Source organism: Dyella sp. 01L423, assembly GCF_056399945.1.
Genome location: NZ_JBFTSI010000002.1, coordinates 1 through 57,671 on the forward strand (window position 1 = coordinate 1; position 57,671 = coordinate 57,671).

General features: G+C 63.4%; 48 protein-coding genes and 1 tRNA gene (1 of these 49 running past the window's edge). 26 read left to right on the forward strand and 23 right to left on the reverse strand.

The window, feature by feature from the left end; genetic code table 11:
* The first annotated feature begins 627 nt into the window (after nt 1-627).
* Together AC1DMY_RS06635 and AC1DMY_RS06640 are read left to right on the forward strand one after the other, a co-directional pair.
* Complete coding sequence (locus AC1DMY_RS06635; RefSeq protein ID WP_477164204.1) at nt 628-1,158, forward strand: FHA domain-containing protein; 531 nt, start codon at nt 628-630, stop codon at nt 1,156-1,158.
* The gene (locus AC1DMY_RS06640; RefSeq protein ID WP_477164205.1) at nt 1,155-2,861 is read left to right on the forward strand and encodes a protein kinase domain-containing protein; all 1,707 of its coding nucleotides are present in this window, start codon (nt 1,155-1,157) and stop codon (nt 2,859-2,861) included. Before AC1DMY_RS06635 ends, AC1DMY_RS06640 begins: the two co-directional genes overlap by 4 nt.
* Nucleotides 2,862-2,896: 35 nt before the next feature.
* Here the strand turns inward: AC1DMY_RS06640 and AC1DMY_RS06645 are convergent, their stop codons facing one another.
* Together AC1DMY_RS06645 and AC1DMY_RS06650 are read right to left on the reverse strand one after the other, a co-directional pair.
* The gene (locus AC1DMY_RS06645; RefSeq protein ID WP_477164206.1) at nt 2,897-3,814 is read right to left on the reverse strand and encodes a LysM peptidoglycan-binding domain-containing protein; all 918 of its coding nucleotides are present in this window, start codon (nt 3,812-3,814) and stop codon (nt 2,897-2,899) included.
* Between the two features lie 32 nt (nt 3,815-3,846).
* Nucleotides 3,847-4,713: a PP2C family protein-serine/threonine phosphatase gene (locus tag AC1DMY_RS06650; protein ID WP_477164207.1), complete on the reverse strand. Its 867-nt coding sequence runs from the start codon at nt 4,711-4,713 to the stop codon at nt 3,847-3,849.
* 328 nt (nt 4,714-5,041) lie between these two features.
* On the opposite strand from AC1DMY_RS06650, the gene AC1DMY_RS06655 reads away from it, so the two are divergent.
* A complete protein-coding gene (locus tag AC1DMY_RS06655) occupies nt 5,042-5,635 on the forward strand; it encodes a TMEM175 family protein (protein WP_477164208.1) in 594 nt (197 codons plus the stop codon).
* Nucleotides 5,636-5,710: 75 nt separating this feature from the next.
* Here AC1DMY_RS06655 and AC1DMY_RS06660 read toward each other — a convergent pair whose 3' ends face one another.
* From AC1DMY_RS06660 to AC1DMY_RS06705, 10 genes are all read right to left on the reverse strand, one after another.
* On the reverse strand, nt 5,711-6,550 hold the full coding sequence (locus tag AC1DMY_RS06660; protein ID WP_477164209.1) for a hypothetical protein: 840 nt from the start codon (nt 6,548-6,550) through the stop codon (nt 5,711-5,713).
* A 272-nt stretch (nt 6,551-6,822) separates the two neighbouring features.
* Nucleotides 6,823-7,668, reverse strand: coding sequence for a sulfotransferase family protein (locus AC1DMY_RS06665; RefSeq protein WP_477164210.1), 846 nt, complete (start codon nt 7,666-7,668; stop codon nt 6,823-6,825).
* 49 nt (nt 7,669-7,717) lie between these two features.
* The gene (locus AC1DMY_RS06670; protein ID WP_477164211.1) at nt 7,718-8,725 is read right to left on the reverse strand and encodes a LacI family DNA-binding transcriptional regulator; all 1,008 of its coding nucleotides are present in this window, start codon (nt 8,723-8,725) and stop codon (nt 7,718-7,720) included.
* 28 nt (nt 8,726-8,753) lie between these two features.
* Entirely contained in the window at nt 8,754-11,459 is a 2,706-nt protein-coding gene (locus AC1DMY_RS06675) for a glycoside hydrolase family 2 protein (protein WP_477164212.1), read from the reverse strand.
* 4 nt (nt 11,460-11,463) lie between these two features.
* Complete coding sequence (locus AC1DMY_RS06680) at nt 11,464-12,852, reverse strand: APC family permease (RefSeq protein ID WP_477164213.1); 1,389 nt, start codon at nt 12,850-12,852, stop codon at nt 11,464-11,466.
* 127 nt (nt 12,853-12,979) lie between these two features.
* A complete protein-coding gene (locus tag AC1DMY_RS06685) occupies nt 12,980-16,183 on the reverse strand; it encodes a TonB-dependent receptor (protein WP_477164214.1) in 3,204 nt (1,067 codons plus the stop codon).
* A 190-nt stretch (nt 16,184-16,373) separates the two neighbouring features.
* Nucleotides 16,374-18,710 carry a beta-N-acetylhexosaminidase gene (locus AC1DMY_RS06690; RefSeq protein WP_477164215.1) on the reverse strand — a complete coding sequence of 779 codons (2,337 nt, stop codon included), beginning with the start codon at nt 18,708-18,710 and terminating at the stop codon, nt 16,374-16,376.
* Nucleotides 18,707-19,762, reverse strand: coding sequence for a glucokinase (locus AC1DMY_RS06695; RefSeq protein WP_477164216.1), 1,056 nt, complete (start codon nt 19,760-19,762; stop codon nt 18,707-18,709). The genes AC1DMY_RS06690 and AC1DMY_RS06695 overlap by 4 nt, the downstream gene beginning before the upstream one ends.
* Before the next feature lie 199 nt (nt 19,763-19,961).
* A complete protein-coding gene (locus tag AC1DMY_RS06700) occupies nt 19,962-20,411 on the reverse strand; it encodes a MarR family winged helix-turn-helix transcriptional regulator (protein ID WP_477164217.1) in 450 nt (149 codons plus the stop codon).
* A complete protein-coding gene (locus AC1DMY_RS06705) occupies nt 20,408-21,850 on the reverse strand; it encodes an MFS transporter (RefSeq protein ID WP_477164218.1) in 1,443 nt (480 codons plus the stop codon). The genes AC1DMY_RS06700 and AC1DMY_RS06705 overlap by 4 nt, the downstream gene beginning before the upstream one ends.
* A 112-nt stretch (nt 21,851-21,962) precedes the next feature.
* Here AC1DMY_RS06705 and AC1DMY_RS06710 point away from each other — a divergent pair, with 112 nt between their 5' ends.
* The 6 genes from AC1DMY_RS06710 (at nt 21,963) to tkt (ending at nt 28,593) form a co-directional block, all read left to right on the forward strand.
* On the forward strand, nt 21,963-22,601 hold the full coding sequence (locus AC1DMY_RS06710; RefSeq protein ID WP_477164219.1) for a TetR/AcrR family transcriptional regulator: 639 nt from the start codon (nt 21,963-21,965) through the stop codon (nt 22,599-22,601).
* 67 nt (nt 22,602-22,668) lie between these two features.
* A complete protein-coding gene (locus AC1DMY_RS06715) occupies nt 22,669-23,154 on the forward strand; it encodes a RidA family protein (protein ID WP_477164220.1) in 486 nt (161 codons plus the stop codon).
* A 140-nt stretch (nt 23,155-23,294) separates the two neighbouring features.
* Nucleotides 23,295-24,686 (forward strand): glucose-6-phosphate dehydrogenase, encoded by a 1,392-nt coding sequence (gene zwf, locus AC1DMY_RS06720; RefSeq protein WP_477164221.1) that lies wholly within the window; start codon nt 23,295-23,297, stop codon nt 24,684-24,686.
* Nucleotides 24,680-25,408 carry an HAD family hydrolase gene (locus AC1DMY_RS06725; protein ID WP_477164222.1) on the forward strand — a complete coding sequence of 243 codons (729 nt, stop codon included), beginning with the start codon at nt 24,680-24,682 and terminating at the stop codon, nt 25,406-25,408. The genes zwf and AC1DMY_RS06725 overlap by 7 nt, the downstream gene beginning before the upstream one ends.
* A 3-nt stretch (nt 25,409-25,411) precedes the next feature.
* Nucleotides 25,412-26,494 (forward strand): transaldolase, encoded by a 1,083-nt coding sequence (gene tal, locus AC1DMY_RS06730; protein WP_477164223.1) that lies wholly within the window; start codon nt 25,412-25,414, stop codon nt 26,492-26,494.
* Nucleotides 26,495-26,544: 50 nt separating this feature from the next.
* Nucleotides 26,545-28,593 carry a transketolase gene (gene tkt, locus AC1DMY_RS06735; RefSeq protein ID WP_477164224.1) on the forward strand — a complete coding sequence of 683 codons (2,049 nt, stop codon included), beginning with the start codon at nt 26,545-26,547 and terminating at the stop codon, nt 28,591-28,593.
* A 24-nt stretch (nt 28,594-28,617) separates the two neighbouring features.
* On the opposite strand, the gene gnd is transcribed toward tkt, so the two are convergent.
* Nucleotides 28,618-29,523 carry a phosphogluconate dehydrogenase (NAD(+)-dependent, decarboxylating) gene (gnd, locus tag AC1DMY_RS06740; RefSeq protein WP_477164225.1) on the reverse strand — a complete coding sequence of 302 codons (906 nt, stop codon included), beginning with the start codon at nt 29,521-29,523 and terminating at the stop codon, nt 28,618-28,620.
* A gap of 261 nt (nt 29,524-29,784) precedes the next feature.
* Between gnd and AC1DMY_RS06745 the strand changes: the two genes are divergently transcribed.
* From AC1DMY_RS06745 to fdhE, 6 genes are all read left to right on the forward strand, one after another.
* Nucleotides 29,785-31,182: a serine hydrolase domain-containing protein gene (locus AC1DMY_RS06745; RefSeq protein ID WP_477164226.1), complete on the forward strand. Its 1,398-nt coding sequence runs from the start codon at nt 29,785-29,787 to the stop codon at nt 31,180-31,182.
* Nucleotides 31,183-31,457: 275 nt separating this feature from the next.
* Nucleotides 31,458-32,051 (forward strand): hypothetical protein, encoded by a 594-nt coding sequence (locus tag AC1DMY_RS06750; protein WP_477164227.1) that lies wholly within the window; start codon nt 31,458-31,460, stop codon nt 32,049-32,051.
* A 12-nt stretch (nt 32,052-32,063) separates the two neighbouring features.
* Entirely contained in the window at nt 32,064-34,532 is a 2,469-nt protein-coding gene (fdnG, locus tag AC1DMY_RS06755; RefSeq protein ID WP_477164228.1) for a formate dehydrogenase-N subunit alpha, read from the forward strand.
* Between the two features lie 10 nt (nt 34,533-34,542).
* Nucleotides 34,543-35,457, forward strand: a complete 915-nt coding sequence (fdxH, locus tag AC1DMY_RS06760; protein ID WP_477164229.1) for a formate dehydrogenase subunit beta — start codon at nt 34,543-34,545, stop codon at nt 35,455-35,457.
* Complete coding sequence (locus AC1DMY_RS06765) at nt 35,454-36,113, forward strand: formate dehydrogenase subunit gamma (RefSeq protein WP_477164230.1); 660 nt, start codon at nt 35,454-35,456, stop codon at nt 36,111-36,113. The genes fdxH and AC1DMY_RS06765 overlap by 4 nt, the downstream gene beginning before the upstream one ends.
* On the forward strand, nt 36,110-37,060 hold the full coding sequence (gene fdhE, locus AC1DMY_RS06770; RefSeq protein WP_477164231.1) for a formate dehydrogenase accessory protein FdhE: 951 nt from the start codon (nt 36,110-36,112) through the stop codon (nt 37,058-37,060). The genes AC1DMY_RS06765 and fdhE overlap by 4 nt, the downstream gene beginning before the upstream one ends.
* 18 nt (nt 37,061-37,078) lie before the next feature.
* Here fdhE and AC1DMY_RS06775 read toward each other — a convergent pair whose 3' ends face one another.
* On the reverse strand, nt 37,079-38,131 hold the full coding sequence (locus AC1DMY_RS06775; protein ID WP_477164232.1) for a permease: 1,053 nt from the start codon (nt 38,129-38,131) through the stop codon (nt 37,079-37,081).
* A gap of 316 nt (nt 38,132-38,447) precedes the next feature.
* Between AC1DMY_RS06775 and selA the strand changes: the two genes are divergently transcribed.
* From selA to AC1DMY_RS06790, 3 genes are all read left to right on the forward strand, one after another.
* Entirely contained in the window at nt 38,448-39,866 is a 1,419-nt protein-coding gene (selA, locus tag AC1DMY_RS06780; RefSeq protein WP_477164233.1) for an L-seryl-tRNA(Sec) selenium transferase, read from the forward strand.
* Nucleotides 39,863-41,797, forward strand: coding sequence for a selenocysteine-specific translation elongation factor (gene selB / locus AC1DMY_RS06785; RefSeq protein WP_477164234.1), 1,935 nt, complete (start codon nt 39,863-39,865; stop codon nt 41,795-41,797). Before selA ends, selB begins: the two co-directional genes overlap by 4 nt.
* 11 nt (nt 41,798-41,808) lie before the next feature.
* Nucleotides 41,809-41,905, forward strand: a tRNA-Sec gene (locus AC1DMY_RS06790).
* A gap of 15 nt (nt 41,906-41,920) precedes the next feature.
* Here AC1DMY_RS06790 and selD read toward each other — a convergent pair.
* From selD to AC1DMY_RS06805, 3 genes are all read right to left on the reverse strand, one after another.
* Complete coding sequence (gene selD, locus AC1DMY_RS06795; protein WP_477164235.1) at nt 41,921-42,961, reverse strand: selenide, water dikinase SelD; 1,041 nt, start codon at nt 42,959-42,961, stop codon at nt 41,921-41,923.
* 266 nt (nt 42,962-43,227) lie between these two features.
* A complete protein-coding gene (locus AC1DMY_RS06800) occupies nt 43,228-44,619 on the reverse strand; it encodes a heavy metal sensor histidine kinase (RefSeq protein WP_477164236.1) in 1,392 nt (463 codons plus the stop codon).
* Nucleotides 44,619-45,299, reverse strand: coding sequence for a heavy metal response regulator transcription factor (locus tag AC1DMY_RS06805; RefSeq protein ID WP_477164237.1), 681 nt, complete (start codon nt 45,297-45,299; stop codon nt 44,619-44,621). The genes AC1DMY_RS06800 and AC1DMY_RS06805 overlap by 1 nt, the downstream gene beginning before the upstream one ends.
* A gap of 146 nt (nt 45,300-45,445) precedes the next feature.
* Between AC1DMY_RS06805 and AC1DMY_RS06810 the strand changes: the two genes are divergently transcribed.
* Genes AC1DMY_RS06810 through AC1DMY_RS06820 form a run of 3 tightly spaced genes read left to right on the forward strand, consistent with a single transcriptional unit; the run spans nt 45,446 to nt 51,343 of the window.
* Entirely contained in the window at nt 45,446-48,640 is a 3,195-nt protein-coding gene (locus AC1DMY_RS06810; protein ID WP_477164238.1) for an efflux RND transporter permease subunit, read from the forward strand.
* Nucleotides 48,641-48,653: 13 nt separating this feature from the next.
* Nucleotides 48,654-49,817, forward strand: a complete 1,164-nt coding sequence (locus tag AC1DMY_RS06815; protein WP_477164239.1) for an efflux RND transporter periplasmic adaptor subunit — start codon at nt 48,654-48,656, stop codon at nt 49,815-49,817.
* Nucleotides 49,818-49,834: 17 nt separating this feature from the next.
* Entirely contained in the window at nt 49,835-51,343 is a 1,509-nt protein-coding gene (locus tag AC1DMY_RS06820) for an efflux transporter outer membrane subunit (RefSeq protein ID WP_477164240.1), read from the forward strand.
* Nucleotides 51,344-51,505: 162 nt separating this feature from the next.
* On the opposite strand, the gene AC1DMY_RS06825 is transcribed toward AC1DMY_RS06820, so the two are convergent.
* From AC1DMY_RS06825 to AC1DMY_RS06835, 3 genes are all read right to left on the reverse strand, one after another.
* Nucleotides 51,506-51,958 carry a hypothetical protein gene (locus tag AC1DMY_RS06825; protein ID WP_477164241.1) on the reverse strand — a complete coding sequence of 151 codons (453 nt, stop codon included), beginning with the start codon at nt 51,956-51,958 and terminating at the stop codon, nt 51,506-51,508.
* Between the two features lie 124 nt (nt 51,959-52,082).
* Nucleotides 52,083-52,295 carry a hypothetical protein gene (locus AC1DMY_RS06830; RefSeq protein WP_477164242.1) on the reverse strand — a complete coding sequence of 71 codons (213 nt, stop codon included), beginning with the start codon at nt 52,293-52,295 and terminating at the stop codon, nt 52,083-52,085.
* Between the two features lie 91 nt (nt 52,296-52,386).
* Nucleotides 52,387-53,277, reverse strand: a complete 891-nt coding sequence (locus AC1DMY_RS06835) for an AraC family transcriptional regulator (RefSeq protein WP_477164243.1) — start codon at nt 53,275-53,277, stop codon at nt 52,387-52,389.
* A gap of 159 nt (nt 53,278-53,436) precedes the next feature.
* Here AC1DMY_RS06835 and AC1DMY_RS06840 point away from each other — a divergent pair, with 159 nt between their 5' ends.
* From AC1DMY_RS06840 to AC1DMY_RS06860, 5 genes are all read left to right on the forward strand, one after another.
* Nucleotides 53,437-54,216 (forward strand): SDR family NAD(P)-dependent oxidoreductase, encoded by a 780-nt coding sequence (locus tag AC1DMY_RS06840; protein ID WP_477164244.1) that lies wholly within the window; start codon nt 53,437-53,439, stop codon nt 54,214-54,216.
* Between the two features lie 352 nt (nt 54,217-54,568).
* Nucleotides 54,569-54,883 (forward strand): STN domain-containing protein, encoded by a 315-nt coding sequence (locus AC1DMY_RS06845; protein WP_477164997.1) that lies wholly within the window; start codon nt 54,569-54,571, stop codon nt 54,881-54,883.
* A 207-nt stretch (nt 54,884-55,090) separates the two neighbouring features.
* A complete protein-coding gene (locus AC1DMY_RS06850) occupies nt 55,091-55,339 on the forward strand; it encodes a hypothetical protein (RefSeq protein WP_477164245.1) in 249 nt (82 codons plus the stop codon).
* A 211-nt stretch (nt 55,340-55,550) separates the two neighbouring features.
* Nucleotides 55,551-55,889: a hypothetical protein gene (locus AC1DMY_RS06855; RefSeq protein ID WP_477164246.1), complete on the forward strand. Its 339-nt coding sequence runs from the start codon at nt 55,551-55,553 to the stop codon at nt 55,887-55,889.
* 50 nt (nt 55,890-55,939) lie between these two features.
* Nucleotides 55,940-56,350 carry a GIY-YIG nuclease family protein gene (locus AC1DMY_RS06860; RefSeq protein ID WP_477164247.1) on the forward strand — a complete coding sequence of 137 codons (411 nt, stop codon included), beginning with the start codon at nt 55,940-55,942 and terminating at the stop codon, nt 56,348-56,350.
* 47 nt (nt 56,351-56,397) lie between these two features.
* Here AC1DMY_RS06860 and AC1DMY_RS06865 read toward each other — a convergent pair whose 3' ends face one another.
* The 3 genes in view from AC1DMY_RS06865 to AC1DMY_RS06875 are tightly spaced (each overlapping or abutting the next) and all read right to left on the reverse strand, a layout consistent with a single transcriptional unit that may run on beyond the window.
* On the reverse strand, nt 56,398-56,736 hold the full coding sequence (locus AC1DMY_RS06865; protein ID WP_477164248.1) for a hypothetical protein: 339 nt from the start codon (nt 56,734-56,736) through the stop codon (nt 56,398-56,400).
* Nucleotides 56,733-57,056: a hypothetical protein gene (locus AC1DMY_RS06870; protein ID WP_477164249.1), complete on the reverse strand. Its 324-nt coding sequence runs from the start codon at nt 57,054-57,056 to the stop codon at nt 56,733-56,735. Before AC1DMY_RS06870 ends, AC1DMY_RS06865 begins: the two co-directional genes overlap by 4 nt.
* Nucleotides 57,053-57,671, reverse strand: the 3' portion of a protein-coding gene (locus tag AC1DMY_RS06875) for a DUF3631 domain-containing protein (RefSeq protein ID WP_477164250.1). Its footprint extends 653 nt past the window's final position; the window shows 619 of its 1,272 coding nt (coding positions 654-1,272); its start codon lies off the right edge, out of view; it ends in the stop codon at nt 57,053-57,055. Before AC1DMY_RS06875 ends, AC1DMY_RS06870 begins: the two co-directional genes overlap by 4 nt.

Consider the following 57,671-nt stretch of genomic DNA (forward strand, 5'->3'; position numbering starts at 1 on the left):
GATCCGCATCCTGCATCGATGCTGGCTGTCCCACACGCCCTACGATGAGTCGCGCTACCTTATGGCCTTGCAGCGCCGTGGCTCGCCCTTGCTTGCTGGTCTAGCTTCGTCGGATAGTTGACGGAACGGCTCAGGGCGTGAAGCGGACCCCACGCTACGGCCAAGATGGGTAAGCCCAGTGCTTGATTCGCTTGCCACGGGACTCTGCTTACCGATGCCGGACCGCGAACAACTTGTCGTATGGGCTATTCAGGCCTAGGTGGATCGACTGGCCGCTAGGCGGTCGGGTGAAACCGGAGAACGATCCCGGCGCTGCCGAAGGGGCGCGTACTGCGGGAGTTCTTGGGGGCGGGTGGTGCACGCTCGTCCGCAGGAAGCGCGAAGTAATCGGCAACCTGTTCATCAAAATACGCGATGCCGATTCGCCCCTTTCAAGCACTGTGATGAGCTTCTCGTTAAACGAATACTTCGTAGTACGAGAGTGTCGGGGATTGTTGGCGGGGTGGTTTTTTTGCGTGTCAGTCTCGCGAAAGGACTGCCTTGGCGCGAACGGATGGGCCGGGTTTGCGCAGGAGCAACCGATGGCTTGGTTACGATTGACTGGTTGAATTCACCCTTAGGCGCTCGATGGAAAACCGCAGCTACAGTTCATCGCCGGCCACCGGTAGGCGCTCATCGGGCCCGCAGGGGACACGGCTTTTTTCGGCTGACGAGCTGAGCCGGCTCGCGGGCGAGGCAGGTTTTGCTAGTGATGGCGGCGTCAGCGTCCACGAACCCGTGCTCGAAGGAACCAGCGCGGCGCTCAAGGGGCGCCGCTTTACGTTGCGTGCTGGTCGGCAAACCGTAGGGCGTGGCGGTGAGAACGACATCGTCATCTGCGACCCGAGCGTTTCTTCCACCCATGCGTGGGTCATGAACCAGCAAGGCCATTACGTGGTGATGAACACGCTCTCCACCAATGGCACGTTCGTCAACAACAAGCGGGTGCACGAAGCCACCATCCGGCATGGCGATCGCATTCGGTTTGGACAGTCGGAATTCGTGTTTCTTACGCGGGAGCCTGGCGCGTCCAGGCTTGGGCGTGCCGGATGGTTCGCACTGGCCTTGGTGCTGCTGATCGCGCTGGGCGGCGTGGCCTTGTGGTTGTTGCGCGCATGAGCACGGTCGAGCGCATGCGGCCGCGCACCATCGGGCGCTACCGGATTGACGGTGTGCTCGGTGAGGGCGCAATGGCGGTGGTGTATGCCGGGTTTGATCCCGGCATCGACCGGCCGGTGGCGATCAAATGCCTGCATCGCAATGTGGCGACCGACCCGAGATTGATGAGTCGGTTCCTGCTGGAGGCGCGCGCATCCGGCCATCTCGTGCACCCCAATATCGTTACGATCTTTGATACCGGCGCAACGGACGACGGCCGCAAGTACATCGCGATGGAAAGGCTTTCGGGCGCGACGCTGGCAAGCCGCGTCGCGCAAGAGGGATTGCCGCCTTTGGCCGTGATCATCGAGCTGGTGTCGCAAGTGGCATCGGCGCTCGACTATGCGCACGGGCAGGGCGTCATCCATCATGACGTCAAGCCCGAGAACATCATGCTCTCGGACAATTGGCATTGCGCCAAGCTCACTGATTTTGGCATCGCCGAGCGCAGGCCCGTCAACAGCATCAGGCAAAGCCAGGCCAGGCAGATCGGCGGCACGCCTGCCTATATGGCGCCGGAACGCTTGCGAGGCGAGCGTGCCGATGCGCGCAGCGATCTGTTTGCGCTGGGCGTGGTGCTCTACTGGCTGCTCACCGGCAACCTGCCATGGCCGGAAACCGACGACCTGAAGCAACTGATCAGGGATCGAAAACGCCATCCACAACCAGCGATGGTGCCAATCGATCCGGCCATACCGTCGATGATGGCGGGGATCGTGCGAACGCTGCTCGCACCGGCGCCAGAGGCCCGTTATCAGACCGGCGCCGAAGTCATCAACGATCTGCGGCTGGCGCGCCGGGAGTACGAGCGATCGCATGAGTCGCCGCTGGCCACGCGCATCATCTCGCTGCGCCTGCGCTGGATCGGCGCCCTGGGTGCCACGCTATGCCTGGTGCTGCTGCTGGGACTGGCGGTGATCTACGCCAAGCAGCACTCGGCGGTGACGGGGCTGGCCACCGACTTTGGCGGCTCATTGGGTCGCATGGTCGCCAGCGAGTCGGCTGAAAACCTGTTGCTGGGAGATGACCCCGCCACCCGAGCCCTGGTGCAGGACATCGCGCAGAACCAGCAGATTCAATACCTCGCCATCGCCAATCGAGAGGGCGCGGTGGTGGCGAGCACGCAAGCGGAAGACATGGGCAAGACGCTGCCCAAGCTCGATGCCGAAAAGCAGACCTTGGCCGACGGGGTGGAACGTTACGTTGGCCGCGTTGACGCGGACTCCCGCGGCGATGACCTGCTGTTGTTCGACGTACCCATTCGCTATCAGGCCAAGGACGTCGGCGAGTTGCGCCTGGGTGTCAGCAAGGCGCCCCTGCTCGTGGCAGAGCGCACGACCTTCTGGGTCATCGTATCGGTTCTCCTCATCACGCTGATGGCAGTGGTCGGCGCCGCGTATTGGTTGTTCCGGCAGCCGCTGGCCTTGCTCGGCATGCTGGGGGATTCCCTGGTGCAGGTTGGCCGCGGTGATTTCAGTCAGCGCATCCGTCTGGTTCGCCACGACGAACTGGGTCGCCTGTTCGTCGCCTTCAATCAGATGAGTAGTGCCCTGGAGGCGCGACAAGGCAGCCATGCGCCGCCGGCATCCTCGCCCGCGGCGTCGAATCCGGCGACACAACCAACCGTGGTCATGCCGCCCACGGCGGCCAAAGAGGAACGGTAAGCCCCGCTATCCACGGGGCAGGGCAGGGACGCGCGTTACAGCTGCTTGAGGCGATGCTGTAGTTCGACGGCTCTTGCCCGGTAGACCACGGCGCCCTCGTAGTTCGGGTCAATCGCGAGGACGCGGTCCCACAAGGCAATCGCCTGGTCGAGCTTCTGGCCGCGATACAGCACCACCGCGCGCTCGTGATAGGAGGCGAGCAATTGCTCCCTCAGCGCCTGATTTCCTGCGGGCTTCAAGTGCGGGTCGATGGTCAGCGCCTGGTCCAGTCGCGTCAATGCCTGGGCGTTCTTCCCCTGCTGCGACAAGGCGACGCTTTCCAGCTGCAGGCGCTGCGCCTTGGAGGCGGGCGACTCGCCTGCAGGTGCAGCCTCGGTGGTGGCGACCGCTGCGGTGGGGGCCGTGCTGCGAGTGGGCGCATTGGTTTTGGCCGGTGCCGTATCGGAAGACCACGAGGCCCGCAACGGCGATTGGGGCAGGCGGATGGTGTCACCCGCGTGCAACGACGCCGGATTGGTCGAGCCGTTATAGCGGGCCAGCAGCAGGAATAGATTGGAATCCCCCAGGCTGCGTGCGGCCAGGGTGCTGTAAGAGTCCCCGGCTTGCACGACATACGAACGCGACTGTTTACCCAGGGCAGTGTTTGGGTCGACGGTGAACTGTCGCAACAGGATTTGTGCCGCGCGGTCGGTCGGGTACTTCGCCAGATACTCCCGCAAACGCGGCTCGCCTTCGGCGTAGCGTCCGTGCAGAAAGTAGGTGTTGGCAATGGCATTCAACGGCAGCGCTTCGTTGTCGCCTGTTGTGGCATCTTGATTGTTCGCGGCGGGCGCGGTGCCGCTACTGGCGCTCGTGGGGCTGCTCGGCTTGGACTTGAGGTTGCTCATCGGGGCGCAACCGGTGATGGCAAGCAGGGCAATGCAAAGCGTTAGGCGCAGTGTACGTAAAAGCATCGGGTGCACAGTTCCAAATGATCGGGCCAAGGTCATGTCTCGCTATCCCTGATTGAAGTCTGCTCGGCGGCTCGCCGCCCAAAAACGACGGTGCGCTGCATGACAGACCAAAGTTTGTTCCGGTAACGTCGCAGCCAGCTTTCACCGCTTGCACGGGCGAAAATAAGGGCGACGTTGTCGCCATCCTTGCCGCCACGTTCAACGGCGATGGCCAGGGCTTCCTGCAGGGCCTCATGCTGATCACGCCGCTGCGACAGGTGCGCCAGTTCCTCTGTGGTGAGTTGCTCCCATGCGCCATCGCTGCAGAGCACCAAGGTTTGGTCGCCGTCCAGTTCAGTGAATCCATGTTCGACCACAGGGGCTTGCGGTCCTCCCAGGCCACGCAGCAGCTTGTGCTGGTCGGGATCGTTGGCAAGCTCGCTCTCGGTCAATTCGCCACGTTGCAGTTTCAGTTGCCCAAGGCTGTGGTCTTCGGTGCGTCCGATCAGGCGCGTGCCTTCAAAGCGGTAAAGACGGCTATCGCCAACATGTGCCCACGAGACCCGGCTGCCGCGAATGATCGCCGCCACGACGGTGGAATGCGGTTCCTCGCCGGCGAGATGCTCGCCGCGGTGCCGCAATTCGGCATGCGCTTCCTGGCAGAGCGCCTCGAGAAAGAGTGATCCTGGCAGGGAGCGCCAGGAACCTTGCTCCCAGGAGCGAAGGGCCGCCCGGATCACGCCATGGGAGGCCAGTTCGCCCGCGCCATCACCGCCCATGCCATCGGCCAGCACCAACAACCAGGTGGACGACGACGGATCGTGAAGGCAGACAAGGTCATCTTCCTGGTTGGCCCTTCCGCCTTGAGCGCGGCCACCCGCCGCCCGCGGAATCGCGTGAAAGTCGACCGTTTTGTCCATCCCCCCGACCCCTGAGCGCAGCCCTGCGAGCTGAAACCTTACGGGACTTTTGCCGCTGAAAATTTGCGTTTGGTCCCGTTGCCATAAGCCCGATCATGACCCTGGGTAAAGCTTGAGCCGCCTGGGGCTGCCTGGCCAATCGGACAGAGGGGGGGGCGGGGCAATACGGGGAGTTCTTCGGATCCTCTTGGACTTTGCGCGTGCCTACCCATCGAGCTTGATGGGAGTGGGCCCTGCGCGCACCCTTATAGGGGCCGCTTTCGACCAGATCCGGACAGTCGGCAACCGAAACGGCGATTCCCGCACCAACCAGCAGTTGGGTGACCTCATGACCAAGAGCAAAGACCGGCTGGCGCGCTTCTATGCGCTTTCCGACGGAATATTTGCCGTCATCATCACGGTGATGGTTCTGTCGTTCAAGGCGCCGGCCGGGCACGATTTGCCCGCGTTGATCAGCTTGTGGCCGGACCTGGTCAGTTACGCCGTGAGCTACGCATTCATCGCCGTCGTCTGGTTGAATCATCACGCGACGCTGCGATACGCGCAGTATCTGACTGGCACCCTGGCCCTGGCCAACTTCGCCAATCTGTTTGCGATCTCCTTTATTCCGTTTACCACCGCGTGGTTGGCCGAGAGCGACATGGCTAGCTTTCCGCTGACACTTTATGCCTTGGTCTTTTTTCTGGTGCAGGGCACTTATATGGTGTTGATGCGGGAAAGCTTTTCGCACCTGCCGGAAGGCATCGATCCGCGTTCCCGGCGATGGCAGTGGTATAGGGCATGGATCATGTTGGCGGTGTTCTTGATCGCCGCCTTGGTGACGGTCATTCCACCGTTATTGCGGCTCGGATTATTGGCTTCGTTTCTTATCCTGTATTGCCGCCGCGATGCCTTCCAGCGAGCCGACGACACCGCCGCCTGAGCCAATAGAACCCTCGCAGAGACGACAAAGGCCGCGCAAGCGGCCTTTGTTCGTTTCAGCGTAGCGCTCCGACGATCAGAAAGCGCTCGCCCCAGCCATGTCGGGAACGATGTCATCGCCGCACACATCGCGCCACAGGTGGTACATCGCTCCGAACATGACCGTAAACGCCAGCAGGATGACGGCGATATAAAGCGGAATGATCAGCACGAGCGCCAGCCATACGCCGACGAGCTTGCCGATCAGGCCAAGCACCACGACCACGATACCCAGGGCGATCGCCAGGACGATCCAGGCGAGGAACGCGCTCAATGCAAACACCAGGAGTGGTAGCGCGTTCTTCAGCGCACCGATCAAGCCGTCGCCGATGGCGCTGAATACAGGGCGGCCGCGCAAGGCGATCTGGCCCAGGCTGATGGAGTAGAAACCCATCATCAAGAGGCCAACAACCATGGACAGTGCGATGACGATCCCGAAGCCTTGGGGCACGCCGGGCGGCGGCACGTGGTTGGTTTGCGCAGCCAATGCCTGCATGTACCAGGCGAAGGCGCTGCCTCCCGTCGTCGCGATGATCAATCCAAAAAAGACGACATAGATCACCATCATCGCCAGTCCGTACCCGATCAGGCGCATGGCGTCGCCGTTGCGATAGGGCTTGAAGATATCGGTCGCGCGGGCGGGCAGGCCGCGCTCGGCTGCATCGACGAGTTGCAGGTAGCCCGCGTAGAGCGGTACGAGCACGAGACCAAACAGGACCGAAATCACCATGCCCCAGACAAAGCTTGTCATGCTTGGCGGCGTGCCACCGTACATGGCGCGATATTGCAGCGGCATCGTGATCAGCGACGGCAGCAGGCAGGCCACCACCAGCAGCGCCGCCCCACCGAGCAATGGCTTTGGATGGCGCCGTGCCACACTGATGCCGTTCTTCAGCCAGTCAAAGCCAGCCGCCGGACTCTTGGATCGTGTCGTCATGTGTTGTCCCCTGAGGTTGTGCTGCTCGATCGGATTTCATCCTAAGCTCGGATCGGTCACGCGTCGATCGGATTCGTCCTGGTGACGATCTCCTCGTCCGAAATGCACACGGCCCTTTCCTTGCGCCCCTGCCGCCCGGTTTGGGCTGGCCTCATGCAGATACGACGAAGGCCGCAGCAGCGGCCTTCGTTCCTTGCGACGATGACACACTCTTAGACGATGGTCACCTGGTTGACGTTGTTCTTGGGGTCCAGCCAGAACGCTTCATTGGCGAAGCGTCCGAACACTTCGCGCGGCAGAATGGGCTGGCGCTCGATCGCCTCCACCTTTGGCCGAACGGAATGCAGGCCCGGCATGCCGACGCGTGCGTCGAATTCGTCGGCGTTGTATTCGATGTGGTCGAAGTCGTGCTCGAACCAGGGCTCGCCGAGGAACTTGTAGACCGCGCGCGTGGCCGCCGCCGGATCGGCCACCAGGCTTTCGTAGGTCAGCATCAACAGGTGTTCTTGCGCGTCCTGGCCGTAGAACGCCTCCTTGGTGGCCTGGTAGGCGAAGCCCACCATGCCGCGCGGATCGGTCAAGGCCTCGGTGCGTGAGTACACCGTGGTGTTGGTGTCAAAGCGGAACACCTTGCTGACGCTGACCGGCTGCCGGCGCACCAGCCGCTCCATGCTGTCCAGCACCCAGGCCAGCTGGCGCACGCAGGCGATGACCTTCACCCCGGGGAACAGCACGTTGAGCAACTGCATGCGGCTGCACCACAGGCGGCTGGTGTCGAATATCACGCCCGCACTTGCGTCCACCGAATAGAAGTTCTCCACCAGCCCGCGCAACAGCGCGACGCGCTGCTCGTCGGAGACATCGAACGAGAAATCGTTCTTGCTGCTAGCTTCGGCGATCACCACGCCCATGATGTCGGCCAGCGGGCTGGTCATGCCGGCGCGAAAGCGCGGATTCTGATTGAGGATGGCGGCCAGCAGGGTGGTGCCGGCGCGCGGCAACCCGGAGATGAAGTGGAACTTCCGCGGCGGGTTGCTGGCGTCGGGCGTGGCTGGCATGCGGGTGCTCCTCTCGATCGATGGCTGGGTTCTGCTGATAGTGCCCGATTCAGGGCGCGCGCGCCGTCGATGCACGCATGCGCATCTCATAGCCGACTTCGACCATGCGGGCTTCTCCCTTGCCCAGCACGCGCTGCAGCAGTTCTTCCGTGGCGAGCTTGCCCATCTCGCGTACGGGCTGGTGGACCGTGGTCAGCAGCGGCCACACCTGCGTGGCGATGGTGGTGTCGTCGAAGCCGCAAATGGAGATGTCGCCGGGAACCGACACGCCGGCTTCCGCGGCGGCCCAGATCGCACCGACGGCCATGTCATCGTCGGCCGCGAAAATAGCGGTGGGCCGCTGCTTTAGCTTGAGCAGCCGGCGAGCCGCAGCGACACCGGACTCGAACGAAAACTGGCCTTGCACCATATAGGCCGGTTTTTCCTCCAGGCCCGCGCGCTTCATGCCATCACGGAAGCCGGCCAGGCGCCAGATGCCTGCGCCGTGCTTGGGATCGCCGATGATGTGCGCGATGCGACGATGGCCCAGCGCCACCAGGTGATCCACCATCGCCGCAGCCGCTTCACGCTCGCGCAGCATCACGCCGATACAGCCCTTGGGTTGGCGCGGGGCGATCGAGGCAAACGGAAGATCGTGCTTGCGCAGGTAATCGAGCAGTTTCGGATGGTCGGTGATGGGCGGGGTAAGAATCAGCCCGTCAGGCTGGTGCCGCGAGAGGATGCTTTCGACACGCTCGACGAAATCCGGCGCCGTCGACACCAGCGGCTGCACCATCATGCTGTACTGCCTGGCCTCGCACGCCTCCAGCACACCGGCCTGGATTTCCATGATGTAGCTCGGCGACAAGTTGTCGTAGAGCAGGCCGATCATGAAGGAGCGATTGGTCGCCAGGCTGCGCGCGGAGGTGAGCGGCCGGTAGTTGAGTTCCGCCACGGCTGCCAGAACGCGTTCGCGCACCGAGTCGCGGACATTCGGCTCGTTGTTCAGCACACGCGATACGGTCTTCTTCGACGTGTCCGAGGCACGGGCGACGTCGTTGATGGTCACACGCGACATGAAAGCCTTTGCGTCTTCAATGATCTGCTCACTGCGTGATCGCAGCCGGAACGTTTTGAGCGGGAACGTTCCATCCACTCACTTCGACCACCGGTACGGCAGTTTCCTGCGATGCGTAGCGCGCGGTCAGCACGATCGACTCACCGGGCCAGAGCGTGACGTCATTGTCATTCCAGCGTATCGGCAGCGCAAGTTCGCCATGCGCGCCACGCCGGATCGACACGTGCTGAAACAGGGCCACAGCCTTGGACGATGCAGGCACCGACAGCGTGACCGTGGTGACCTCGTCTTTGCCATCGCGCGTAGTGGTGGCGTGGACCTCGCTCGTTGCCGCCGGCAACGACTGCAACGCGGTCAGATCCGCATACTGGGTCAGTGGTGTGAGATACCAGTTCGACTTCGCCCAGTCGAGCACGTCCGCCCGGGTGGACAGCCAGTAGACGTTGCGGCTGACAGGCTTGCCGTCGGCAGCGGCGAGCTCGAGCTCGATGAAATAGGTGGGAGAGAGGTTGGCGATGGCCGGCAGCGTCGCCAGCTGGTGCGTGTGATTTCCCGCCAGATCGATGTTTTGCAGATGCTTCTCGAAACGCACGCTGCCATCAAGGTTGCGCACGCGGACGTTCGCCTGCAGTCCGTGGATATCGTCCAGCGTCTGGTTTACCAGCACGATGCCCTTGGAGTCGTACGAATACTGGATGTGCACCCGTTCGTTGGCTTTCTTGGCGCCGAAGTACGCGCCTGCGGGATTCATGTAGTAGTCGTACAGATGCCAGTGCAGGGAGGGCCACGCGTTGTTGAGCATCCAGTAGATGACGCCGGTCGACGGATTGGCGGCATCCATGTGCGCGTTGAACGCTTCGAACTGAGCGCGCACGTTGTCGTAGTTGTCGAGCTGGGCCTTGGCGACATAGTCGGCAAGACTCTTGGGCGCGCCGTAGCGCTTGGCCAGCGCGTTATCGAAGGGCGTCAGCACGGCGAACGTCGACCAGTCCGCGGAGGCGTGGTACTGCCTCTGCCCCGGGTATTTCCACAGCGCCTCCTGCTCCTGCGGCGAGAGCATGCGTTGCACGTCTTCCAGTCGCGGGATGTCGGCGCCTGCACTGACTTCCGAATCGAATCCGAATGCGCCGCCTAGCTTGTCGGCGTACCAATACGACGGCGGAATCCAGTCGTACGGCCCGGCCATTTTCAGACCAGAGGGGCCGGCATCGGCGGTGCCCTGAGGGACGGCCGCCGAGACGATGGGCAAGGACCAATCCGCTGCACGTAGCGTATCGAAATACATCTTGGCGATGGGCGGCGGCGGCGCGTTATCGCTGCCGATCAAAAAGCCGATCACCGAGGGATGATTGCGCAGCAGGCGTGCTTCGCTGGCCATGGACTCTTCCGCCACCTTCATGTCGGCCGCCGTCCAGGGCGAGCCGCCGGTCTTGGCGGCCGATTCCCATTTGTCGCAACACTCCCAGCCGGCGAGTATCAAGACGCCATATTGGTCAGCCAGATCGTAGAAACGCTGGTTCTCCAGCTTGCCCTCGCTGCGGATGGTATTGAGGCCGAGATTGAGCACATAGCCGAATTCGGCCTCCATTCGTGCGGGGTCGTCGCGCAGAAACATGTCCGGCGCCCAGCCGCCGCCGCGGATCAGCAGTGGCTTGCCGTTGATGAAGAACTGGCGATAGCCCTGCTTGGTCAGGTTGGAGCTGACGCTGCGTATGCCAAAGCTTGCCGAGGCCCGATCGGATGTAGCGCCATCGACGGCGGCGCTCATCTCCAACTGGTACAGCGGATGGTCGCCCATGCCGACGGGCCACCAGATTTTCGGATGATCCAGTGCGAGGCCCGCTGTGGTGCTGGACGAGAACGACACGTCCTGCGTTTGTCCCGGCGCGAGATGCACGGTCTGCTGGATGGGAACGCCGGCCACGGTGCCGGTGATCGTCGCGTCATGCGCCGCCGTGTCGAGATTCTTTGCGCTGACTTTCACGGCCAGCGTGGCGTGCGCGAGATCGGGCGAAAGCGTCGATTGCACGTGCGGAAAGCTCAACGCAACGGGCCCGGTCTGCGCGATATCCACGCCGCGCCAGGGCCCCATGTTGTTGTCCGGCGGGGTGGGGTTCCAATCCACCCAGCTGATCGACAGGCTCGTTCGTGGATCGGCCGGATGCACGCGCATGGCGAGCACATTGGCGCCGGCATGTACCCAGCGGGTCACGTCGAAGTCGTGCACGGGATAGGCACCTGCGAGCTCGGCGTGATCGGCGACCTGATGCCCATTCACCCACAGGTCGGCGCTCGCGATCAGGCCGTTGGTATGCAGCAGCGTGTGCTTCTGGCCCAGGTTCTTGGACAGCGTGAACTGGGCGCGATACCACCAAGGCGTCACGAACAGGTTGCCGCTGGAATCGGGCACCTGCACCGCGCGCAGGTTGTCGCTGTAGAACACGTCGTTCTTGAACGTTCCGTTTTCCAACAGTCCGGCCATGACGGTCGCCCGTCCGCTCACCGGATACCACTCTTTGGTGGAAAAGCCCGTGGTGGAAATCTCATCGCCCGCTTGCTGCGCGTTCGCGCTGTCCTGGATTTGCCAGCGAGCGATGGCGGTGACGGATCCCGCATCGGCGGCGACCGTGGTGGGGATGTAGGTCGTCTGGGCGTGCGCGGCCGATACGGCCGATGCCGCCATCGCGGCCATCGCGGCCATCATCCACAGCGTGTGCCTGGCTGGAGTTTGCATGGCGTCAGGGTTTCCCAAGATAGGTTTCGCGTATTTCCACCGGCGCGAATGGCCAGGATTGATTGAGCCGCGCCCAGATCGCAAACACGACCAGGCCGGCGACGATCCACACGCCGGAGAGGATCAGCGAAAGCGTGGAGGCGGACAGGTACACATAGATCCATCCGAGCAGCGCGATGATGCAGGGCACCGGATAGAGCCATTGCTTGTACGGACGCGCAAGATTCGGCTGGCGCTTGCGCAGCACGATCAACGCGGCGATCTGCGCGAAGGACTGCACGATGATGATGGCGGTCAGCAGCATGTTGATGACCTCGGTGAGGTCGAAGAACGTGCCGATGGCCGTGACCACGCCCATCGTCAGCAGTGCGACATGCGGGAAGCCGTGCTTGGCATGCAGCCGCGCGAATACCGACAGGAATACCTTGTCCCGCGCCGCCTCGAACGGCACGCGCGAACCGCCAAGCAGGCCGGTGAATACCGAGGCAAACGCGGTCACGATGATCAGCACCGTCATCACGGCTGCGGCCAGATGTCCCCAGCTGCGCTCCACCACCAGCGAGGCCACCGACTTGGACTGGGCGATCTCCTGCCAGGGCGCCACGCCGAGCACGCTGATGTTGAGCAGCAGGTAGACCACCATCATCGCGATCACCGAGATGATGATAGAGCGGGGCATCGTGCGGCCCGGATTGCGCAGCTCGTCGCCGATATAGGCCGTGGTGTTGTAACCCAGATAATCGTAGATGCCGATGATCAGTCCCGCGCCCAAGCCCACGAAGAAGTGGCCGCCAAACACGTCGGGAGGGAAGTCGAACGCGTAGCCCGCGTGGAAGTGCGAGAATCCCGCCGCCGTCACGCCGACCACCGAGACCAGCATGATCACCCACAACGCAATGGTGATCGCGCGTACCGATTCGATGCGGCGGTAGAGCATCCAGGTGACCAGGGCGGTGGCTGCCACACCGATGAGATGCACCGGCCACCAGCCCAGATTGGGAAAGAAGAAACCCAGATACTCCGCCATGCCGATGATGCCGGTGGACATCAGCAAGGGAATCGCCAGCAGCATGGTCCAGATAAACAGGAACGGCATCAGTTTGCCGGTGCGGTACTGGAATGCTTCCCGCAGGTAGACGTAGGTGCCCCCGGAGCCGGGCATGGCCGCGCCGAGTTCGGCCCACACCAGTCCATCCGCCATCGCCAGGATGGCGCCGACGATCCAGCCAATGATGGCCTGCGGGCCGCCCATGGTGGCGACCATGATGGGAATGGTGATGAATGGCCCGATGCCGCACATCTGGGTCATATTGATTGCCGTTCCCGAGAACACGCCGATGGAACGATGGAAGGCGTTGTCGCGAACGGGTTTGGGCGCGCTGGAGTCCTGCATGCTTGCCTTGTCGTGATGAGTGGCGAACGGGCTGGCGAAGATGCTGACCCCGAAGCGCAATGGTTTTCAGCTGGCCCGCCCCGGCGAACACGGAGCGGGCCAGTACGTCGTCAAACAGATGCCTGCATCACCACTGACCGCGTATGCCCAACATGAAGCTGCGTTCGGAGAACGTCGAGTGACCGGGCTGGTCGGGCCACACCAGGTAGTACTTTTGATACTCGTTGGTGAGGTTGGTGCCGTCCAGGAACACTTCGGCGTACTTGCTGAACTTGTACGAGATCGATGCATCCAGGTACTTCTGCGGCGCCTCGTACATTTCCAGGCCGGTGATGCCGCCCACGCTGTCCATCACCGCACGCCGCGAACGGTAGTTGTACGCGAGGCGCGCCTGGAAATGATCGTCCTGGTACCACAGGATGAAGTTGCCGGACTTGGTGGAGTTGTCCTGGAACGGGATCTTCTTGCCGGCCAGATCCGTTTCGCCCGAGTTGCTGGGCGCATACGTGGCGTTGATTTCCATACCCGTCTTCGACAGGAAGCTCGGCAGGAAAGTGAAGCCTTGACGGTAGTCGAACTCGGCGCCGTGGATGGAGTTGCCCGTACCCTGCACTGGCTGGGTGATCACGATGCAGTGATCGCGCACCACGCCGTCTTCGTCGGGCAGCGTACAGTTGGTCACGCTGCCGTTCTTGATGAAGCTGTCCACGTTGATACGGAACAGCGCCAGGCTGAGCATGCTGGTTTCGTTGATGTAGTACTCGGCCGAGGCACCAAAGTTGGTCGAACGCCATGGGTTGAGGTTTGGGTTGCCGGTGGACGTGCCGTTGGATACGCGGAAGATCGGCCCTTGAGGCGTCTCCGCCAGCGAGTAGTTGAGCTGAAGGCCACCGCCCCAGGTGCTCAGGTCCAGCGGCATCATGTTCTTCGAATACGCCAGTCGAACCTTGAAGCTGTCGGTGACGTCCAGCGCGAAGTTGGCCGAGGGCAGCACGTCCTGATAGCTGCGCTTGGTCGTCGCCGTGCCCACGTCTTCCGGTTCGTCGCCATAGGCACCCGGATCGCCGCTGAGGTGCTGGGTCACATCGAGGTTGGTGTGGATCAGGCGCACACCGATGTTGCCGCTGTATGGCATGTCCCAGATCGTGCCGTTGAAATCACCTTGCAGGTAGCCCGACAGCTCCTTCAGGCGCACGGCCCAGGTGGTGCCGGGCTCAGCCACCTGCTGGGTGCCCGGATAGAGCGAGTTCCAGTAAGCGATGGGGTTGACCATCGCATTGGGGTCGATCGCCCAGAAGTTGATGCCCGAGCCGAGCAGGTTGTTGTACTGCTTGAAGTTGTTGGCGAGCGGCGCGGCGGTGTTGGGCATCGAGATGGCCGACAGCGGCCCGGCGCGGAAATAGCCCTGGTCATTGCCGGCGGTACACGAGCCGCTGTTCAACACCACGTCGGCGCCGACGTAACGCACCAGGCATCCCGCGGGGTCGCTGGCGCCCATGCCTGCGTAGACCGGCGCCTCCAGCGTCCAGCCTTCGTTGTCGGCGCTGCGGATGCTGTTGCGCACGCCGAATTCCAGTTTGAAGCCGTCCTGGAAATCGTACTTGCCGTCGAAGCGCAAGGCGTTGAGCGCGACCTTTCGGTCGTAATCGCCCGACGATTCGAGCGTCTTCATGGTCCAGTCGGCAGGGTTGGCAAAGTTGCTAGCCAGAGACGGCGGCACATCGATCTTGATATAGCGGCCATTGAAGTTGGCGATGATCGGTATTGTGTTTTGCGGAATGCCGTTGGCATTGAACACGCGGTTGCCGCCCAGCTGCGCGGGATAGACCATCGTCCCCGGCGGCACGGAGTCGGGATCCACGCCGTCCATCAACACATTGGGCCAGAGCGCGCCGTCAGAGTCGGAAATGTTGACGTCCGATTCCTGGAACGATTGCGATGCCGTGTCGCGGATACCGCGCACGCTCGCCGTGAACGGGCCGCCGTTGTCGTAATCCAGCTGGAGGTTCAGGTTTCTTGCAACGGAACTCTTCTGGATGATCTGCGAATACGACTCCACGTCGCCGGGCCACTTTTCGTACTGCTGGGTCGTGTAGTACTGCGAACCTTCCCAGCCCGGTTCCGGCGTGCCGTACGAGCCCAGCGCGGGCGCGCCGGTATTGCGCGACTGCAGCGGAACGTACGTGGCGCCCTGCCAGTTGGTGGAGTTGAACTGGATGCCGACGTTGCGGTCGTACTCGCGTTGCGACGAATAGAAGTAGTCGGCGGTGCCGGTGAAGCCGCTGCCGAAGTCAAACTGGAACGATGCGTTGCCCGACTTGCGCTTGCGTTGGGTAATGATGTCGTTGAGGCCGATGTCCTGGCTGCCCATGAACACGCCGTTGGACTTCCCATCGCCGTTGACGTCCACGCTGCCGTCGGCGTTTTGCACGATCTTGGACGGAATCGGTGCGCCGTTCCACGGTGTCAGGAAGCCGTTGTAGCCGCCGGCACTGGCGGCGTTCTCGCCGTTGAGCACCACGCCGTACTGGTCCAGGCCTTCGGTCGCATTCATGCGGCGCGTGTTGGAGAAGTCGCCGGAGATCAGCAGGCCCCAGTGACCTGAGTCGTTGTACGAAATGAGGCCGTTCGCTTCAGGTCCCGTATGCTGGGTGGTACTGCCGCGCTCGCCATTGGCCGAATAGCTGTACGTAAAACCGCTGGGGAGATCCCACGGCCGGTACGTATGCAGATCGATGGCGCCGCTGATGCCGCCGTCGGTGGTGCTGGCCGTAGGGGACTTGATCACGTCCACGCCGTGGAACAGCGTCGAAGGCAGCATGGTGAAGTCCGGCTGCTGCGAGTCGATCTGGTCCGCCGTGATGAACACTTCGCCGTTCAACATGGTGCCGACCTGCGGCAGGCCGCGCACATCCACCGACGTACCCACGCCCGCATCGCGGTTGATCTGCACGCCGGTGACGCGCTGCAGCGAGTCGGTGATGGTGGTGTCGGGCAGGGCGCCGATGTTCTCCGCCGTGATGCTGTCCTGGATATTGGCAGCATCGCGTTTGAGATCGATGGCGCGCATCTGCGAGGCACGCACGCCCGACACATTGACAGCCGATAGATTGACCGCGTTCTTCTGCGCGTCAGTGCCGTCGGCTTTTTTGCCGTCGGTTTTCTTGGCGTCAGGCGACGGCGGCGCCGTCTGCGTGGTCGTGGTCTGCGCAGCCTGGCCGTCCTGCTGGATATCGGCAAAGGTCGACGCTGCAGCTGACGTCGACACGACGGCGAACAGCGACACGGTGATGGCAAATGACAGTGGATGTTTGCGAAGTACGGTGGACATGGGCTTTGACCTCGTTGGTGTTGCCTGTCGAACCTCGGTTGCTCCGTGGTATTTCAAAATGCGCGTAGCCCGGCGGTGCCTGCGGGTACGCACGCCGTCGTGATGCCATCTCTGGTTGTCCCCGACTTTGGCTCCCCAGCCAAAGCCAATGCTCAGTGCTACTGCACGGGGCGTCTGCCCCGCTTACTGCTCACTTCGAAAACGCGATTCGTGCCAGCGCCCACTGTCCATCGCGTGGATCGCCGGTGGCGAAAACGCACACATTGCGCACGCCGGCCCCCGCCGGCGTGGCAAGCTTTTCCTCAAGACGAACTTGCCCGGTTGCCTGCACCGCGCTCTGCAGCGGCAGGCGGGCCAGCAGCGGCCCCGTGCAGGTATCGGCATGGATCTCGACTTCACCGCCTGCGGTCGTCTTGTGGCGGATCACCGCGTCCTTGGCTTCGTCGCCGAAGCGCCAACTGATGCGTTCGATCGTGATCGTCACTTGCTTGGCGCCATCGAGCGGCGCCTGTGGCCACAGCCAGCATGCGTTGCCGATATCGACCGAGTAGACCGGCCGCGGGCCTTGCGCGGGCTTGCTGCCGTCGAGGCGCGAGGCAGGCTGCTTGGAACAGGTCGCAAGCGCGTTGCCGTCGCGGCTCAGCAAGGTGGATGCGTCCAGCGCCTGCGTGCGCGGCGCGGCAAGTACGAATCCGTCCGCTGCAAAGGTTGCAGCTCGCAGGTTTGTGTTGACCGGCAGCGTAAGCGGCTTTGCATAGGCTGACGATTGTGCGGTCGGGTCGGAGCCGTCCGTCGTGTAACGGATCGTGCCGGATTGCACCTGATTGGACAGCGTGACGCGGAACGCGCCGTTGGCCGCGGCGGTCACCTGGAAGACGGGTGCAAACGCGCTGTCGGCATAAGCGATGCCGAGCGCGCGGTAACGCGCCAGTTCCGCCGGCAGGCGTTGCAGAAAACTGTTCCAGTCATGCGCGTTCGCGGGCGACCAGCCCAGTTCCGCCAGCGCGGCGATGCGCGGGAAGATGGCGTGTTGGTCGTGGGCGAAGGTGGGCATCTGCTCAGCCCAGAGGCTCACCTGCACACCGATGATGCGCTTCGCTTCCGTCGCGCTCGCGCCCTTCGGTATCACGATCGTGTCGTACGCCTGCCGCAACGTCGCCGAGGGAGGCGGGCCCGGCCATTCATCGGGCAGGTCCGATTGCGTGTGGTCGAGGTACAGCGATTCCTGCGGTGTCATGATCACGTCGTGACCTTGCCGGACAGCCGTGAGCGCCACGCGCTCGTTGTGGTCGCCATGCCATGACATCACCACTTCGGAGGCAGGCAGCTTCTCGCCGGTGGCCAGCTGGTCATCCCAGCCCACCGGTGTACGCCCATGTTCGACTAGATGCGCGGCGACCTGCTGGATAAACCAGCCCTGCAGCTGGTCCATGTTGGCCAGGCCGAGCTTGTGCATCTGTGCGCGCACCTCAGGCGATGCATTCCACTGCTGCTTGTCGGCTTCGTCGCCGCCGATGGAGATGTAGCGCGAAGGAAACAGCTGCATCACCTCGTCGAGCACGTCGTCGACGAACTGCAAAGTCTTTGCGTCCGGCTTGAGCAGCCATGGGCTGACGCCCCAGTCGGTCCACACTTCGGGCCGCTTGCCGGTGACGCCCAGCCACGGGTAGGTCGCGACGGCGGCCTGCGAATGGCCGGGCAGGTCGATTTCAGGCACGACATCGACAAAGCGTTCGGCGGCGTAGCGCACGATCTCGCGCGCCTGCTCCTGCGTGTAGTAGCCGCAATAGGGTTGGTCGTGGGAGCCGGTCAGCTCGCTGTCCAGGCCCACCGCCTTGCGGCAGGCGCCGATTTTGGTGAGCTCGGGATACTTGGCGATTTCCAGGCGCCAGCCCTGGTCCTCGGTGAGATGCCACACCAACACGTTCAACTTGTGCAGCGACATCCAGTCGATCAGCTGCTTGATCTCGGCCACGCTCTGGTAGTGCCGTCCGGAGTCGAGCAGGAGTGCGCGCCAGGCGAAGCGGGGGTGATCGTCGATGACGCCGTTGGCCACTTTGACCGGCGCGCCGCGCGTCCATCCGGCGGGCGTCAGCAATTGTTCCAGGGTGATGCTGCCGTAGAACGCGCCGCGCGGCGTGCGTGCCGTGACCAGGATGCCGCCGTTGTCCACGGTGATGCGGTAGCCGGCATCGCCGGTGACATCGGCGTGCGGATTCACTTCGAACGTGATGGCGGGATGCGTTGCGTCCGACGTCGCCATGCGCAGATGCAAACCGTTGCTGTCGGCCACACGCTGCACGAAGCGATCTGCGATGGACTGAACCGGTTGCTTTTCTCCACCGCGCAGCTGGACCGCGGCACCATCGGCGACGTCCACTGCACCGGAGCCGGCAGGGCTGGCCTTTGCCGGCTGCGGCAACAACGACCAGGCGGGAATGTCTGGCGCGGCGGCAGCGATTCCCGTCGTCGCCAGCCATACGATGGCCAGGCGACGGAGGAAGCTCGCTGTCGCGATGCGGCTCATGCGCCACCACCCGCCGCAGCCTGGGGCAGCGCTGCCGCGCCCGACATGCCGCGCCTGAGATACCACTGGGCCGCGCCATGCACGCCGTGGTGACCGTGCTCGGTGACCCACACCGGCACTTGCGACAGCAGCGCGCGCGCGCTGCGGCCGTGCAGGAATCGTTCCTCGAACGCGCTGCGCTTGAGCAGCTCGAAGGTCGACGACAGGAAACCGCCGGCCAGATACACGCCGCCGCTGGCCATGAAGGCCATGGCGAGATTGCCGGCAAAACTGCCCAGCGAGGCGCAGAAAATTTCCACCGCCTCCACCGCTTGTGGATTTCCGTGTGCAAGCGCTGCCGTGGTGATGGCTTCCGGCGCGGCGAGCGTCGGCGCTACGCCGTCCAGCGTGCACAAGGCGACGTAGAGCGACAGCAGGCCCGGGCCCGACACGATGTGTTCGAACGGCACATAGCCGCCTTCCGGCGCCAGCGTCGCGAGCACCTCGCGCTCGCGCACCGAATTGGGTGCGAAATCCATCTGGCCGGCTTCCGTCGCCAGCACGAAGCCGCCGGCCGCGTCGGGCACATGTGCTGCCGCGCCAAGACCGGTGCCCGGCCCGATCACCAGGGTCGGTCCGCTGGCGTGCGCGTTGGGCCCGCACAGATGGCGGCCGCCGTCGACGAGCGAGCCATCGAGTGCATAGGCCAGCGCTTCGAAGTCGTTGAGTACGGCCACCTCATCCAGTCCCAGCGCGTGATGCAGCTGGGTCAGGTGGATGGGCCAGGGCAGGTTGTCGTTGACCACCTCGTTGCCCATGATCTGGCCCGCGCAAGCAAGCACGCAGTGCTTGACCGGGACCTTCACCTCGGCGTCGACAAACGTTTGCAGCAGATCCGAGAGCTGCGGAAAGTCCGCGCAGGCGTAGACGCGATAGGCGAGTGTCTCCACCCCGCGAATGCCATCCTGCCCGGCACGCATCAGCGCAACACGCGCATGCGTGCCGCCGATATCGGCCGCCAGAAACGGCACCGCCGGTTTCCCCGCCAGTCGATCCGTATGCTCGTTTGCCACGTCCAGCCGCCCCTCGCAGTGGAACTGTTATCAGCCTGTAACGTAATTGACACCGGTGTCAAGCGGTGGCGCAGCATGCTGGGAAAAATGCCTAGAGACCGGCTGCCGGGTGTGGGGAAGGGTGCTGCTGACGGTGCACACGAGCGATTGGCGGGACGCGCCGGAGGGCGAATCCAATCACCCGGCCTCGCTTGGGACGCTAGCTTTCGCTGCGATTTAGCCGTTCCAGAATGCGCCGCAAATGAGCCAGGTCAGTCTTTGAAAGTTGCTGGAATGCCGCCGGTGCGTCGTCCTGCACGGTGCGGTTGACCAGCTCGACCATCTGCTTGCCGGCGCGCGTGATCGACACCAGTTTTGCCCGACGATTCTCGGGGTGAGGGTGGCGTTCGACGAGCCCGCGATCTTCAAGATCGTTCACCGCCACGGTGGCGGCGGGCGCATCCATGCCGGTGTCATCGGCGATCTGCTTCAAGGTCATCGGAGCATCCACCAGCCGCCACAGGATGCGGATACGGCTGAAAGAAAGCCCGCTGGCCTCACTCACCTTGCGGCGCCACTCGCCACGCACGCCGCGCGTTTCCCACACCATGCCAACCATCAGCTGCCAGACGGCATCGGCTTCGGTAGGGCTGTTGGTGGGTCGGATCATGCAGCAGCTCCGGCAGGGGCTTCTTCCAGCAAGTGGGCCGCGTGGCGTGTGGTGTCATGCGCCCAGCGCGTGTTGGACAACCATGCCAGCAACAACACGGTGACGCCTGCACCTGTGATCAGCCACCAGAAGGGATGCGTGGCTTCGGCGAAACCCTGGTGCACATGCATCCCCAGGATCGTACCCGCGAGTGCCACGCCCAGCGATGCACCCACCTGTCTGCTGGTGGAGGCCACGGCCGCCGCGAGACCGGACTGCGCCTTGGGCATGCCGGACACAGCCGTGTTCGTGATCGGCGCGTTGACCATGCCGAAACCGACACCAAAGATCACATAGGTCAACAACAACAGCGGCATCGGCGTCGTAGCAGTGAGCTGCGTCATCATCAGCGCACTGATCACGGTGGCCGCGCCGGAAGCGAGCAGCGAAGGGCGTGTGCCATACGTTCCCACCAACCGTCCGGACAGCGGCGAGCACAGTACTGTCGCCAGCGCGAGCGGCAAGGTGCACAAGCCGGTATGGAAGGCCGACAGTCCGCGCACTTCCTGCAGGTACAGCGCATTGAGAAACAGGAAACCGGAGAACGCAGAGAAACTGCACACAGCGATCAAGGTGGCGCTGCTGAAGGGCGCGCTGCGAAAGAAGCGCACATCGATCAGCGGTTCGTGGCGTCGCGGTTCGTAGACCAGCAAGGCGATCAGCGACAACACGGCCGCGGCAAACAGGCCAACGATGGTGGTTGAGCCCCAACCCTCATGCGGGCCTTCGATCACGGCATAAGTCACCGTGGCCAGGATGGTGAACACCAGCAGCTGTCCAACCGGATCGACGCGACGCGGACGAGGCGCCTTGGATTCCGGGATATAGCGCGCCGCCAGCAGCATCGCCGCAGCGCCCACTGGCAGGTTCACCCAGAAGATCGAGCGCCAGCCGATGGTTTCTGTCAGCGCGCCGCCGATCACCGGACCCAGGGCCATCGAGATGCCTGCAACCGCACCCCAGATGCCGATGGCGCGTGCGCGTGCCTTGGGTTCGTGGAAGGTGTTGGCGATGATCGACATGGCGACCGGGTTGAGCATGGTCGCACCCAAGGCCTGGACGATGCGAAATGCGACCAGACCATGGATATCCGGCGCAACACTGCACAGCAGCGATCCCAGCACGAACAGCGCCATGCCCGACTGAAACACGCGACGACGTCCGAAGCGGTCGGCCATTGAGCCGGCCAACATGAGCAGACTGGCCACCACCATGGTGTAGGCATCGATCACCCACTGCAGGCCCGAGACCGATGCGCCCAGGTCGCGCCGGATCGCGGGCAGGGCAACGTTCACGATGGTGGCATCCATCGCCACCATCAGCAGGCTCAGGCAGCAGATGGCGAGGATCAGGTTGGGATGGGTCTGCGCACGCCGTGCGTCGTTGATAGTTGTATTCATGCAACTATTGTGAATTAACAATGGTTGGCGGTCAATCCACGATTTTTGCAGGCGCTTGCTTTTGCCTAATCACATGATCAAGATATTCATCAATAGATGAATTAGGTGCTTTATGGCCAGGCCCAAGGCCCCAACGCGCAGTGCGGGGCGCCCCAAGGTGGACAACCCCGAATTGCGCGAACACCTGCTGGATGTCGCGCTGAAAAGCTTCGCGGCCGCAGGGGTGACAGCGACGTCGGTTCGTTCGATTGCTGCCGATGCCGGCGTCAATGCAGCGCTGCTCAGCTACTACTTCGGCAACAAGGCGGAGGTGGTCGAGGCGGTGTTCGACGAGCGCATCGCGCCGGTGTTGTCGCAGTTTTTTCTGCACTTGTTTGCGGTGGAAGGCGACATCCAGCAATTCGCGGCCGCCTTCGTGATCGGCATCGGCGAACTGGTCGAAGCCCACCCTTGGTATCCCGCGCTGTGGGTGCGTGAGGTCCTTTGCGAGGGTGGCGCGCTGCGCGAATTGGCGGTGGCCAGACTGTCGGCGGCAGCGCCGTTGGTGACGACGCGTTTTGTGGACGCACAGCGCGATGGCGAGCTCAATCCCGCGCTGGATCCCACGGAGATGGTGATGACCCTGCTTGGGCTGACCCTGGTCCCCGCCGCCGGTGCGCCACTGTGGCAGGCCACCTCGGGTGCCAAAGCCGCTTCCACGGCGCAGCGCACGCAGCATGTGTTGTCGCTGCTGCAGCGTGGTTTGTCGTGAGACGGACCGCGTATTCGTTATAGGATCGGATGCCTCAGCTGATCCAGCACGGTGACACAGGACGCCCATGAGTGAGATCGAAGACCGTCTGGCGAGCATGGGTCTTCGCCTGCCGCCACCGTTTGAAGTGCCGAGCGGCCTGAGCCTGCCGTTCCAGTTCGTGCAGGTGCACGGCACGCGCGTGCTGATTTCCGGTCATGGTCCGCAAGGCGCAGATGGCCAGATGACCGGCCCGTTCGGCAAGCTGGGCAGCGAGCTTTCGGTGAGTGAGGGCTATCAGGCGGCGCGCCTGGTGGCGCTGTCCATACTCGCCAGTCTCAAGCGCAGCATCGGCGACCTGGACAGGGTCCAGCAGTGGCATCGCGCGTTTGGCATGGTGAACTCGGCACCGGGATTCATCCAGCAGCCGCAGGTCATCAATGGCTTTTCCGACCTGATCCTCGCCGTGTACGGAGCGGAGCGCGGCGCGCACACGCGCAGCGCCGTCGGCATGGCCGAGCTTCCGTTCAATATCCCGGTGGAAATCGAGGGTGAGCTTTCGCTGCATCCTTGAGGCGCAAGAACGCACGGGGGACATCACATCAATCGCATGTCGTCCATGCCTGAATTTAACGCGCTGTGCGTCAGGGTGGGGATCCTGCCCAGGGCGCCGACCGCCGTGGGCTCCTGAGGCTCTGGGAGTCGGCACGTCACATGAGTGGTTCGCGTTCGGATGCTTTCGTGTTTTTCGGCGCCACGGGCGACCTCGCTTACAAGATGATCTTTCCGGCGCTGCAGGCGCTGGTCCAGGCAGGCGAGATGGAGATGCCGATCATCGGCGTGGCGTATGGACACTACACGCTGCAGCAACTGCGCGATCGCGCACGCGACAGCCTGCAGCAGCACGGCCACTTCGACGCAGCGGCGTTCGAGAAGCTTTCGGCCAAGCTGCAATACATCGATGGCGACTACCAGGACCCATCGACGTACGCCCGCCTGAAGCAGGCCTTGGGCGAGGCCATGCGCCCGATTCATTACATGGCGATACCGCCGACCATGTTCGACACCGTGGTGCAGGGACTGGCGAGCTCAGGCTGCGCCGAGAATGCGCGCATCGTCATCGAGAAGCCGTTCGGCCGCGACCTGGCCTCGGCCAGACGATTGAACCTGACGCTGCATGAAGTCTTTCCCGAAACCAGCATCTTTCGGATCGATCACTATCTGGGCAAGGAGGCGGTGCAGAATCTGCTGTATTTCCGTTTTGCCAATGCCTTTCTGGAACCGGTGTGGAATCGCACGTATATCGACAACGTGCAGATCACCATGGCGGAGAACTTCGGCATCCAGGGCCGCGGCAGTTTCTATGACGAAGCCGGCGCCTTGCGCGACGTGGTGCAGAACCATCTGCTGCAGGTGACGGCGCTGCTGGCGATGGAGGCGCCGGTGGGTCACGAGGCGGCGGCCATGCGCTCGGAAAAGCAGCGCCTGTTCCAGGCGATGCGTCCGCTCGATCCTGCCCAGGTGGTGCGCGGCCAGTTTCGCGGCTATCGCGATGAAAAGGGCGTGGCTGCCGATTCTCAGGTGGAAACCTATGCGGCGCTGCGCCTGCATATCGATACCTGGCGCTGGTCCGGCGTGCCGTTCTATATCCGCGCCGGCAAGTGCCTGCCGGTGACGGCGTGCGAAGTCATGGTCACCTTGAAGCCGCCGCCGCTGGCCGTGTTCGACGGCTCGCCCGTGCAAAACTCCAACTATTTCCGCTTTCGCCTCAGCCCCGACGTTGTCATCTCCACCGGCGCCCGCGTGAAGCGGGCCGGCGAAGCGATGCGCGGCGAGCCGGTCGAGCTGGTCGCGCGGCATCGTTCGGTGCACGAGCAATCGGCTTATCAGCGCCTGCTGGGCGACGCGATGCGCGGCGACGGCTCGCAGTTCACCAGCGATGCCAGCGTGGAGGCGGCATGGGCCGTCGTGGATCCCGTGCTAGATCACACCGACCCGGTGCACGAATATGCGCCCGGCAGCTGGGGCCCGACCGCAGCCAATACGCTGACCGCCGACGACGGCGGTTGGCACGATCCCAAACCGGAGGAAACACGTCCGTGCTGACCGCTACATCACTGGTGTTCTTGCTTGACGTCGACAACACCTTGCTCGACAACGACGGCTTTGCCGCCGATCTCACCGCGCGGCTCGATCGCGATTTTGGGGCGATGGAGCGCGAGCGCTATTGGTCCATCTACAACAAGCTTCGCGACGAGCTCGGCTTTGCCGACTATCTGGGCGCGCTGCAGCAATTCCGGCTGGGACATGAGTACCACCCGGGCTTGGTGCCGCTCTCCAACTTCCTGCTCGACTATCCGTTCGCCGAGAAGGTGTTTCCCGGCGCGCTGGACGCACTCGCACACATGGGCACCCTGGGCTCGACCGTGATCCTGTCCGATGGCGACATCGTCTTCCAGCCGCGCAAGATCGCGCGCTCCGGCCTGGGGTCGGCGGTGGAGGGCAGGGTGCTGGTGTATGTGCACAAGGAGCGCATGACCGAAGCCATCCAGCGCGCGTTTCCGGCCACGCATTACGTGATGGTCGACGACAAGCCGCAGTTGCTGGCGGCGATGAAGCGCATCTTCGGCGCGCATATCACCACCATCTTCGTCAAGCAGGGACATTACGCGCGCGAAGCGGAGCATCTGGTGATCGATCCCGCGCCTGACAAGACCGTGATGAATATCGCCGACCTGGTTGGCCTGGCCTCGTCCGATTTTCCCGTTGGCGAACCTGCCGGCCAGACCCGTCTTGACCAGGCGCCGCAAGCCGCCGCACCGGACTGAATCATGAAAGCCACCGCACAACTGCATGCCCTCGGCCAGAGCCTCTGGCTGGACAACATCACCCGCGGGATCCTCGACAACGGCACGTTGCGCCGCTACATCGATGAGTTGTCTGTCACCGGGCTCACGTCCAATCCATCGATCTTCAATGCTGCGATCGGGGATGGCGATGCCTATGACGAAGGCATACGCGAGAAGGCGCGCAACGGTGCTGCTGGCGAAGCCTTGTTTATCGAGTTGGCGCTGGAAGATCTTCGTCGTGCGGCCGACTTGTTCCAGCCCGTGTTCCAGTCCACCCAGCATGTCGATGGCTGGGTTTCGATGGAGGTGTCGCCCTTGCTGGCCTTCGACACGCAGGCCAGCATCCAGGCGGCGCGGGACATCTTCAAGAAGGCCGATCGGCCCAATCTTTTCGTGAAGATACCTGGCACGCCAGAAGGCATCCCGGCCATCGAGGAAGCGATCTTTGCAGGCATACCGATCAACGTGACCTTGCTGTTCTCGCGCGACCAATACCTGGCCGCGGCCGAGGCTTATCTGCGCGGCATCGAGCGCCGCATCGAGGCGGGGCTGGATCCCCATGTCGGCTCCGTCGCTTCGCTGTTCGTGAGCCGCTGGGATGTCGCGGTCAAGGACAAGGTTCCGCAGGAACTGCTCAACACGTTGGGTATCGCCGTCGGCAAGCAGACCTATCGCGCCTATCGCGAGCTGCTGGCCTCGTCACGTTGGCAGAAGCTGTCCAAAGCGGGCGCCCGTCCGCAGCGCCTGCTATGGGCGAGCACGGGCACCAAGGATCCCAGTGTGTCCGACACGCTCTACATCGAAGCGCTGGCAGCACCGGATACGATCGACACCATGCCCGAGAAAACCCTGTGGGCCTTCGCCACGCATGGTGCCGTGAAGGGCGTGTTGCCTGAGGACGGCGGCGACGCCGACGGCACCCTCAAGCAATTTGCCGATGCCGGCGTTGATCTCGACGCGCTGGCCAAACAGCTGCAACAGGAAGGCGCGGCGGCCTTCGTGACGTCGTGGAAGCAACTGCTCCAGCGCATCACCGACAAGAGTGCGCAGTTGGCGAAGGCATAACTCCGCCGGCTGTTTCAGCAGGCTCGTACGCACTCCCACAGGTGATCCGCATGACCGATGAGCTCGATCTGAAAGGCATCAACACGCTGCGCTTCCTGTCGGTCGACATGGTGCAGAAGGCCAATAGCGGACATCCCGGCCTGCCGCTCGATGCGGCGCCGATGGCTTATGTGCTGTGGACGCGCTGGCTCCGGCATAACCCGGCGAACCCGGCGTGGTTTGATCGCGACCGTTTTGTGCTGTCCGCGGGTCATGGCTCGGCCTTGCTTTACAGCCTGCTCTACGCCACCGGCTACGACGTATCGCTCGACGACATCAAGCAGTTCCGCCAATGGCACAGCAAGACACCGGGACATCCCGAGCGCGGCGACACGCCCGGCGTGGAGACCACCACGGGGCCGTTGGGGCAGGGCGTGGCCAATGCAGTGGGCATGGCGATGGCGGAGGCGCAGATGGCGGCGCGCTACAACCGTCCGCAACATACCGTGATCGATCACCACACCTACGCCATCGTTAGCGATGGCGATCTGATGGAAGGCGTGGCCTCCGAAGCCGCCTCGCTGGCGGGGCATCTGCGGCTGGGCAAGCTGATCTGCCTGTATGACCAGAATGCAATGACATTATCCGCAGCGACCGACATGACGTTTACCGAAGACGTCCGGCAGCGTTTCGATGCCTATGGCTGGCACACCATCGCGGTGACCGACGGCAACGATCTGGTCGCGATCGATGCGGCGCTGGAGACGGCACGTGCCAAAGCTACGCGACCCACCTTGATCCTGGTGCGCACCAGCCTCGGCTATGGTTCGCCAAAGCAGGATACGTTCGAGGCGCATGGCTCGCCGCTGGGCGCGGAAAGCGTGCGCCGGACGAAAGAGAATCTCGGCTGGCCGCTAGAGCCGGACTTCTACGTGCCGGAGGATGCGCTCGCCCATTTCCGCAAGGCACTGCCGCGCGGGGCGGAACTTGAAACGGCATGGGACGATCGGATGCAGGCATATGCCAAGGCGTTTCCCGATCTCCATGATGAATTGCAACGCAGCCTGCGCGGCGAACTGGCCGATGGCTGGGACGCGGATATCCCGGTGTTTCCCGCCGATGCCAAGGGCATGGCGACGCGCGACGCATCGAGCAAGGTGATGAATGCGTTTGCCGCCAAAGTGCCCGCCTTCACGGGCGGCTCCGCGGACTTGAACCCTTCCACCAAGACCGCCATGAAGGGCCTGGGCGACTTCAATCCGCCCGCGTCGAAGGGCGGCGATCTGCAGGGTTCCGATGTGGCGGGCTGGAGTTTTCAAGGCCGCAATCTGCATTTCGGCGTGCGCGAACATGCGATGGGCGCCATCGTCAACGGGCTGGCCGCGCATGGCGGGACTATTCCGTTTGGCGCCACCTTCCTGATTTTCTCCGATTACATGCGCCCGCCGATGCGCCTGGCTGCGCTGATGAAGCTGCACGTCATCCATGTGTTCACCCACGACAGCATCGCGCTGGGCGAAGACGGGCCGACCCATCAGCCGGTGGAGCAGCTCGCCGCCCTGCGCGCGATTCCCAACCTCACCCTGATACGTCCGGGCGACGCCAACGAAACCGCGGTCGCCTGGCGCGTGGCCCTTCAAACCAGGGGCCGTCCGGTGTTGTTGGTGCTGACCCGGCAAAATGTGCCCACGCTGGATCGCGAGCGCATGGGATCGGCCGATGGGCTGCGTCGCGGCGCCTATGTGCTGTTCGATACGCCAGACAAGAAGCCCGAGCTGATCCTGATCGCCAGCGGCTCGGAAGTCGGCTTGATAGTGGAGGCGGCCAAGCGCCTGGAAGGAGAGGGCGTTGCCGTGCGCTGCGTATCAATGCCGAGTTGGGAGTTGTTCGAAGCGTTGTCGCAAGCGGAGCGTGACGAAGTATTGCCGCCATCGGTGACCGCGCGATTGGCCGTGGAGCTCGGCATATCCCAAGGCTGGGAGCGCTATGTGGGTTCGGGCGGCGACATGATGGGCATCGAAACGTTTGGCGCATCCGCACCAGCCGAGGTTTTGCTGAAAGAATACGGCTTCACCGTCGATGCGGTCTGCCAACGCGCCAAGGCCCTGCTCGCTCGATAGCAGCAGGGCCTCGCAGACTGCCGCTTATTCCTTCTTGATCGGATGGCCGCCAAATTCATTGCGCATGGCCGACAGCAGTTTGTCGGTATACGAATCCTTGTCGCGCGAACGCAGTCGCTCGATCAGCGATTGCGTGATCACCGGCGCGGGCACGTTCAACTCGATGGCTTCGTCGACCGTCCAGCGGCCCTCGCCGGAATCGGCCACGTAGGGTGCGATGCCGGTCATGTCCGGATTCTTTTTCAGTGCGTCGGCGGTGAGATCCAGCAGCCATGAGCGCACGACACTGCCGTAACGCCAGATCTCCGCGACTTGCTGCAGATCGAGCTCAAACTCCGCCTTGTGCCGCAGGATGGAGAAGCCTTCGGCATACGCCTGCATCATGCCGTACTCGATGCCGTTGTGAACCATCTTGGTGAAGTGGCCCGAACCCACCGGCCCTACACGCGCCCAGCCCTGATCCTTGGCCGGCGCCAGCGATTCGAAGATAGGACGCAGGCGTTCCACGGCTGCCTCCTCACCGCCGATCATCAGGCTGTAGCCCTCGGCCAGCCCCCACACGCCGCCGCTGGTGCCGCAGTCGACATAGGCAATGGCATGTTCGGCGAAACGCTGCGCCCGGCGCAGTGTGTCCTTGTAGTAGGAGTTGCCGCCGTCGATGATGGTATCGCCCGCGGCGAGCAGCGGCAGCAGCGCGTCGAGGCTGGCATCGGTGATATCGCCTGCGGGCACCATCAGCCAGAGCGTGCGTGGCGCGGGCAGGGCGGCGACCAGCGCTGCGAGCGATTCGGCTGTCTGCGCGCCGCTACTTTCCAGTGCTTTTCGGGCCGCCTCTTGCGGATCGAAGCCGACGATCTGATGTCCGCCCTTCATCAACCGCTGAGCCATATTGGCTCCCATCCTGCCCAAACCGATCATGCCGAGTTTCATTGGTTTTCCTAAGCTCACGTAGGGACACAAAGTATTGCGATAAGCCTGCATTTTGCGCGCGCCGCAGGCAAGCCTGCGTGAGAGTAAGGCGAACTCGCCCATGGCGGTTGCCCTCTGCATGTGCTTAACACGACACATCGAAAGAAGTTGAGCTGCTTGGCAATACCGCGAGAACAGTTGCGAGGCAGCGGTACGGTGTCATACCTTCGCGCGCTGGTGGATGGACTCCTGCTGTATCCGGTTGCCCATAAGGAGACGGGAATGCGCTTGCGTATCGGTCTGGCGGTGTTCGCCCTGGTGTTTTCGCTGACGGCTACTGCCTCCACACCCCCTGCGTCGGATACATCGCTAGCGAAAGACGCGCAGCGAGCGCTGGAGAGCGTATCCGCCAAGGACGGTCCTGGTGTGGTGGCGGTCATCGCCAAGGGCGACACCATCGTATTTCGCGGTGCGACCGGGCTCGCCAATATCGAACTCAGCGTGCCGCTCGATGCGGATCAGGTATTCCGCATAGCGTCGGTCACCAAGATGTTCACCGCTGCCACCGTGCTCAAGCTCGCCGAGATGGGCAAGCTGTCGCTGGACGATAAGCTCGCCACTTATCTTTCGGATATCCCGAACGCCGCCAACATCACGCTGCGTGAACTGTTGAATCACACCGCAGGCGTTTCCGACAAGACCAAGGATCCGCAGCCCGGCTTCATGAAACGCGATGTGGATACGGCGACCCTGGTGGGCGAAATCCGCAAGCGCACGCCGACGTTTGCGCCGGGTACGCAGCAGCAGTATTCGAATGGCGGCTACATCCTGCTGGGCGCCGTGATCGAGAAGGTGACCGGCGAACCCTGGCACGTGGCCATGACGCGCCTTTTGCTGGAGCCCTTGGGCCTGCAACACATCCGCTATGGCGACAATGCGGTGGTCATGCCGAGGCGCGTCGCCGGCTACACGACGGACAATCCGGCGCACCAGGTCAACAATGCCTCGTTCATCAGCATGAGCATCCCCGCGGCGGCAGGCGGTCTGGTTGCGACAGCCGACGAACTCTTGCGCTGGATGCGAGCGTTGACGCACGGGCGTGTGATCAGTGCGCAGGACTTCCAACGGATGATTACGCCAGCGATGCCTGGCGCCGCTCATCCCTATGGCATGGGCATGTATCTGTGGCGCGTGCGCGGCAGCGATATGGTGGGGCATACCGGGCAGATCGATGGCTTCTGCTCCGCCGTCGCCTACCTGCCAAAGCAAGATGTGACAGTGATTGTGCTGGCTAATGATGACAATTTCGATGCCCGCACCATGAGCCGCCGCCTGGCTGCCATCGCGCTGGGTCATCCCTATGTGACGCCGGTGGCGGTGACGCCGTCCGATGCCGGGCTAAGTGCCCTGGCAGGCAGCTATCGCGTCGACGACAACACCGTGCAAACGCTATCGGTCCAGGATCACCAGCTCTACGCCCAACGCACGGGCCGCCATGCGGTGCCGATGCAGGTCGCAGCGGATGGCAAGCTCTATTTCGTGCCGGATGAACTCAGTTACTTCGTTCCTGTGCGCGACGCCGCAGGCAAGGTCACGCGCTTGGATTATTTCGATGGCGGCGACGGGCCTGCCGTGGCCATGCCGCGGGTGGTCGGACCCGCCGACGAAGCCCATCCATGACCCATCGGCGGCGTGATGAAAGCGTGATCGGGCGCTTGTGTTCGTGCACGTTTTAATACTTTCGTCTAAGACGAATGTGACGGTTTGCATCCGCCAAAAAACGCTTTCCACGGCAACGGAAATTCGCAAGAAATCAGATCCCTCAAGCGGGGGAACTGTGCTACCTTTTTGAGCAGGCGACAGGTTCATTGCCGTCGTCGCCACGGAGTTTTCGAGCCACGTCGACGCCCTAGTTTGGGCAGTTGGTCCAGCCAGATTTCCGGGAGCGCTACGCGATGCCAATGACTCGCCGCGAGTTCATCAAGTTCACAGGCCTGGGGTTGGCTGCATCCAGCCTAGGCGTGTTGGGCTTTGGCGAATCGGGGGTGGCGCAAGCCGCCGCCGTTCGACCTTTCAAGCTTGCCCACGCCACTGAAACGCGCAACACCTGCACGTATTGTTCAGTGGCCTGCGGCATCATCATCTACAGCATGGGCGATCGCGCCAAGAACGCGCTGTCCAACATCATCCACATCGAGGGTGATCCGGATCATCCGGTCAATCGCGGCACCTTGTGCCCGAAGGGTTCGGCACTGCTCGACATTGTGCATGCCCCCACGCGCCTAAAAGAGCCGCGCTACCGCGCACCCGGCGCCTCCGATTTCAAGATCGTGTCCTGGGACTTCGCGCTGGATCGCATCGCGCGCCTGATGAAGGACGATCGCGACAAGAACTTCATCGCGAAGAACGCCAAAGGCGAAACCGTCAATCGCTGGACCAGCGTGGGCATGCTGGCGGCGTCGGCGTCGTCCAGCGAAACCTCCTACCTCACCTGGAAGGTGGTTCGCTCGCTCGGCATGGTGGTGTTCGACAACCAGGCGCGTGTCTGACACGGACCGACGGTGGCCAGTCTGGCCCCATCATTCGGTCGCGGTGCAATGACCAACACCTGGCAGGACATCAGGAACGCCAATGTCGTTATCGTCATGGGTGGCAACGCTGCCGAAGCGCATCCGTGCGGCTTCAAATGGGTGATCGAGGCGAAGATCGAGAACGGCGCCAAGCTCGTCGTGGTCGATCCGCGCTTCACGCGCACGGCCTCGGTGGCCGATTACTACGCGCCGATCCGCCCGGGCACCGATATCGCCTTCCTCAATGGCGTGATCCGTTATTTGCTGGAGCACGACAAGATCCAGCATGAGTACGTGCGCTCGTATACCAACGCCAGCCTGATCGTGAAGGACGGTTTCGATTTCCAGGATGGCCTGTTCACCGGCTACAACGAGGAAACGCGTACCTACGACAAGTCGACCTGGGACTATGACCTGGACAAGGATGGCTTCGCCCGGGCCGACGACACCTGGCAGGACCCGCGTTGCGTCATCAACCTGCTCAAGCATCACGTCTCCCGCTACACGCCGGAGATGGTGTCGCGCATTACCGGCACGCCGCAGGACAAGTACCTGCATGTGTGCGAGTTGATCGCCAGCACGTGTGCGCCCGACAAGGCGATGACCAGCCTGTTTGCGCTCGGCTGGACGCAGCACTCGGTGGGCGCGCAGAACATCCGCAATATGGCGATGATCCAGCTGCTGCTGGGCAATATCGGCGTGGCGGGCGGCGGCATGAATGCCTTGCGCGGGCATTCCAACATCCAGGGTTTGACCGACGTCGGCCTGCTGTCCAACCAGATGCCGGGCTATATGAATCTGCCCACCGAGAAGGAAACGGATTTCGACATCTACATGTCGACCCGTCAGTTCAAACCCTTGCGCCCGGGCCAGATCAGTTATTACCAGAACACCCGCAAGCTGTTCGTGAGCTTCATGAAGGCGTTCTACGGCGACGCCGCCACGCAGGAAAACAACTGGGCGTTCGACTGGCTGCCCAAGCTCGACATCCCGCTGTACGACATCATCAAGGCGTTCGAGATGATGAACAACGGCCAGATGACGGGTTACATCTGCCAGGGCTTCAACCCTCTGCAGGCCTTCCCGGATCGCGGCAAGATCCGCCGCGGCCTGAGCAAGCTGAAGTTCCTGGTGACGATGGATCCGCTGGATACGGAAACCTCGCGTTTCTGGCAGGACTTCGGTCCGCAGAACCCGGCCAATTCGGCCGAGATCCAGACCGAGGTATTCCAGCTGCCGGTCACCTGCTTCGCCGAAGAAAACGGCTCCCTGGTCAACTCGGCGCGCTGGCTGCAGTGGCACTGGAAAGCGGCGGAAGGGCCGGGCGATTCGATGTCCGATATCTGGATCATGAGCGGTATCTATCACCGCCTGCGCGAGCTCTATCGCAAGGAAGGCGGCGCCTTCCCCGATCCGCTGCTCAACCTCACCTGGAAGTACACCGATCCGCTGAGTCCCGACCCGGAAGAGTTGGCCAAGGAAATGAATGGCCGCGCCCTGGCCGACCTCACCGATGCAACCACCGGCGCAGTGACCAAGGCCGGCACCTTGCTCGATGGCTTTGCGCAATTGCGCGATGACGGCAGTACGTCGTCCGGTTGCTGGATTTTCTCCGGCTCGTTTACCGAGAAGGGCAACCAGATGGCACGGCGCGACGCCACCGATCCACGCGAGCAAGGCATCGCGCCGAACTGGGCGTGGGCGTGGCCGGCAAACCGGCGCATCTTGTACAACCGTGCCAGTGCCGACCCCGCAGGCAAGCCATGGAACCCGGCCAAGCCGGTCATTTCCTGGAACGGCATACGCTGGGTGGGCATCGACGTGCCCGACTACACGCCCACCCTGGCACCGTCGGCCGGCGCCAGTCCGTTCATCATGAACGACGAAGGCCTGGGTCGGCTGTTCGCCCGCAAGCTGATGGCGGAGGGGCCGTTCCCCGAGCATTACGAGCCGCTGGAATCGCCCGTGGAGAACCCGCTGCATCCCAAGGTGCAGAACAACCCAGCCGCCCGTGTGTTCGCCGATGACCGCGCCGCATTTGGCAGTCCAAAGAACTTCCCCTATGTGGCCACCACGTACCGCCTCACCGAGCACTTCCACTTCTGGACCAAGCACGCGTTGATCAACGCGATCCTCCAGCCGGAGGAATTCATCGAGATCGGCGAGGTACTGGCCAAGGAGAAGGGCATCGAGCAGGGCGGTTGGGTGAAGGTGTCGTCCAAGCGCGGCGAAGTGATATGCAAGGCCTATGTCACCAAGCGCATCAAGCCGATGACCGTGGACGGCAAGCCAACCCATGTGATCGGCGTGCCCTTGCATTGGGGTTTCACCGGCCAGGCCAGGAAGGGTTACGGGGCCAACACACTGACGCCGTCCGTGGGCGACGCCAATACGCAGACGCCGGAGTTCAAGGCGTTCCTGGTCAACATTGAAAAGACCACGGCGCCGGTCGCCGCCTGAGGAAGCCGTCATGTCCGATCTGCAATCGCAAGATTACATCCGGCGCTCCGCCTCCACGATGACGCCGCCGATGGCGCGCAGCACCGAGGAGCAGGTGGCCAAGCTCATCGACGTGACCCGCTGCATCGGCTGCAAGGCCTGCCAGTCGGCGTGCATGGAGTGGAACAACCTGCGCCAGGAAGTAGGCCATTTCGAGGGGTCATATCAGAATCCCAATGATTTGAGCCCCGATGTGTGGACGCTGATGAAGTTCGCCGAGTACGAGAACGAAGAGGGCAACCTGGAATGGCTGATCCGCAAGGACGGCTGCATGCACTGCGAAGATCCCGGCTGCCTCAAGGCGTGCCCGGCACCGGGCGCGATCGTGCAATACGCCAACGGCATCGTCGATTTCATCAGCGACAAGTGCATCGGCTGCGGCTACTGCGTCAAGGGTTGCCCGTTCGACATTCCGCGCATCAGCAAGAAGGACCACAAATCGTACAAATGCACCCTGTGCTCTGACCGCGTCGCCGTGGGCCTGGAGCCGGCCTGCGTCAAGGCATGCCCCACCGGCGCCATCATGTTCGGCACCAAGACGGACATGGCGCATTGGGCCGGCGAGCGCATCGTCGACCTGAAATCGCGTGGGTTCGAAAAGGCCGGCCTGTACGATCCGCCGGAAGTGGGCGGCACCCACGTGATGTACGTGCTGCATCACGCCGACAAGCCCTCGCTGTATTCGGGCCTGCCCGAGAATCCGCGCATCAGCGCTGCCGTGGAGGCGTGGAAAGGCATCGCCAAACCGCTGGCCATGATGGGCATCGCGCTGGCCGCGGTGGTGGGCTTCTTCCATTACATCGTGAAGGGCCCCAATGAAGTGACCGACGAGGACGAAGTGCAGGGCGAGCGCGTGCTGGAGGATGCCGCGGAGAAGACGCCATGAACCGCCCCAGGACCGTCATTGTTCGCTACACCACCTCCCAGCGGGTCAACCACTGGATCAATGCCATCTGCTTTACCTTGATGGTGTTGTCGGGCCTGTCGATGTTTCACCCGATCATGTTCTGGCTGTCCAATCTGTTTGGCGGCGGCCAATGGACCCGGGCGATCCATCCATGGATAGGCTGCGTGCTGATGGCGAGCTATATCGGGATGATCGTGCAGTTCTGGCGTGCGAACCTGTGGCGCCAGGAAGACACGGCGTGGATGAAGTCGGTGCCGGCGGTGATCGAGGACGATGAGGAACGCATCCCCGCGGTTGGCCACAACAATGCCGGCCAGAAACTGGTGTTCTGGTCGATGACCCTGCTGATTCCCACCTTGTTCATTACCGGCTTGACGATCTGGGAAGTGTATTTCGGCCAAGCCACCTCCATTCCGGTGCAGCGCGCCGCCGTGCTGATCCACAGCACCGCGGCCTTCCTCGCCATCATCATCTGGATCATCCATGTCTACGCCGGCATCTGGGTACGCCATTCGGTGCGCGCGATGACCCAGGGCTATGTGACGCCGGGTTGGGCCTGGCGCCATCACCGCAAATGGCTGTGGGAGCTGGCGTCCGGCCAGAACGGCAAAAACAGCATCAGGAAGCGTCCATGAAGCAGGCTGGCGCACCGCCCGAGGGCAAATGGACCGGCCCACAGCACGCCGGTGTCCGCGCGCCCGATCCGATTGTGCTGGCCGATCCAGCCAGGCGTTTTGCAGCCACGGCGCAGCGCCTGCAGCAGCTGGCCGACGGGCATCCGATGCAGGCCTGGCTGCAGTTCATGGCGATGCTCTCGCGTGCGCAGCACGACGTGGCATCCACGTTGGCGCCCGCTACGGGGCTCAGTGCGGCGTGGGTGGCGCAGGCGGTGGAAGCGCGCCTGCCGCCGCTGGCCGCAGACGGCCATCGTCGTGACGTGTCCTGGCGTGCCGGCCTCGCGCTACTGCTTGAGCGCATCGATCGCACCGGCCTGCCACCGGCCGCCGTGCATGCGATCGAACAGCTGCAACGCAGCGATGACGCCGCGCTGGACGAACTGGCCGACCACTTCCTGCGTGGCGAACTGGAGGCTGCCGAAGTGGGTGCGGTGGTGTTCGTTGCCGCGGCGCTTCAGGTGTATTTCACCTGTTCGGCCGCGCGCCTGCGGGCCGACGATTTGCGCCTGCTCGAAGAACGCTCGCTCTGCCCATGCTGCGGCTCGCCTTCGGTATCGGGCGTGATCACCGCCATCGGCGTGACGCCTGGGACGCGCTATCTGTCGTGTTCGATGTGCTCCACCGCGTGGAATCACATGCGCGCGGTGTGCATCACCTGCGGCGGCACGCGCAAGCTATTCCTGCAAGGCATCGAAGATGACCCCGGCATCGTCAAGGCCGAGACCTGCGCCGAATGCCACACCTACGCCAAGGTCCTCTACCAATTGAAGGACACCAAGGTCGATCCGTATGCGGACGATCTGGCCTCGCTGGGCCTGGATATCCTGGTCACCGAAGCAGGCTTTGCCCGCCACGCGCCCAACCCGCTGCTGCTGGTGGGCGATGGCGAAGCGGTGGCCGATTAGCCACCGCCCCGGCGTGCTTCAGTGCAAGCCCAGCCCTGACGCCAACGCCCCGCCCAGGATGCCGAAGCCGACCACGGCAGCCGCCAGCGCCACCAGCAAGCGCAAGTTGAAGGATCGGCCGACCATTACCAGCGAGGGCAGGCTCACCGGCGGCAAGGTCATCATCAAGGCCGCCGCGGGACCGGCTCCGATGCCCAGCGCCAGCATGGCCTGCACGATCGGAACTTCGCCCGCGGTAGGGATCACGAACAGCATGCCGGCCACCGCCAGCGCTGCGATCCAGAACCATTGATTGCCGATCTCCGGCCCGATATGCGGAAACATCCAGGCGCGCGCCGCGCCCAGCAGCAAGACGATCACCACGTATTCGGGAATCAGCCGCACCGTCATCCTCAGGAAGATGCGGCCCCAGCGCTTCAATGTTTCGCCCCAGGACACGGGTTCGGATTCCAGCGGCAGCGACGGGATCGGCATGTCGGCGCCCGGTGTCGACATCCGGTTGGCCAGATAGCCCAGTCCGAACACCATCGGCACACTCAACAGAAGGCGCAGCCCCGTCCAGTACCAGCCGAGCACGAAGCCGGTGAAGATCAATGTCGCCGGATTCAACATCGTGTTGCCCAGCCAGAAAGCGACGGAGGCGCCCGGCGTTGCACGATGTGCGCGCAAGCCCACCACCACCGGCGAGGCGCAGCAGGTGCACATCATCCCTGGCACCGCCAGCAGGCCGCCGGCGACCACGCTGCCGAAACCGTGACGGCCCAGCACGCGTTCCACCCAACGCACCGGCAGCAATGCCTGGACACCCGAGCCCAGCAACAGGCCCAGCACCATCGCTTGCCAGATGGCTTTGCCATAAGCCAGGGCATAGCCGAGGGCGGCGCTCCAGGACGGCGCCGGTGCGCTGGCCTGGTCGCCCATCAGGATCGAATGGCCGATCGAATGCTGGGACGCGGCAACAAAGGCGCGCCCGTAATACGGATGCCACTTCACGTAGAACAAGCCGGCAATCACCAGCAACAGGAAGACGAACCAGCGGACATGACGCGCTGTTTGCAATTGGGCAGACATGGACATCCCCACGAACAGTCGTGACATCACGGCCCTGACAGGGCACGCCATTGCCACCCACGGTCACAGGCCGGACGCACTGTGCAGGGGCAAGCCCATCGCGGCTGCGAAGCAGTCGCGCGAGAGAGCATGCTACGGCATTCGGCTAATGTCACCCTAGCGGACGCCATAGCCAGGTTCGCTCGTGAACCCGATGTGCAGGCGAGTGGTGACGATGCGCCTTGACCGGCTCGAACGCGCCCAGCAGCATAGGGGCAACACTAGCCATCATCGGCGTGCGCTCGAGCGTGCTTGCCGATGTCATTGGAAAAGCGCCATGGCGGAACCTGATGTCGTCTCGCTGCGCCAACTTCCGGCGGTTGCCACAGTGCTGGCGACGGCTGACGCGGCGTTGTTGCTGGAACGGCACGGACGCGTCGCAACCACCGACGCTATCCGCCGGATGATCGACGACGCGCGTGCCGCCTTGCGCGCAGCGCCTGGTGCGGCCCCCGGCGCCGACGAACTCGCCCAACGCGCCGGCGCCTGGCTGGATGCGCGCCCGCCCGGGTTGCGCCCGCTGTTCAACCTCACCGGCACCGTGCTGCACACCAATCTCGGCCGCGCGCTGCTGGCCGAGGCGGCGATCGATGCGGCGGTGGACGCGATGCGTCATCCCGTATCGCTCGAATACGACCTCGACGAAGGCGGGCGTGGCGACCGCGACGAGCATCTGCGATCCCTGCTGTGCAGCCTGACCGGTGCCCAAGACGCCACCGTGGTGAACAACAACGCCGCCGCCGTGCTGCTCTGCCTCAACACCTTTGCGCTCGGCCGTGACGCGGTGGTTTCGCGCGGCGAGTTGATCGAGATCGGCGGCGCCTTCCGCATGCCGGACATCATGGCCCGCGCCGGCGCGCACATGGTGGAGGTGGGCACTACCAACCGCACCCATGCCGCCGACTATCGCAGCGCGCTCAGCGCGCGCACCGGTATCGTGCTCAAAGTGCACACCTCCAATTACCGCATCCAGGGCTTTACCGCCGAGGTGGGCGCCGCTGAGCTGGCGGCCATCACCGATGACGCCGGCGTGCCGCTGTTGAACGATCTGGGCTCCGGCAGCCTGGTGGATCTGTCGCACTACGGGCTGGCCAAGGAACCGACCGTACGCGAAGCGGTGGGCGAAGGTGCTCGACTGGTCACCTTCTCCGGCGACAAATTGCTGGGCGGTCCGCAGGCCGGCTTCATCGTCGGTGATCGTTCGCTGATCGAACAGATCAACCGCAATCCGCTCAAGCGCGCGCTGCGCGTGGACAAGCTTCGCCTCGCGGCGATCGAGGCCACGCTCAAGCTCTATCACGATCCGGATCGCCTGGCCGAGCGGCTGCCGACGTTGCGCTTTCTCGCACGCCAGCAGAGCGATATCCAGGCGCAGGCGCAACGTTTGCTGCCCTCCGTCGCCGAGCGTCTCGGCGATGCTTTTTCGGTGGACGTCGAGGATTGCCTCAGTCAGGTCGGTTCCGGCGCTTTGCCGCTGGATACGCTGACCAGCGCCGCCCTGGTGATTCGCGCGCGTGGCAGTCAAAGCGCACTGGAGCGCCTGACCGCGGCACTGCGTGCACTTCCGCGGCCTGTCATCGGTCGCGTGGCGGCGGGAGCATTGCGGCTGGACTTGCGTTGCCTGACCGGGCAAGACGAGAGCGCGTTCCTTGATGCACTCGCCCAGCTTCCAGCCACCGCCACGCACGCTCCATGATCGTAGGCACGGCGGGCCATATCGACCACGGCAAGACGGCGCTGGTGCGCGCCCTGACCGGCGTCGAGGGCGATCGCCTGAAGGAAGAACAGCGCCGCGGCATCACCATCGACCTGGGCTTTGCGTTTCTACCCCTGCAAGACGGCAGCATCCTCGGCTTCATCGATGTGCCGGGCCACGAGCGTTTCGTGCACACCATGGTGGCGGGCGCCAGCGGCATCGATATCGCGCTGCTGGTGGTGGCGGCCGACGACGGCGTGATGCCGCAAACCCTGGAACACCTGGCCATCCTCGATCTGTTGAAGGTTGAGCGTGGCCTGATTGCACTCACCAAGGTCGATCGGGTGACGCCCGAACGGCTTGCCGAAGTAAGCGTGCAGATCAGTGAGGCGATCGCTGGCACTGTGCTGGAAGGCGCCGAGCTTTGGCCGGTTTCCTCGACCACGGGTGAGGGTGTCGACGCACTGCGAGATCGACTCGTAGCCGAGGCGCACGCGCAGGGCGATCGCGCCAGCGACGGCCGTTTTCGCCTGGCCGTCGACCGCGTATTCACCTTGCCCGGCATCGGGGTGGTGGTGACCGGCACGGTGTTGTCCGGCGTGGTCCGCGTCAAGGATCAGGTATTGCTCAGTCCTTCGGGGCTTTCCGCGCGCGTTCGCTCCGTGCACGCGCAGAACCGCGACGTAGAGTTCGGGCGAGCCGGCGACCGCTGCGCGCTCAACCTGGCCGGCGAGGACATCGCCAAGGACGCGATCCATCGCGGCGACATGGTGGTCGATCCCTTCCTTCATGCACCCACCGATCGTATCGACGCGCGCCTGCAGCTCCTGCCCGATGAGCCCAGGCCGATCGGCCAATGGTTTCCCGCACGCCTGCATCACGCCGCGGTGGAAGTGGGCGCACGCATCGTCCTGCTCGAAGGACAGCAGCTTTTGCCAGGGCAGACAGCCGACGTGCAATTGGTGCTGAGCCGTCCGATTGCCGCAGCGGCGTTCGATCGCTTTGTGCTGCGTGACGTCTCCGCCCAGCGAACCATGGGCGGCGGGCAGTTCTTCGATCTGCGCGCACCGTCGCGCCAGCGGCGTACCACTGCTCGCGAGGCACAGCGGGCAGCGCAGGCCATGTCCGATCCGCAGAAGGCGTTCGCCAGCCTGCTGGAGGCGCCACCGTTCGCATGGGACCTGCTGTCCTTCGCACGGGATCGCGCACTCTCCGATGGTGTGCTCGAAGAAATCGTAGCGACGCTTGCACCCGTCATCTTTCAGGCAGACGACGAACGCATCGCCATCAGCCAGACGCATTGGCCGTCCTTTGTCGCCAACCTGATCGAACGGCTGGAGGCCTTTCACACCGGCAATCCCGATGTGCAAGGCATGGGCCGGGAAAAACTGCGCCTGGCAGTGCAGCCCAAGTTGCCACCCTCGGCCTTCGCGCTGGCCTTGCAACACGCCGACCTGGCGGGGCGGGTGGTCCGCGACGGTGCGTTCGTGCGCCTGGCCAGCCACTCCCTGCAGATGAATCCGGCCAGCGAGGCGATGTGGCAACGCGTGGCGCCGCTCCTGGGTGGCAACGAGCGCTTCCGTCCGCCGCGCGTGCGCGACATCGCCGGCGTGCTATCGCGCCCCGAAGTGGAGGTTCGACAGCTCATGCGGCTGGCGGCGCGCATGGGCCTGGTCGACGAAGTGGCGCACGATCACTACTTCCTGCGCGCGACCATGCACGAGATGGTGATGATCGCGGCGGATATCGCCGCCCATGCCAGCGACGGGCGCTTCACCGCGGCGCAGTTTCGCGATCGCCTGGACAATGGTCGTAAAGTCGCCATCCAGATACTAGAATTCCTCGACCGGCAGGGCGTCACGCTCAATCGCGGTAGCATGCGCAGGGTGCAGGCGCGCTCCCTCGACTTGTTCGGACCTGCCTCGTCGTGATCGCGCAATCGGGAAGAGCATCGTCTCCGGTGGGGCGTCCGGACTTCAAATCCGGGTGAGGCAGATAAGACTGTCTCGGGTGGGTTCGACTCCCATGCTCTTCCGCCATCCCTGGCGGTTGTCTTAGACGACGTCGATGCCCGGCGTTCCGTCACTCAGCGTGCCGATGATGCTCGCACAGGGATAACCGGCCGCCTCGATCTGCGCCCGTATCGCTTCTGCCCGCTCCGGCTTGCACGCTACCAGCAGGCCGCCCGAGGTTTGCGGATCAGTCAGCAAAGCACGGCGCCACTCCGGCAAATCCGCGGGCAGGGAGACGCCGTCGCTGTAGCTGTTCCAGTTGCGGTTGGAAGCGCCGGTGACGTAACCCGCTTCCGCCAAGGCCTGTGCCTGCCTGAAGAACGGAATGCGCGCCTGTTCCAGCCGTATGCGCAGGCCACTGCCACGCGCCATTTCCAGGCCATGTCCCAGCAGGCCGAAGCCGGTGACGTCGGTGATCGCATGCACGTCCTCGTCCTTGCCCAGCTCGCATCCGATGCGATTGAGCAAGGTGGTGGACACCAGCATCTCGGTGTACGCGTCGGCGGGCAGCGCCTGCTTCTTGAAGGCTGCCGAATAGATGCCGACACCAATGCCTTTGGTCAGGATTAGCGCGTCGCCGGCGCGCGCGGTGGAGTTGCGCCGGATGTTACGCGACGCCGACAGACCGACCACGGCAAGTCCGTAGATCGGCTCGGCCGAATCAATCGAGTGGCCGCCTGCGACCGGAATGCCGGCCTGCGTGCAGACCGCTTCGCCGCCGGCGAGAATCGCCCGCACCGTTTCCACATCGAGCTTGTTCAGCGGCATGCCCAGGATGGCCAGCGCCATGATCGGCTTGCCCCCCATGGCATACACATCCGATAGCGCATTGGTGGCGGCGATGCGCCCGAAGTCATAAGGATCATCGACCACCGGCATGAAAAAGTCGGTAGTGGCGATGACACAGGTACTTTCATCCACCTGCCAAACAGCGGCATCGTCGCTGTTTTCCGTGCCTACCAGCAGATGCGCAAACGGCATCGTCGCGGGCTTGTTGGCAAGCAACTCTTGCAACACCGACGGTGCGAGCTTGCAGCCACAGCCACCGCCGTGGGCCAGATCGGTCAAGCGAACGGAGGTCATATACGCTCCTCCCTGAGGCACGACGGCCAGGGTCCGCGCAGCATAGCGAAAAGCGGCGGGGCGTGAAGTGTCGCAGGGCGGTCGGTATCCCGGCTGTGCATGAAGGGCGCACCGTCGGGCCCCGTGAGCCGATAGGCGCGACCGCCGCGGCCGCCGATGCTGGCTTGTAGTGCGATCTCAGGGGGATCGCAGGGACGGCGTCACCGCCAGATGGGTCCGCTAGGCAGACGCCTCGCTGGCGGCATGGCGGGTCGTGGGCTCTTGGCTCAGTGAACGGGAAACCAGAGCACGAAACGCGTGATGCCCTGTGGCTGGCTGTCTACCGTGACCTGGCCGCCATGGAGTTCCATGACGCTCTTCACGATGGATAGGCCAAGTCCCGTGGAGTTCGCCGAATCGCTGCGGGAACGATCCACCCGGTAGAAGCGGTCAAACAGCCTGTCCAGGTGCTCCGCCGAGATGCCGGCGCCGGGGTTTTCAACTGCCACGGTCACCGCTTCATCCGTCCGGCTGGCCAGCAGCGTGATGGTTTGTTCCGGCGGGGTATAGCGAAGGGCGTTGGACAAAAGATTGCCCACGGCCCGGCGAAATAGTTCGCGGTCTGCGTTGATCGTGGCGGAGCCTTGGATCTGGATGTTGACGCTCGCATCCGAGGCGATGCCTTCGAAGTAGTCGGCGATACGCTGCAGTTCCTCGCGTACATCGAGCGTCGCGCGCTGCAGCGCAAACTGGGGGTTATCCGCGCGCGCCAGGAACAGCACACTTTCGATGGTCCGGCTTACGCGGTCGCACTCCTCGATATTGGAACCGAGCAAGGCCTGGTACTCCGCTGGCGTGCGTGGGCGCGTCAACGCTACCTCATTGGTGCCGCGCAGGTTGCCCACCGGCGTGCGCAGGTCGTGCGCGAGGTCGACCGTGAATTGCCAGACCCGCGCGAATCCTCCTTCGAGGCGATCCAGCATCTCGTTCAAGGCATGGGCGAGGGCGTGCAGCTCCGTCGGCGCATTGCCTGCCGACAGGCGTGTATGGAGGTTCTGTGCATGGATGGTGGCGGCTTCGGCAGCCATGGAACGCAAGGGCCGGAGTGCCCGACGCACCAGCAGATAGCTGAGCACCATGGCAGCGATCATTCCCGCCAACAGGCGCAGTGCCATGTCTCGCCGGTATCTTCGAAGCAGCACTTCACGGTCAGCAAGTGAGCGCGCCACCATGATGGTTACGTGCGTACCGTCGCGCATTTGTCCCACCACGGCCACGCCGCGGATGGGCAAGCCGTGATCGCCTTGCCAGCTGCGCAACATGCTGGCGACGATGCGTTGACCGGTGGGCACGGCGCCCTCGGCTTCGAGCGGAAGGCCCGTGGGATTGTGGTCGACGATGATCTTCCCGGCGTCATCGACCATGCGCAACGCGTTGTTGTTGTCGCCCAGGACGCTGACAACCATGCGATCCTGATGAGTCTTCAGATCATCGATGGAGTCCAGCTCGGCGACGAGACGTCGAAGGTGGCGGGCAGAGAGCACGAGGTTGGTCTCGTCCTGCTCCAGGATGCGTTGCTCGGCCGCTCGGTAAAGCAGCCATCCCACCAGGATGAAACACGCCGCTGTAATCACCGTGAAGGTGGCGGTAAGCCGCGTGGCGAGCGAGAGGCGACGCATCAGTCGTCACCACGTTCTTCATCGAGCACGTAACCCATGCCGCGCACGGTGTGGATGAGTTTGGTGTCGTGACCGTCGTCGATCTTCACACGCAATCGGCGTATGGCGACCTCGACCACGTTGGTGTCGCTGTCGAAGTTCATGTCCCACACATAGGAGGCGATCTGCGTGCGGCTCAGCACCTCGCCGCGCCGTCTCGCCAGCAACTGCAACAGCGAGAACTCCTTGGGCGTCAGATCGATGCGCTGCCCGCGGCGCCGCACGCGGCGTCGCACGGCATCGATTTCCAGATCGCCGATATGGACGTGTTCGATATCGCGCGGCGGTCCGCGCCGGAGCAGCGTGCGGATGCGCGCCAGCAGTTCCACGAAGGCAAAGGGCTTGACCAGATAGTCGTCGCCGCCAAGCTCAAGCCCGCGCACGCGCTCTTCGAGTTCGTCGATCGCGGTCAGCAGCAGGACCGGGGTGTCCTTCTTGGCGCGAAGTCGGCGCAACACCTCCCATCCGTCGATGCCCGGAAGCATGACGTCGAGAACGACCAGGTCGTAGTCCTCTTCGAGCGCATGGTGCAGGCCATCGATGCCATTGGCCACCACGTCTACGGTGAAGCCGGATTCTTCGAGTCCCTTCTTCAGGTACTCGCCGGCTTTCTTTTCATCCTCGATAACCAGCAGGCGCATGGGGGCTCTCGCGTGGTGCCTGAGCCGATCATACGCGGGGCGCCCGGGAGGCGTGATTACAGATTTGTCAGGAAGTGGTCAGGGGCATGAAAGCGCCGGGAATTTAGCCTCATCCATGACCTGATCTGTCCAAGACGGAGCCTGCTATGTGGATCGTGCAACTGGCGCTGCGGCGACCCTATACCTTCATCGTGCTGGCCCTGCTGCTGGCCATCATCGGCCCGCTGATGGTGTTGCGCACGCCGACCGATATCTTTCCCAACATCAATATTCCGGTGTTGAGCATTGTGTGGTCGTTCAACGGCTTCTCCGCCGACGACATGGCCAACCGCATTACCACGCCCTATGAGCGGGCCCTGACCTCGGACGTGGACAACATCGAGCACGTGGAGTCGCAGACGGTCAACGGTACGGCGGTGATCAAGGTGTACTTCCATGAAGGCGCGGACATCAACCGCGCGATTGCGGAGGCCTCGGCCAATGCGCAGTCGATTCTTCGCGTGCTCCCGCCTGGCACGTTGCCGCCGCTGGTGATCTCGTACAACGCTTCCACGGTGCCGATTCTCCAGCTCGCGCTGTCCAGCCATACGCTGCCGGAGCAGCAGCTGTATGACCTTGGCAACAACTTCATTCGTACCCAGCTGGCGACGGTGCAGGGCGCCGCCATCCCGCTGCCGTTCGGCGGCAAGGTACGCCAGATCATGGTCGACATTGACCCGAAAGCGTTGCAGGCGCATGGCCTGTCGCCGCTTGACGTGGTCAACGCGGTGAATGCACAGAACCTGATCCTTCCGGGCGGCACCGCCAAGATTGGTGCGCTCGAATACAACGTCAACCTCAATGGCAGCCCGACGTCGGTTGCTGCGTTGAACCTGATGCCGGTGAAGGCAACGGACGGCGGCGTCACTTATCTGCGCGATGTGGCGACCGTGCGCGACGGCTTTGCGCCGCAAACCAATATCGTGCGCGTGGACGGTACCCGCTCCGCGCTGCTGCAGGTGGAGAAGTCGGGCGACGCGTCGACGCTCGATATCATTGCTTCCGTCAAAGGGATGCTGCCGAAGATCGCTGCGGGGCTTCCCAAGGCGCTCGATATCAAGCCGGTCTCCGACCAGTCGGTGTTCGTGAGCTCGGCCGTGGCGGGCGTGGTTCGCGAAGGCCTGATCGCCGCGGGGCTGACGGCCATGATGATCCTGCTGTTTCTCGGCAGCTGGCGGTCCACGCTCATTATCGCCATCACCATTCCCTTGTCGGTGATGACGTCGCTGATCGCGCTTTCCGTGCTCGGGCAGACCATCAACATCATGACCCTGGGTGGCCTGGCGCTGGCGGTGGGCATCCTGGTCGACGATGCCACCGTGGCCATCGAGGCCATCAGCCACCACCGGGACATGGGCAAGTCGCTGCATGACGCGATTGTCGATGCCTCGGCGCAGATCGCCTTGCCGACGCTGGTATCGACGCTTTCGATCTGCATCGTGTTCCTGCCGATGTTCCTGCTGTCCGGCGTGGCACGTTATCTGTTCGTGCCGCTGGCTGAGGCCGTGGTGTTCGCGATGCTGGCGTCGTACTTCTTCTCGCGCGCCCTCATTCCCACCCTTGCGATGTACATGCTTCGCAACGACCGTGTGGCGGACGCTGCAGGGCAGGGGCGTGCCGGCATGCTTCGCCGGTTCCAGCAGCGCTTCGAGCGCGGCTTCGAAAGCTTCCATGGGCGTTACCAGGGCGCGTTGCAGACCATGCTTGCCCATCCGCGCAGGCTGGCGGCGACATTTGCCATCGTGTGCGGCGGCTCGCTGCTGCTGGTGCCCTTCCTTGGCCAGGACTTCTTCCCGACGTCGGATACGGGGGAGATACGCCTGCACATGCGGGCTCACACCGGTACTCGCATCGAACAGACGGCGCGGCTGGTCGACCTGGTGGAACAGCGCATTCGCGTGGTCATCCCGCCGCGCGAGCTTGGCAGCGTGCTCGACAACATCGGGCTGCCGGTCAGCGGCATCAACATGACCTATGACTCGTCGTTGCCCGTGGGCTCGGCAGATGCCGACGTCCTGATCTCCCTCAAGCCCGGCCACCGTCCCACCGAGGAGTACGTCAGCGCGCTGCGCGATCATCTCAATCGCGATTTCCCCGGCGTGACGTTCTCGTTCCTGCCGGCGGACATCATCAGCCAGACGCTGGACTTTGGCTTGCCGTCCCCGATCGACGTGCAGGTGGTGGGCAACGACAAGGAAGGCAACCGCAAGGTCGCCGAGGACCTGCTGGCCCAACTTCGCCATGTGGATGGCCTGGTGGATCCGCGCATCCAGCAGCCGAACGACGCGCCGTCCATCAATGTCGATGTCGATCGCGTCAAGGCGATCGAGGCAGGGTTCCAGCAGCGCACGATTGCCCAGAACCTGCTCATTGCGCTCTCAGGCAGCGCGCAGACCACGCCCAACTTCTGGTTGAACCCGAAGAATGGCGTGAGTTATCCCCTGACGACGGAAGCGCCGCAGTACACCATCGATTCGCTGCAGGCGCTTGGCAATATCCCGCTGACCGAAGGCAACAGCGTCAAACAGGTGGTGCCGCCCATTCTTGGCTCGATGAGCACCCTGAGCCGCACCTCGCAGGACGCCGTGGTATCTCACTACAACGTGCAGCCCGTGATCGACATCTTTGCCGGCGTGCAGGGGCGCGACCTGGGTGCGGTGGCAGGCGATATCGATCGTCTTGTCACGGCAGCCAAGGCGCATCTGCCGGCCGGGTCCAGTATTGCGGTGCGCGGCGAAGTGCAGACCATGCAGTCCTCGTTCAAGGGTCTGATGCTCGGGCTCGCCTTCGCAGTACTGCTGGTGTACGCGCTGATGGTGGTGAACTTCCAGTCATGGACCGATCCGCTGATCATCATCAGCGGGCTGCCGGGCGCACTGGCCGGCATGGCGTGGATGCTGTTTGTCACGCGCACCACGATCAGCGTGCCCGCACTTACCGGCGCCATCATGTGTATCGGCATCGCTACGGCCAACAGCATCCTGGTGGTCAGCTTTGCACGCGATCGGCTCCAGCAAGGCGCGACGGCGCTGCAAGCGGCCTTTGATGCAGGCAGCACCCGTTTCCGTCCGGTGCTCATGACGGCGCTGGCCATGCTGATCGGCATGCTGCCGATGGCGCTCGGCCTGGGCGATGGCGGCGAGCAGAACGCGCCTTTGGGTCGCGCGGTTATCGGCGGCCTGATGTTTGGCACCGTGGCCACGCTGGTCTTTGTCCCGGTGGTATTCGCTGCCGTGCACGCCTGGCTGGGCCGCCGCAAAGCGACCTTGCCGGCACTTCCTTCCCCGATTCCGACGCCCTGATGGGAGAGTCACCATGAACGCGCTCATTCCAGTTCCGACCTCGTCACGTTCGCGCCTTCCCATCGTTCTGCCGGTGGCTGCCATCTGCCTGGCGCTGGCTGCCGGTGGGTTGCCGAGGCTGTCCGCACATGCCGCGGTGGTACGCCAGACAGCGGCGCTCAGCACGCCTACGGTGGCCGTTGTTGCCCCGGACCATGCACCGCTTCAGCGGTCGCTCGTCTTGCCCGGCGATGTGCAGGCGTTCCAGGAGGCCAGCATTTATGCGCGCACCAGCGGCTACCTGGGTCGGTGGCTGACCGATATCGGCACGCATGTCCACAGCGGGCAGCTGCTCGCCGAAATCCAGTCGCCGGAGGTGGATGCGCAGCTCGCGCAGGCCCGCGCGGACGCGGCGACCGCTTCGGCCAACTATCAGATCGCCAAGGTCACCGCGTCGCGCTGGGAGGCGATGCTCAAGAGCAATGCCGTGTCCGAGCAATCCAGCCAGGAGAACGTGAGCACGATGAAGGCCAAGCAGGCCATGCTCGCGGCCGCACAAGCGAACGTGGACCGCTTGCAGCAGCTGCAATCGTTCGAGAAGGTCTACGCTCCCTTCGACGGTGTCGTTACCGTGCGCAACATCGATGTCGGTGCGTTGATCGACGCAGGCAACGGTGGCACGCCGGCTGCGCTCTTCAAGGTGGCGGAAACGGACAAGCTGCGCGTCTTCGTCAACGTGCCGCAGGACGATGCCGCCGACGTGGCCATCGGTGCGCGTGCGACGCTGACGTTGCCGCAGTACCCGGGCAGGACCTTTGTGGGCAGCGTGGCACGTACCGCCGGTGCGATCGATCCATCCAGCCGCACGCTGCGCGTGGAAGTGGACATGGACAACAGCGACGGAGCCGTTCCGCCGGGTGCCTATGCCCAGGTCACTCTCGCACTTGCATCGGCCAAGGCGATGCTCTCGCTGCCGGCCAATACGCTGCTGTTTCGACCCACTGGCGTGCAGGTGGCGACGGTCAACGGCAAGGGGCAAGTGCAGTTGATGCCGGTCACCCTGGGCAGGGATTTCGGCACGCGCGTCGAGATTCTGACCGGCTTGAGCGGCAACGAGCGTGTGATCGTCAATCCGGGTGATGCCGTGAGCAACGGGCAGCCGGTGAGCATCAACACGCACCCTGCTGACGCGACCTGAGCGACGGAGAACTAGCCATGCGTATCTCATCTCTTTCGCGTGCTGCCTGCACGCTCGCCATTGCGGCTGGTATCGGCTTGTCGGTGGGCTGCACCCCGGGGCCGGCCTACGTGCGGCCCTCCATCGGCGTGCCCGATCGTTTCAAGGAGGCGGCCCCGGTATCCGAAGGACAGCGTGCCGCACCAGGCTGGAGTACGGCGCAGCCGAACGACGCGGCAAACCGTGGCGCCTGGTGGACCTTGTTCAACGACCAGACGCTCGACGATCTCGAGGCGCGCGTCGATGCGGGCAACCAGTCGATCGCCAAGAGCATCGCCAATCTTCAGGCCGCGAAGGCCGAGGAAAAGCAGGCGCGTGCCGCGTACTACCCAACCATCACGGCCGGCGTCGGCGCCGACCGCAACCACACGTCGCAAAACGTGGTGGGCCGTTCATTGGCTGGAAAAACCGTATCGGACTATGCGGCGGGACTGGATGTCTCCTGGGAGCCGGATCTGTTCGATCGTATCGGTCACCAGGTCGACGCCGCCAAGGCGCGCTACCAGGCCAGTGAGGCGGATCTCGCCTCCATTCGACTGGCGATGCATGCTGAGCTTGCGATCGACTATGTCGATCTGCGCGGCGTGGATGCGGAAACTGCCCTGCTTCAGCAGACGGTGGCCGACTTTACGCAGGCGCGTGATCTCGTGCAGGTACGCTTCACCGGCGGCATTGCATCGGCATCGGACCTGGCAGAAGCGGAGACGCAAGTGCAGGTGGCCAGTGCGCAACTGGTGGACCTGGGCGAGAGCCGCGCGCGTTTTGAGCATGCCATCGCCACATTGGTCGGCGTGGCACCGGCGGAGTTGTCCCTTGCCGCATCCACCAGCGCGATCGCCATGCCGGTGGTTCCTCCGAGCCTGCCTTCGACCTTGCTGCAGCGACGCCCCGACATTGCCGCCGCCGAGCGTAGGGTGGCAGCCGCCAATGCCGATGTCGGCGAGGCAACCTCAGCGTTCTTTCCCGACCTGCTGCTCTCTGCATCGGGTGGTGTCGAGGCTTCGCGATTCGCCCAACTGGCGAGTCTGCCCAGCCGCTTCTGGGCTATTGGCCCAGCGCTGGTCGGCACCTTGTTCGATGGCGGCCGCCGCAAGCAGGCGCTGCACCAGGCGGAGGCGCAGGAGGACGGCGCCGCAGCCGACTATCGGCAGACGGTGCTCTCGGCATTCCAGGACGTTGAAGACAACCTGGCGTCCGTGCATGTCTTGAACGAAGAAGCGGGCACGCAGCAACTCGCGGTGGACGCTTCCGGCCGCGCCGAACAGCTGGCCCTCACGCGCTACAAGGCGGGAGCCACCGACTACCTGGAAGTGGTCACCACGCAAAGCGTGAGCCTTGCGCAGCGGCGTGCCTACGTCGAGTTGTCCCGGCGCCAGCTGGAGTCCGATGTCCGCTTGATCAAGGCGGTCGGAGGCGACTGGGGCGCGGACAAGCTTTCAAGCGCCGCAGCAGCCGAACCTCGGCAGGGTCAACAGGCAGCACCGTGATGTCGGGCGACCGCGGGGCCTGGAAAAGAGGCGACATCGGGTCCATCGAATGAAAAAACTGGACTGCGCCACCCGTTGATTTTGAGGGCAATCAGCGGAGGCGCAGCCAGTCGTCCGAAGGTCCCGTCGCCTGCCAGGACGAAAACGATGGAGCGCTGGTCGCTAGCCAGCGGCGCCTTCGCGCTTCGACGGCGAGCGAATGGCCAGGCGACGCAAGGCAAGGCGCAAGCCGATGCGGTAGCCGCTTTCGATATTGCCGTTGATGATGACGGTGGCGACCGGCGGCTTGTGCAGCCCGGCGCAGCATTCGATGCCATCACCGAAATCGTCGTGCACGTCGATATAGGGTGCACGCAGATCGTCAATCGCCGCGCTCAGGCCGGCTTCGGGATGCGCGCGCATTTCGGGAGTCAGATCACCTGGATCGAGCAGCACGAACTCGGTGGCCTCGGACTTGGCCTCACTCACCTGTGCAATGAAGTTGCTCAAGGCGCCGCATGCTCGCAGTTCGAGCAGGCGGCCGGCCTGCAGGGCTTGTTGCTGAAGGTTGTAGAGCAGATCAGCGGTGAGGGAATGGCCGCTACTGTGCGGCCCACGGACAATCAGAATACTCACGACATCGCACTCGACACGGCTACTCAGAGCGAACGAGCCATCGTGCAGCTTCGCGCCGTAAAGGCGCTACGCAGGAACGGGTGCAAAGGCGTAAATTCTTCGCAAGTTGCCTGGTCGTGGCCTATCACGAATCCCCCGCATACAGCGCGATGGCAATCGCTGCCTTTCGCGCGGCGCCAATCGCGTCGATCTCTCGTCGATAGGTGAGCGGTGTGCGGCCGGACATCATCGGCCGCCCCCGAGGCATCACCCAGAACGTGCCGCGAAACTCCCGCCGACCATGAACCATCTCGAGTACAGCATCGACGTCGAGCGATTCGATCAGACCATCGGCCATGGGGGTTCATTGCCAAACGCGGGGGCGTACATAGTGCGGCATCCACATGTCGAGCTGATGTCAATCCCTCGCTGTCGGCGATCCCGCGGACCTAGATCGCTGCGGGAACCAGCGTCGCGATGTCTCGCCGCGGCGGTGCGCCAAACATCCGCGAGTACTCGCGACTGAATTGCGACGGGCTTTCATAGCCCACCTGATAAGCCGCCGATTCCGCAGTGGCGACACCGCTCACCATCAGATGGCGCGCTTCCAGCAAGCGCAATTGCTTCTGGTATTGCAGCGGCGTCATGGCGGTCAGCGCCTTGAACTGACGGTGGAAAGCGGAGGGGCTCATTTGCGCGATGGCGGCGAGCTCCTCGATACGCACGGCTTCGGCAAACTGGTCGCGCAGGGCATGGATCGCCCTGATCACTCGCTCCGCATGACCGTTCGCCAGCACCAGGCCGGCGACCTCGCCACCGTGCGGCCCGGTAAGCAGCCAGTAGCAGAGCTCCCGCATGATCATTGGCGCAATCACCGGGATGGCCTGCGGTGTGTCGATCAGGCGCACCAGCCGGTAGACGCATTCGGCCATGTATCCCTGGAAATGAGTGACGAAAATACCGTGTTGCACCTTGCTGGCCGGTGGCGGTGGCGCATCGAGTCCTTCCATCACCTCGCGCATCACCGCCAGGTCGAACTCGACGATGATGCCCAGATAAGGCTCGCTGGGACTGGCCTTGACGACGCGGCTCAGCGCAGGGGTTTCCACACTGACCACCAGCGCTTGGCCCGGCTTGTAGTCGAAACGCTGGCCGCCGAACGTGGTCCATTTGGCTCCCTGCACAACGACGCACAGCGCCGGTTTGAAGACCAGGTGCGCAGGGTGCTTGCGATGATCCGAGCGCAAGAAGATGACGCCCGGGATCGGCGTCTCGAACGGCCCGTCTCCAGGTTGCGAGTCGGTGTAGCGTTTGACGATTTCGGCCAAGGCATCCGGCATAAGGCGCGCTCCCAACGTGCATAGGCCCATGCTATCCCCATTTTCCCCGCTGCGATCAGCGCCGGGCAGGATTAGGCAAGAAGGTGGTCAGTTCCGGCATTTGGCGCGGACACCTGCGCGCCTAAGCTGATGCCCATCCTGATCACCCTGGAGATACGCATGACCACCCACGTCACACGCACACCGGAACAGAAGATCGCCATCGTCACGGGCGGCAGCCGCGGACTGGGGCGCAACACCGTGCTCAACCTCGCAGCGCGCGGCGTCGACAGCATTTTCACCTATCGCTCCAACGAGGCCGAAGCCGCCGAGGTGGTGAAGCAGGTTGCACAATCCGGGCAGCGGGCTGTCGCCTTGCGACTGGATACCGGCAACGCCGCGGACTTCGATGCGTTCGTGAGCCAGGTGCGTGATGCTCTCGCGACACTGGGCGCCGAGCGCTTCGATTATCTGGTCAATAATGCCGGCACGTCCCATCACGCGCCGATCGACGGCACTACCGAGCAGGAGTTGGACAGCCTTTACCAGGTCCACTTCAAGGGCGTGTTCTTCCTCACTCAGAAGCTGCTGCCCCTGATCAACGACGGCGGCCGTATCGTGAATATCTCCAGCGGACTGACCCGCATCACCATTCCGGGCAGCGCGGCCTATGCCTCGATGAAGGGCGCCGTCGAAGTGCTTACCCGTTATCTCGCCAAGGAACTCGGTGCGCGCGGCATCGCCGTCAACACCGTGGCGCCCGGGGCGATTGCCACGGATTTCAGCGGCGGCATGGTTCGCGACAACCCCGAACTCAACCAGCGCGTGGCAGGCATGACCGCCCTGGGTCGCGCCGGCGTACCTGACGACATCGGCCCGCTGATTGCGGCGCTGCTGGGTGAGAGCCATCGCTGGGTCAATGGGCAGCGTATCGAAGCATCGGGTGGCATGGCGCTCTAGCCATCCAGATTTTTGGCGCACAACGAAAAGGCCACCCTGGCGAGGTGGCCTTGACTGATTCGATCCACGGGCGGAAAGCTCCGCCCTGCCTGCATTTGTCATTGATCAGACATCTGCATTGTCACATTCACCTGGCCTTTGCATAGATTCATAAACCCGTCGCGTTATCCAACTGACATAAGCTACCGTTACCATTTTTCGGGATATGCGAGTGACCGCGTTCGATACAAGAACCCGTCATTCGGTCTTCTGGAAGCATTTCATGTCGCACGCCTGGTGGGCGCTCGTGTTGTCGGGTTGGCTTTGTTGGGGGACGAGCCATGCAGGTGGATTACAAGCGTCAACAACCGGTATGGCTGCTGGCAGCGCCGTCGGCGTCTACGTGTTTGACATTGGCCCGCAGCCGTTGAGCACCGCGGTGAAAGCCTTCAGTGATATCACCGGGCAATCGTTGCTGGTGGATGAGCGATTGCTGGTCGGCAAGGTGTCGCCGGGAGTGCGCGGCGAGTTCACGACCGAAGACGCCCTGCGCCGATTGCTTGCCGGTACCGGCCTGCGCGAGCGCTATGCCTCCGACAAGGCGTTCACGCTGGAATCGTTCGGCAGCAGTGGCACGCCGGTTCTGAATGAGAGCGACGCGTTCGATGGCGGCGCCGCAAGCGGATGACAGTGCGCGCGTGATGAGCTGTTCGCCCGCCAGCCCGGATGCCCTTTCCAGTTCGTTCGTGACGACGACCAACGACGTCACCTTACAAGGTGCTAGCGAGCCGAGTTTCGACAAACTCGCTGCCGTGACCGGCTTCGGGAAGCTTTCGCCTGTCCAATAGGCGTTGCCGTTAGCCGCCACTTCGACAAGTGGCGCGCTGGCAGGCGCTTGAACGAAGCCAGCAATACGGCCAAGCAAGTTCTCGCGGCCGACAAGTTCGACGAAACTTGCCGCGCCTTCCGGCACGAGCGGGCCCGCCCAGTTCGAATCAGTCGTTCGGCCGGGCGCGATGCCTGCTTTCAGAAAGGCCAGCGGGCTTTCACCCCAGGTGGGCGACTGGCGCTGTGCGATCTTGATAGCGTTCGCGGTGTTGCCGTCCGCGCGGATCAGCGCCAGTGCCGCGCGGCCGACTGTTGAACCCGGATAGTTACTGAAAGTCACGGCATTGCCTCGCCCCGGCGACATAAGGCAATGGTGCGATTTCAAAATGCTTAGAACAATGACGACTGGTGACAGCGGGTGACACCCTGTTGCCGTCAAGCGCCTGGACTGGCATGGTTGCTAGGTCCGCTTTCGACCCGAAGCGGACCTTACGCTAGCCAATCGTATGAAGCACTCGGAGACCTACGTGCCGGAACCGATCTCAGTCAATGAAGCCATTGGACAAGCGGCAAACAACGCGGGTGAAGTCGTCATCGTCGAAGGTGTACTGAACTTCGAGTTCGAAGACGTATCCCTTCACCACTATCCGGTTTCTGAGCGGCGGGATGACGGGTATGGCTCTGCCATTTGGCTCAGTGCAGGAACCGGAAGTATCCAGCTCAACGAGCCCGTCTTGGAGCGATGGAGTGGGAAGCGAGTGGTTGTCACCGGAACCATTCACGGCCCATCGGCGGGCTTTGGTGGATGCGGTCACGGATCGCTATTTCCCGCTGAAATACTCGTCGCCTCGATTGAGCGTCCGTAGATACAAATATGTCCGCTTCCGACCCATAGCGGACCTCAGAGAGAACCTTGATGCGAGATGAAATCGGGGGCGACATTTGCCAGGCAATGGGAGGAAAAATGGACATAGTTTCCGCGTATGTATATTTCGCGCGACCTGGCGATGATCCTGTAGTGAAGATTGGAATCACCATGGAGCTGGACCAACGTCTCGCCGGCATACAAACGCACCACTACCGCGACATTCACCTGATCGGCGTAATTGATATGCGGCAAGTTTATGGGGATGATCGCGGCACGCGCGTTGACTATTTGGATTTGGCACGTCAACGGGAACGTCAGATCCACACGCAGTTTCAGGACTGCCGTCTAAGAGGTGAGTGGTTTCATCTCACCCCGCAACTAAGTGAGTTCATACGAGCGAACTGCCACGAATATCCGTCACCAGGCAGTGTAGAGTCGCTTAGTCCTGCGATGCCGTGAGGGCGGCTATCGCCCCTTAGGGGACTTGTGAGCGACTGAAGTGCCGCTCATTCGTAACGATGCTGAACGATCCACTCGGCCAGATCGCCCAAGCGATAAAAAACCTGGCGCTTTCGCTTGATGAACGGCGGGCCGCCGCCATAGCAACGCATATTGCGCAACGCGCCTTCATTCGGAATGCCTAGCAGTACGGCGGCATGCTTCGACGTAACCCAATCGTCGACGATCACGGGTATCTCGTGCCGCAGCGCATACCGACGTAGGCGGGTTTCTTCCACAGCTAAGCGGTGAAGGCGTTCGGCCTCGACCTGTTCCTGTGTTTGAACATGCAATGAGCCGGGTACCGCGTGGCGCGGCGTACGATGCTTGGTGCCATCAGCGCTCATCGCCGACCACCTCGGCGCAATGGAATCACGTGCACGGGCCGCCGTGGGCGGTCGACCAGCGCTAAGACCTTGTCGACATTCGTCCAGCGCGGATCGTCCCAGCCTTCCGCCAGCATGGCTTCGGCAGCCGCAGCCTCGCGCATCGCGCAGTCGAGCTGGCCGTTAGCCACGAGAGCCCGCAGCTCGGGCTTGTGGGCGGCTATCAAAAGGGTTAGAGGCGCCAGCGTGCCTTTGTCGGCCGACACGTGCAGGCGGTCGCCGCGAGGCGTCACGATGGCATGGGCGACGGACAGGGCGGCAAGCAGGGCGCGCAAGGTCACACTTCGCCCTCGTCGTGGTCCGTCGCTTCGCCCCTTGGGCCTCGCAAAACGGTTACATCGGTTACATCGGTTACTTCCGCGTTGCCGGTCGCTTGGGTTGTAACGGCTGTAACCGATGTAACCGCAGTTTCAGCACGCGGAAGGTAGCGCGCCCACGGGTCGGAAAGGTCCTCGCGCTTGTAGCCTTTTGCCACGAGTTCGCCACGGCGGATCGGTTTCGGTTGCACGCCGTAGGGATGGAGCAATCGACTCAGGCCACGAGCCGATAGCGGCTTCCCGCGCAGTTCGCCCCACGGCGCCTCGTCCAGCTCGTGCAGGGCGCTCAAGATCGTGTCGGTAGGAAGGCTATCGTTATCGCCGAAGAGTCGTCGCAAATCCGCTAACAAACGAACACCGAGGCTTGGCGATTTCGCCTTCGCTGCCGCGACCAGCGTCACGGCCGCCGCGCGCGCTCGTGCGGGCCAGTGGCCGGCTGCCGCGTCCGCCACAGAAAACAGCGCTTCCCATATGTCGCCGTCCCTGTCTTGAATGTCGGAAGGCATTTCCGGCCACGATGAAAGCCGGCCGTCCGGCCACGTCGTGGCAGCCCAGCGTCCGAGGCGGTCCCGCAACGCA

Coding starts and splice junctions, on each gene's coding strand:
- AC1DMY_RS06820 (WP_477164240.1), top strand. CDS start 49,835: ATGCGTATCTCATCTCTTTCGCGTGCTGCCTGCACGCTCGCCATTGCG.
- AC1DMY_RS06670 (WP_477164211.1), bottom strand. CDS start 8,725: ATGTCGCGTGTGACCATCAACGACGTCGCCCGTGCCTCGGACACGTCG.
- AC1DMY_RS06860 (WP_477164247.1), top strand. CDS start 55,940: ATGCGAGATGAAATCGGGGGCGACATTTGCCAGGCAATGGGAGGAAAA.
- AC1DMY_RS06665 (WP_477164210.1), bottom strand. CDS start 7,668: ATGCCAGCCACGCCCGACGCCAGCAACCCGCCGCGGAAGTTCCACTTC.
- AC1DMY_RS06705 (WP_477164218.1), bottom strand. CDS start 21,850: ATGAATACAACTATCAACGACGCACGGCGTGCGCAGACCCATCCCAAC.
- AC1DMY_RS06840 (WP_477164244.1), top strand. CDS start 53,437: ATGACCACCCACGTCACACGCACACCGGAACAGAAGATCGCCATCGTC.
- AC1DMY_RS06865 (WP_477164248.1), bottom strand. CDS start 56,736: ATGAGCGCTGATGGCACCAAGCATCGTACGCCGCGCCACGCGGTACCC.
- AC1DMY_RS06685 (WP_477164214.1), bottom strand. CDS start 16,183: ATGTCCACCGTACTTCGCAAACATCCACTGTCATTTGCCATCACCGTG.
- AC1DMY_RS06715 (WP_477164220.1), top strand. CDS start 22,669: ATGAGTGAGATCGAAGACCGTCTGGCGAGCATGGGTCTTCGCCTGCCG.
- AC1DMY_RS06700 (WP_477164217.1), bottom strand. CDS start 20,411: ATGATCCGACCCACCAACAGCCCTACCGAAGCCGATGCCGTCTGGCAG.
- AC1DMY_RS06835 (WP_477164243.1), bottom strand. CDS start 53,277: ATGCCGGATGCCTTGGCCGAAATCGTCAAACGCTACACCGACTCGCAA.
- AC1DMY_RS06635 (WP_477164204.1), top strand. CDS start 628: ATGGAAAACCGCAGCTACAGTTCATCGCCGGCCACCGGTAGGCGCTCA.
- tkt (WP_477164224.1), top strand. CDS start 26,545: ATGACCGATGAGCTCGATCTGAAAGGCATCAACACGCTGCGCTTCCTG.
- AC1DMY_RS06750 (WP_477164227.1), top strand. CDS start 31,458: ATGCCAATGACTCGCCGCGAGTTCATCAAGTTCACAGGCCTGGGGTTG.
- AC1DMY_RS06775 (WP_477164232.1), bottom strand. CDS start 38,131: ATGTCTGCCCAATTGCAAACAGCGCGTCATGTCCGCTGGTTCGTCTTC.
- selA (WP_477164233.1), top strand. CDS start 38,448: ATGGCGGAACCTGATGTCGTCTCGCTGCGCCAACTTCCGGCGGTTGCC.
- AC1DMY_RS06765 (WP_477164230.1), top strand. CDS start 35,454: ATGAACCGCCCCAGGACCGTCATTGTTCGCTACACCACCTCCCAGCGG.
- AC1DMY_RS06690 (WP_477164215.1), bottom strand. CDS start 18,710: ATGAGCCGCATCGCGACAGCGAGCTTCCTCCGTCGCCTGGCCATCGTA.
- AC1DMY_RS06645 (WP_477164206.1), bottom strand. CDS start 3,814: ATGCTTTTACGTACACTGCGCCTAACGCTTTGCATTGCCCTGCTTGCC.
- AC1DMY_RS06810 (WP_477164238.1), top strand. CDS start 45,446: ATGTGGATCGTGCAACTGGCGCTGCGGCGACCCTATACCTTCATCGTG.
- AC1DMY_RS06710 (WP_477164219.1), top strand. CDS start 21,963: ATGGCCAGGCCCAAGGCCCCAACGCGCAGTGCGGGGCGCCCCAAGGTG.
- fdxH (WP_477164229.1), top strand. CDS start 34,543: ATGTCCGATCTGCAATCGCAAGATTACATCCGGCGCTCCGCCTCCACG.
- gnd (WP_477164225.1), bottom strand. CDS start 29,523: ATGAAACTCGGCATGATCGGTTTGGGCAGGATGGGAGCCAATATGGCT.
- fdhE (WP_477164231.1), top strand. CDS start 36,110: ATGAAGCAGGCTGGCGCACCGCCCGAGGGCAAATGGACCGGCCCACAG.
- AC1DMY_RS06805 (WP_477164237.1), bottom strand. CDS start 45,299: ATGCGCCTGCTGGTTATCGAGGATGAAAAGAAAGCCGGCGAGTACCTG.
- selD (WP_477164235.1), bottom strand. CDS start 42,961: ATGACCTCCGTTCGCTTGACCGATCTGGCCCACGGCGGTGGCTGTGGC.
- AC1DMY_RS06815 (WP_477164239.1), top strand. CDS start 48,654: ATGAACGCGCTCATTCCAGTTCCGACCTCGTCACGTTCGCGCCTTCCC.
- AC1DMY_RS06650 (WP_477164207.1), bottom strand. CDS start 4,713: ATGGACAAAACGGTCGACTTTCACGCGATTCCGCGGGCGGCGGGTGGC.
- AC1DMY_RS06655 (WP_477164208.1), top strand. CDS start 5,042: ATGACCAAGAGCAAAGACCGGCTGGCGCGCTTCTATGCGCTTTCCGAC.
- AC1DMY_RS06800 (WP_477164236.1), bottom strand. CDS start 44,619: ATGCGTCGCCTCTCGCTCGCCACGCGGCTTACCGCCACCTTCACGGTG.
- AC1DMY_RS06830 (WP_477164242.1), bottom strand. CDS start 52,295: ATGGCCGATGGTCTGATCGAATCGCTCGACGTCGATGCTGTACTCGAG.
- AC1DMY_RS06640 (WP_477164205.1), top strand. CDS start 1,155: ATGAGCACGGTCGAGCGCATGCGGCCGCGCACCATCGGGCGCTACCGG.
- AC1DMY_RS06745 (WP_477164226.1), top strand. CDS start 29,785: ATGCGCTTGCGTATCGGTCTGGCGGTGTTCGCCCTGGTGTTTTCGCTG.
- AC1DMY_RS06845 (WP_477164997.1), top strand. CDS start 54,569: ATGGCTGCTGGCAGCGCCGTCGGCGTCTACGTGTTTGACATTGGCCCG.
- AC1DMY_RS06680 (WP_477164213.1), bottom strand. CDS start 12,852: ATGCAGGACTCCAGCGCGCCCAAACCCGTTCGCGACAACGCCTTCCAT.
- zwf (WP_477164221.1), top strand. CDS start 23,295: ATGAGTGGTTCGCGTTCGGATGCTTTCGTGTTTTTCGGCGCCACGGGC.
- selB (WP_477164234.1), top strand. CDS start 39,863: ATGATCGTAGGCACGGCGGGCCATATCGACCACGGCAAGACGGCGCTG.
- AC1DMY_RS06675 (WP_477164212.1), bottom strand. CDS start 11,459: ATGCAAACTCCAGCCAGGCACACGCTGTGGATGATGGCCGCGATGGCC.
- tal (WP_477164223.1), top strand. CDS start 25,412: ATGAAAGCCACCGCACAACTGCATGCCCTCGGCCAGAGCCTCTGGCTG.